At 60.3% G+C, this 54,810-nt stretch carries 63 protein-coding genes and 1 pseudogene (1 of these 64 only partly in view); 53 read left to right on the top strand and 11 right to left on the bottom strand.

Annotated features, from left to right (window positions below; genetic code table 11):
• Positions 1–568 carry the 5' end (the start) of an exonuclease domain-containing protein gene (locus AC4GMC_RS01555; protein ID WP_487876231.1) on the bottom strand. Its footprint begins 812 nt before the window's first position, so 568 of the gene's 1,380 nt are visible here — the first part of the coding sequence; its start codon is at positions 566–568; its stop codon lies off the left edge, out of view.
• 153 nt (positions 569–721) lie between these two features.
• Here AC4GMC_RS01555 and AC4GMC_RS01550 point away from each other — a divergent pair, with 153 nt between their 5' ends.
• The 12 genes from AC4GMC_RS01550 to AC4GMC_RS01495 all read left to right on the top strand — a co-directional run bounded on the left by AC4GMC_RS01550 (position 722) and on the right by AC4GMC_RS01495 (position 12,991).
• Positions 722–1,975, top strand: coding sequence for a Fic family protein (locus AC4GMC_RS01550; protein WP_487876232.1), 1,254 nt, complete (start codon positions 722–724; stop codon positions 1,973–1,975).
• Positions 1,975–2,457 (top strand): thermonuclease family protein, encoded by a 483-nt coding sequence (locus AC4GMC_RS01545; protein ID WP_487876233.1) that lies wholly within the window; start codon positions 1,975–1,977, stop codon positions 2,455–2,457. The genes AC4GMC_RS01550 and AC4GMC_RS01545 overlap by 1 nt, the downstream gene beginning before the upstream one ends.
• A complete protein-coding gene (gene recD2, locus AC4GMC_RS01540; RefSeq protein WP_487876234.1) occupies positions 2,454–4,625 on the top strand; it encodes an SF1B family DNA helicase RecD2 in 2,172 nt (723 codons plus the stop codon). Before AC4GMC_RS01545 ends, recD2 begins: the two co-directional genes overlap by 4 nt.
• A 76-nt stretch (positions 4,626–4,701) precedes the next feature.
• Entirely contained in the window at positions 4,702–5,385 is a 684-nt protein-coding gene (locus AC4GMC_RS01535) for a UPF0149 family protein (protein WP_487876235.1), read from the top strand.
• Between the two features lie 769 nt (positions 5,386–6,154).
• A complete protein-coding gene (locus AC4GMC_RS01530) occupies positions 6,155–6,787 on the top strand; it encodes a tyrosine-type recombinase/integrase (protein WP_487876236.1) in 633 nt (210 codons plus the stop codon).
• Positions 6,788–7,134: 347 nt separating this feature from the next.
• Positions 7,135–8,034 carry a MurR/RpiR family transcriptional regulator gene (locus AC4GMC_RS01525; protein ID WP_487876237.1) on the top strand — a complete coding sequence of 300 codons (900 nt, stop codon included), beginning with the start codon at positions 7,135–7,137 and terminating at the stop codon, positions 8,032–8,034.
• A 31-nt stretch (positions 8,035–8,065) separates the two neighbouring features.
• On the top strand, positions 8,066–8,851 hold the full coding sequence (locus tag AC4GMC_RS01520) for an ABC transporter substrate-binding protein (protein WP_067547902.1): 786 nt from the start codon (positions 8,066–8,068) through the stop codon (positions 8,849–8,851).
• Between the two features lie 33 nt (positions 8,852–8,884).
• Entirely contained in the window at positions 8,885–9,595 is a 711-nt protein-coding gene (locus tag AC4GMC_RS01515) for an ABC transporter permease (RefSeq protein WP_072704670.1), read from the top strand.
• Complete coding sequence (locus AC4GMC_RS01510; protein WP_067547900.1) at positions 9,595–10,329, top strand: ABC transporter permease; 735 nt, start codon at positions 9,595–9,597, stop codon at positions 10,327–10,329. The genes AC4GMC_RS01515 and AC4GMC_RS01510 overlap by 1 nt, the downstream gene beginning before the upstream one ends.
• Positions 10,326–11,084: an ABC transporter ATP-binding protein gene (locus AC4GMC_RS01505; protein ID WP_067547897.1), complete on the top strand. Its 759-nt coding sequence runs from the start codon at positions 10,326–10,328 to the stop codon at positions 11,082–11,084. The genes AC4GMC_RS01510 and AC4GMC_RS01505 overlap by 4 nt, the downstream gene beginning before the upstream one ends.
• Positions 11,085–11,111: 27 nt before the next feature.
• Positions 11,112–12,266 (top strand): o-succinylbenzoate synthase, encoded by a 1,155-nt coding sequence (gene menC, locus AC4GMC_RS01500; protein WP_487876238.1) that lies wholly within the window; start codon positions 11,112–11,114, stop codon positions 12,264–12,266.
• Positions 12,263–12,991: a GNAT family N-acetyltransferase gene (locus tag AC4GMC_RS01495; protein ID WP_067547894.1), complete on the top strand. Its 729-nt coding sequence runs from the start codon at positions 12,263–12,265 to the stop codon at positions 12,989–12,991. Before menC ends, AC4GMC_RS01495 begins: the two co-directional genes overlap by 4 nt.
• A 359-nt stretch (positions 12,992–13,350) precedes the next feature.
• Here the strand turns inward: AC4GMC_RS01495 and AC4GMC_RS01490 are convergent, their stop codons facing one another.
• Positions 13,351–14,343 (bottom strand): helix-turn-helix transcriptional regulator, encoded by a 993-nt coding sequence (locus AC4GMC_RS01490; RefSeq protein WP_165590071.1) that lies wholly within the window; start codon positions 14,341–14,343, stop codon positions 13,351–13,353.
• Positions 14,344–14,580: 237 nt separating this feature from the next.
• On the opposite strand from AC4GMC_RS01490, the gene AC4GMC_RS01485 reads away from it, so the two are divergent.
• Positions 14,581–15,177, top strand: coding sequence for a hypothetical protein (locus AC4GMC_RS01485; RefSeq protein ID WP_058243569.1), 597 nt, complete (start codon positions 14,581–14,583; stop codon positions 15,175–15,177).
• 13 nt (positions 15,178–15,190) lie between these two features.
• Here AC4GMC_RS01485 and AC4GMC_RS01480 read toward each other — a convergent pair whose 3' ends face one another.
• Positions 15,191–16,456: a tyrosine-type recombinase/integrase gene (locus tag AC4GMC_RS01480; RefSeq protein WP_487884298.1), complete on the bottom strand. Its 1,266-nt coding sequence runs from the start codon at positions 16,454–16,456 to the stop codon at positions 15,191–15,193.
• Positions 16,457–17,047: 591 nt separating this feature from the next.
• Between AC4GMC_RS01480 and AC4GMC_RS01475 the strand changes: the two genes are divergently transcribed.
• The 14 genes from AC4GMC_RS01475 (at position 17,048) to AC4GMC_RS01410 (ending at position 30,225) form a co-directional block, all read left to right on the top strand.
• Positions 17,048–17,296: a MerR family transcriptional regulator gene (locus AC4GMC_RS01475; protein ID WP_487876315.1), complete on the top strand. Its 249-nt coding sequence runs from the start codon at positions 17,048–17,050 to the stop codon at positions 17,294–17,296.
• Positions 17,293–17,556: a hypothetical protein gene (locus AC4GMC_RS01470; protein WP_487876314.1), complete on the top strand. Its 264-nt coding sequence runs from the start codon at positions 17,293–17,295 to the stop codon at positions 17,554–17,556. The genes AC4GMC_RS01475 and AC4GMC_RS01470 overlap by 4 nt, the downstream gene beginning before the upstream one ends.
• On the top strand, positions 17,553–17,948 hold the full coding sequence (locus tag AC4GMC_RS01465) for a VRR-NUC domain-containing protein (protein WP_487876313.1): 396 nt from the start codon (positions 17,553–17,555) through the stop codon (positions 17,946–17,948). The genes AC4GMC_RS01470 and AC4GMC_RS01465 overlap by 4 nt, the downstream gene beginning before the upstream one ends.
• The gene (locus tag AC4GMC_RS01460) at positions 17,945–18,955 is read left to right on the top strand and encodes a helix-turn-helix domain-containing protein (RefSeq protein ID WP_487876312.1); all 1,011 of its coding nucleotides are present in this window, start codon (positions 17,945–17,947) and stop codon (positions 18,953–18,955) included. Before AC4GMC_RS01465 ends, AC4GMC_RS01460 begins: the two co-directional genes overlap by 4 nt.
• A 62-nt stretch (positions 18,956–19,017) precedes the next feature.
• A complete protein-coding gene (locus AC4GMC_RS01455) occupies positions 19,018–19,638 on the top strand; it encodes a hypothetical protein (RefSeq protein ID WP_487876311.1) in 621 nt (206 codons plus the stop codon).
• 101 nt (positions 19,639–19,739) lie between these two features.
• The gene (locus tag AC4GMC_RS01450; RefSeq protein ID WP_487876310.1) at positions 19,740–19,988 is read left to right on the top strand and encodes a FitA-like ribbon-helix-helix domain-containing protein; all 249 of its coding nucleotides are present in this window, start codon (positions 19,740–19,742) and stop codon (positions 19,986–19,988) included.
• A gap of 3 nt (positions 19,989–19,991) precedes the next feature.
• Positions 19,992–20,414 carry a PIN domain-containing protein gene (locus AC4GMC_RS01445; protein ID WP_487876309.1) on the top strand — a complete coding sequence of 141 codons (423 nt, stop codon included), beginning with the start codon at positions 19,992–19,994 and terminating at the stop codon, positions 20,412–20,414.
• A gap of 61 nt (positions 20,415–20,475) precedes the next feature.
• A complete protein-coding gene (locus AC4GMC_RS01440) occupies positions 20,476–22,017 on the top strand; it encodes a class I SAM-dependent DNA methyltransferase (protein ID WP_487876308.1) in 1,542 nt (513 codons plus the stop codon).
• Positions 22,010–23,263: a restriction endonuclease subunit S gene (locus tag AC4GMC_RS01435; protein ID WP_487876307.1), complete on the top strand. Its 1,254-nt coding sequence runs from the start codon at positions 22,010–22,012 to the stop codon at positions 23,261–23,263. The genes AC4GMC_RS01440 and AC4GMC_RS01435 overlap by 8 nt, the downstream gene beginning before the upstream one ends.
• Positions 23,260–24,330, top strand: coding sequence for a DUF3644 domain-containing protein (locus AC4GMC_RS01430; RefSeq protein WP_487876306.1), 1,071 nt, complete (start codon positions 23,260–23,262; stop codon positions 24,328–24,330). The genes AC4GMC_RS01435 and AC4GMC_RS01430 overlap by 4 nt, the downstream gene beginning before the upstream one ends.
• Before the next feature lie 40 nt (positions 24,331–24,370).
• Positions 24,371–25,126: an abortive infection family protein gene (locus tag AC4GMC_RS01425; RefSeq protein ID WP_487876305.1), complete on the top strand. Its 756-nt coding sequence runs from the start codon at positions 24,371–24,373 to the stop codon at positions 25,124–25,126.
• A complete protein-coding gene (locus AC4GMC_RS01420) occupies positions 25,119–28,256 on the top strand; it encodes a type I restriction endonuclease subunit R (RefSeq protein ID WP_487876304.1) in 3,138 nt (1,045 codons plus the stop codon). Before AC4GMC_RS01425 ends, AC4GMC_RS01420 begins: the two co-directional genes overlap by 8 nt.
• A 500-nt stretch (positions 28,257–28,756) precedes the next feature.
• Positions 28,757–30,019 carry a site-specific DNA-methyltransferase gene (locus AC4GMC_RS01415; protein WP_487876303.1) on the top strand — a complete coding sequence of 421 codons (1,263 nt, stop codon included), beginning with the start codon at positions 28,757–28,759 and terminating at the stop codon, positions 30,017–30,019.
• Positions 30,019–30,225: a DUF7220 family protein gene (locus AC4GMC_RS01410; RefSeq protein WP_487876302.1), complete on the top strand. Its 207-nt coding sequence runs from the start codon at positions 30,019–30,021 to the stop codon at positions 30,223–30,225. The genes AC4GMC_RS01415 and AC4GMC_RS01410 overlap by 1 nt, the downstream gene beginning before the upstream one ends.
• Positions 30,226–30,234: 9 nt before the next feature.
• Here the strand turns inward: AC4GMC_RS01410 and AC4GMC_RS01405 are convergent, their stop codons facing one another.
• Genes AC4GMC_RS01405 through AC4GMC_RS01385 form a run of 5 tightly spaced genes read right to left on the bottom strand, consistent with a single transcriptional unit; the run spans position 30,235 to position 31,939 of the window.
• Positions 30,235–30,804, bottom strand: coding sequence for a DUF3489 domain-containing protein (locus tag AC4GMC_RS01405; protein ID WP_487876301.1), 570 nt, complete (start codon positions 30,802–30,804; stop codon positions 30,235–30,237).
• A gap of 35 nt (positions 30,805–30,839) precedes the next feature.
• A complete protein-coding gene (locus AC4GMC_RS01400; RefSeq protein WP_487876300.1) occupies positions 30,840–31,238 on the bottom strand; it encodes a hypothetical protein in 399 nt (132 codons plus the stop codon).
• Positions 31,235–31,516, bottom strand: a complete 282-nt coding sequence (locus AC4GMC_RS01395; RefSeq protein ID WP_487876299.1) for a hypothetical protein — start codon at positions 31,514–31,516, stop codon at positions 31,235–31,237. The genes AC4GMC_RS01400 and AC4GMC_RS01395 overlap by 4 nt, the downstream gene beginning before the upstream one ends.
• Positions 31,517–31,527: 11 nt before the next feature.
• The gene (locus AC4GMC_RS01390) at positions 31,528–31,746 is read right to left on the bottom strand and encodes a hypothetical protein (protein ID WP_487876298.1); all 219 of its coding nucleotides are present in this window, start codon (positions 31,744–31,746) and stop codon (positions 31,528–31,530) included.
• A gap of 10 nt (positions 31,747–31,756) precedes the next feature.
• Positions 31,757–31,939, bottom strand: coding sequence for a hypothetical protein (locus AC4GMC_RS01385; RefSeq protein WP_487876297.1), 183 nt, complete (start codon positions 31,937–31,939; stop codon positions 31,757–31,759).
• A gap of 121 nt (positions 31,940–32,060) precedes the next feature.
• Between AC4GMC_RS01385 and AC4GMC_RS01380 the strand changes: the two genes are divergently transcribed.
• Both AC4GMC_RS01380 and AC4GMC_RS01375 read left to right on the top strand, forming a co-directional pair.
• On the top strand, positions 32,061–32,615 hold the full coding sequence (locus AC4GMC_RS01380; RefSeq protein ID WP_487876296.1) for a hypothetical protein: 555 nt from the start codon (positions 32,061–32,063) through the stop codon (positions 32,613–32,615).
• Entirely contained in the window at positions 32,563–34,590 is a 2,028-nt protein-coding gene (locus tag AC4GMC_RS01375; protein ID WP_487876295.1) for a phage terminase large subunit family protein, read from the top strand. The genes AC4GMC_RS01380 and AC4GMC_RS01375 overlap by 53 nt, the downstream gene beginning before the upstream one ends.
• Here AC4GMC_RS01375 and AC4GMC_RS01370 read toward each other — a convergent pair whose 3' ends face one another.
• The gene (locus AC4GMC_RS01370; RefSeq protein WP_487876294.1) at positions 34,591–34,887 is read right to left on the bottom strand and encodes a CcdB family protein; all 297 of its coding nucleotides are present in this window, start codon (positions 34,885–34,887) and stop codon (positions 34,591–34,593) included.
• Entirely contained in the window at positions 34,887–35,132 is a 246-nt protein-coding gene (locus tag AC4GMC_RS01365) for a type II toxin-antitoxin system CcdA family antitoxin (RefSeq protein ID WP_487876293.1), read from the bottom strand. The genes AC4GMC_RS01370 and AC4GMC_RS01365 overlap by 1 nt, the downstream gene beginning before the upstream one ends.
• 60 nt (positions 35,133–35,192) lie before the next feature.
• Between AC4GMC_RS01365 and AC4GMC_RS01360 the strand changes: the two genes are divergently transcribed.
• The 6 genes from AC4GMC_RS01360 to AC4GMC_RS01335 all read left to right on the top strand — a co-directional run bounded on the left by AC4GMC_RS01360 (position 35,193) and on the right by AC4GMC_RS01335 (position 40,219).
• Entirely contained in the window at positions 35,193–35,402 is a 210-nt protein-coding gene (locus tag AC4GMC_RS01360; protein WP_487876292.1) for a phage head-tail joining protein, read from the top strand.
• Positions 35,402–36,898: a phage portal protein gene (locus AC4GMC_RS01355; RefSeq protein ID WP_487876317.1), complete on the top strand. Its 1,497-nt coding sequence runs from the start codon at positions 35,402–35,404 to the stop codon at positions 36,896–36,898. The genes AC4GMC_RS01360 and AC4GMC_RS01355 overlap by 1 nt, the downstream gene beginning before the upstream one ends.
• Positions 36,898–38,322: a S49 family peptidase gene (locus AC4GMC_RS01350; RefSeq protein WP_487879463.1), complete on the top strand. Its 1,425-nt coding sequence runs from the start codon at positions 36,898–36,900 to the stop codon at positions 38,320–38,322. Before AC4GMC_RS01355 ends, AC4GMC_RS01350 begins: the two co-directional genes overlap by 1 nt.
• Positions 38,323–38,425: 103 nt before the next feature.
• Positions 38,426–38,806: a head decoration protein gene (locus AC4GMC_RS01345; protein WP_487876290.1), complete on the top strand. Its 381-nt coding sequence runs from the start codon at positions 38,426–38,428 to the stop codon at positions 38,804–38,806.
• 66 nt (positions 38,807–38,872) lie between these two features.
• Positions 38,873–39,895, top strand: coding sequence for a major capsid protein (locus AC4GMC_RS01340; RefSeq protein ID WP_487880327.1), 1,023 nt, complete (start codon positions 38,873–38,875; stop codon positions 39,893–39,895).
• Positions 39,896–39,907: 12 nt separating this feature from the next.
• Positions 39,908–40,219, top strand: a complete 312-nt coding sequence (locus AC4GMC_RS01335; RefSeq protein WP_487880329.1) for a head-tail joining protein — start codon at positions 39,908–39,910, stop codon at positions 40,217–40,219.
• 29 nt (positions 40,220–40,248) lie between these two features.
• Here the strand turns inward: AC4GMC_RS01335 and AC4GMC_RS01330 are convergent, their stop codons facing one another.
• On the bottom strand, positions 40,249–40,542 hold the full coding sequence (locus AC4GMC_RS01330) for a hypothetical protein (RefSeq protein WP_487877476.1): 294 nt from the start codon (positions 40,540–40,542) through the stop codon (positions 40,249–40,251).
• A gap of 102 nt (positions 40,543–40,644) precedes the next feature.
• Here AC4GMC_RS01330 and AC4GMC_RS01325 point away from each other — a divergent pair, with 102 nt between their 5' ends.
• The 18 genes and pseudogenes from AC4GMC_RS01325 to AC4GMC_RS01240 all read left to right on the top strand — a co-directional run.
• Entirely contained in the window at positions 40,645–41,274 is a 630-nt protein-coding gene (locus AC4GMC_RS01325; RefSeq protein WP_488047456.1) for a DUF6441 family protein, read from the top strand.
• On the top strand, positions 41,271–41,693 hold the full coding sequence (locus AC4GMC_RS01320; RefSeq protein WP_487877937.1) for an acyl-CoA transferase: 423 nt from the start codon (positions 41,271–41,273) through the stop codon (positions 41,691–41,693). The genes AC4GMC_RS01325 and AC4GMC_RS01320 overlap by 4 nt, the downstream gene beginning before the upstream one ends.
• A gap of 26 nt (positions 41,694–41,719) precedes the next feature.
• Positions 41,720–42,661 (top strand): phage tail tube protein, encoded by a 942-nt coding sequence (locus tag AC4GMC_RS01315; protein ID WP_487877938.1) that lies wholly within the window; start codon positions 41,720–41,722, stop codon positions 42,659–42,661.
• Positions 42,661–43,023: a phage-derived protein YdaY family protein gene (locus tag AC4GMC_RS01310; protein WP_487877939.1), complete on the top strand. Its 363-nt coding sequence runs from the start codon at positions 42,661–42,663 to the stop codon at positions 43,021–43,023. The genes AC4GMC_RS01315 and AC4GMC_RS01310 overlap by 1 nt, the downstream gene beginning before the upstream one ends.
• 44 nt (positions 43,024–43,067) lie before the next feature.
• On the top strand, positions 43,068–43,349 hold the full coding sequence (locus tag AC4GMC_RS01305; protein WP_487877940.1) for a DUF7697 family protein: 282 nt from the start codon (positions 43,068–43,070) through the stop codon (positions 43,347–43,349).
• Complete coding sequence (locus AC4GMC_RS01300; protein ID WP_487877941.1) at positions 43,342–45,798, top strand: phage tail tape measure C-terminal domain-containing protein; 2,457 nt, start codon at positions 43,342–43,344, stop codon at positions 45,796–45,798. Before AC4GMC_RS01305 ends, AC4GMC_RS01300 begins: the two co-directional genes overlap by 8 nt.
• A 145-nt stretch (positions 45,799–45,943) precedes the next feature.
• Positions 45,944–46,387: a hypothetical protein gene (locus AC4GMC_RS01295; RefSeq protein ID WP_487884359.1), complete on the top strand. Its 444-nt coding sequence runs from the start codon at positions 45,944–45,946 to the stop codon at positions 46,385–46,387.
• Positions 46,388–46,404: 17 nt separating this feature from the next.
• Positions 46,405–46,965, top strand: a complete 561-nt coding sequence (locus AC4GMC_RS01290) for a hypothetical protein (protein WP_487877943.1) — start codon at positions 46,405–46,407, stop codon at positions 46,963–46,965.
• The gene (locus tag AC4GMC_RS01285; protein WP_487884360.1) at positions 46,962–47,375 is read left to right on the top strand and encodes a DUF6950 family protein; all 414 of its coding nucleotides are present in this window, start codon (positions 46,962–46,964) and stop codon (positions 47,373–47,375) included. Before AC4GMC_RS01290 ends, AC4GMC_RS01285 begins: the two co-directional genes overlap by 4 nt.
• 15 nt (positions 47,376–47,390) lie before the next feature.
• Positions 47,391–49,937: a phage tail protein gene (locus AC4GMC_RS01280; RefSeq protein WP_488082336.1), complete on the top strand. Its 2,547-nt coding sequence runs from the start codon at positions 47,391–47,393 to the stop codon at positions 49,935–49,937.
• Positions 49,938–49,984: 47 nt separating this feature from the next.
• Positions 49,985–50,644 (top strand): tail fiber domain-containing protein, encoded by a 660-nt coding sequence (locus tag AC4GMC_RS01275; protein ID WP_487877841.1) that lies wholly within the window; start codon positions 49,985–49,987, stop codon positions 50,642–50,644.
• On the top strand, positions 50,641–50,952 hold the full coding sequence (locus tag AC4GMC_RS01270; protein WP_487877842.1) for a phage holin family protein: 312 nt from the start codon (positions 50,641–50,643) through the stop codon (positions 50,950–50,952). The genes AC4GMC_RS01275 and AC4GMC_RS01270 overlap by 4 nt, the downstream gene beginning before the upstream one ends.
• Before the next feature lie 84 nt (positions 50,953–51,036).
• Positions 51,037–51,273: a hypothetical protein gene (locus tag AC4GMC_RS01265; protein WP_487877843.1), complete on the top strand. Its 237-nt coding sequence runs from the start codon at positions 51,037–51,039 to the stop codon at positions 51,271–51,273.
• 82 nt (positions 51,274–51,355) lie between these two features.
• The gene (locus AC4GMC_RS01260; protein ID WP_487877844.1) at positions 51,356–52,288 is read left to right on the top strand and encodes a C40 family peptidase; all 933 of its coding nucleotides are present in this window, start codon (positions 51,356–51,358) and stop codon (positions 52,286–52,288) included.
• Positions 52,285–52,542 (top strand): hypothetical protein, encoded by a 258-nt coding sequence (locus AC4GMC_RS01255; RefSeq protein WP_487877845.1) that lies wholly within the window; start codon positions 52,285–52,287, stop codon positions 52,540–52,542. Before AC4GMC_RS01260 ends, AC4GMC_RS01255 begins: the two co-directional genes overlap by 4 nt.
• Positions 52,543–52,677: 135 nt before the next feature.
• Entirely contained in the window at positions 52,678–53,025 is a 348-nt protein-coding gene (locus AC4GMC_RS01250; RefSeq protein ID WP_487877846.1) for a hypothetical protein, read from the top strand.
• 232 nt (positions 53,026–53,257) lie between these two features.
• The gene (locus tag AC4GMC_RS01245) at positions 53,258–54,241 is read left to right on the top strand and encodes a phage tail fiber repeat family protein (RefSeq protein WP_490391437.1); all 984 of its coding nucleotides are present in this window, start codon (positions 53,258–53,260) and stop codon (positions 54,239–54,241) included.
• A 3-nt stretch (positions 54,242–54,244) separates the two neighbouring features.
• Positions 54,245–54,810, top strand: a pseudogene (locus AC4GMC_RS01240) (collagen-like protein); the annotation flags it as partial.

The raw sequence follows: 54,810 nt of genomic DNA, 5'->3' as shown, positions 1-54,810 counted from the left end.
TTAGACGTGCGATGTGGATGGTCGCCTCGACATCCCCCAGGGCATCATGCGCGTTGTGGGCATTGAAGCCATTTGCAGGCGCCAGCCGATCAAGCTTGAAGCTCCGCCGGCCGGTATCATCGGTGGGCCAGACAAGTAGACCAGGGTGTCGGACATAAGCAGCATAGACGGCAGGCAGGATGTCAAAGCGCGTGTTACCATTGAACTGCGTGGCATAAATGTTCGGCGACAAGTTCTGGTAGAAGGTCTGCCGCAGCACCTCCTCGTCGAACTTCATCGTATTGTAGCCGACCCAAATCGCGGGCGCCCATCGCTCGGTGAACTCTGCCACCTGCTGCGAAAACTCAAACAGCGACGGCAGGCTTGGGTCTATCAATTGATCAGGGGTGACACGGGTCACAACCAGCGCCTGTGGTGAAGGCAAAATATGGGGCGCCAACCGGCAGCGGATGTTGACCCGATCCTTCTCCACGAAATTCTCATCCGTCCAGATCGCGGCGAACTGCAGCGGCTGGTCGAACTCGGGCGAGATCCCCGTGGTTTCAAGATCGTAGAAGACAAAATCCATAATGCTTCTCTACACCTTCATGTGAGGCAAATCCATCTTCAGGCACCGCCGGGCCGACACGGCCATTACCTTCCAATGTCGCAATAGGCCCAAGCAGATCAGAAGACTGGTTGGCAACTCATTGACCTGTTTTCTTGTCGCCAAGACGCTTTGATGACAGACGACAAGCACCAAAAGCCGTTGATGGCAATACCTACCCACATTCCGTTGCCAACAGGGCTTGATGTGACTAGGGTGCCATCAAACCGCGTTGACGACAGTTTGAGCTGGAAAATGGTCACCAAAACTTACGATCTTGCAGATGCAGTGCGCTACCATGAGGGTACTTTTCCGCCCAAGTCGCTGGATTATGAACGGCTACTTGGCCCACTGGAAGAGGCTGCGGCTTCGCTGGCACGCTATGACGCCAAGATATCGGGCATGGTGAACGGCGAGCTGTTCCTCGCTCCATTGCGCCGCCAGGACGCTGTGACCTCGTCGCGGATGGAGGGCACGATCTCGACGATTGAGGACCTCTATCGCCTGGAAGCAGAGGAAGATTCCGGGAGCACGGATCTATACCGCGACGCCCGCCACGACGACATTGAGACTTACCTCTATTCGCGCGCCCTCCGAAGCGCGCAAGATGCCCTTGCTGAAGGTATGCCGCTTGGGGAACATCTTATCCGGTCTGCGCATCAGCAACTGCTCTCCGCCGGGCGTGGCGCTACAAAGCGCCCTGGGAGCTATAAAATCGAGCAGAACTACATCGGGGATGAGCGCCACGGAAAGATTTACTACGTCCCCATTGCCCCAGAGCAGCTTGAACCTGCGATGACGGCTTTGGTCCAATTCATAAACACCAGTGCGACGCGTCCGCTCATCCGCACGGCTCTCGCACATGTTGAATTCGAAGCGCTTCACCCGTTCGAAGATGGCAATGGCCGGATCGGCCGCATGCTGATCACGCTGATGCTCTGGCGACTAGGTGTGCTCAGCCAGCCCAACTTCTTTGTGTCTGGCTACTTCGAGACCCACAAGGACGAATATGTCGAGCGTATGCGGGCGGTATCCGCAGAGGACGACTGGACCGGCTGGGTGATCTTCTTTCTTCAGGCCATGCATGAACAGGCCACGGTGAACATCCAGACAGCTGATGCGATCTTCAGGCTGCACACGGACATGCGCGAGCGTTTCCGTGAGGTGCTGAATTCGCAGTTTCACGATCAGGCGCTGGACTTCGTGTTTGCGAGCCCGGTGTTTCGCAATGATCGGTTTGTCGAAAGATCGGGCATACCGGCGACCTCTGCGCGGTTGCTATCCAGGCGACTTGTCGAGGCAGGGCTCCTCAGAACGTTGCAGCCTGCAGCTGGGCGCAGGGCTGCGCTCTACGCCTTCGATCCCTTGTTGGACCTGTTGAGGGTCTAATGCCTATGCTACAAATTGTTGCAGTCCTCGCACTGATGCTTTCTGCGGCGCCCGTCACGGCGAATGAGCTTGTCGGTGTGGCCAGCGTGATCGACGCTGACTCCCTTGAAACCCGCGGCGTCAGGATCCGGCTACACGGCATTGACGCCCCGGAGAGCAGACAGCTTTGCCGGCGTAATTCCGGTGACGAGTGGCGTTGTGGGCAGCAAGCGGCCTTCGCCCTGGCCGACCGGATCGGCCGCCGTACGGTGAACTGCGCGGTGCGCGATGTTGACCGTTACGATCGTGCGATCGCTGTCTGCGAACAAGACAATCAGGACCTGAACCGCTGGTTGGTCAGCGAAGGTTGGGCCGTCGCCTACAGGCGGTACTCGCGGGATTACATCGGAGCGGAAGATCAAGCCCGCCGCGCTGGGCGCAATATCTGGGTTGGACAATTCGTGATGCCATGGGACTGGCGGCGGGGGCAGCGCCTGTCATGAAGCCACCCGCCGAGAGCACAACGGAAGTCCTCGCTGGTCTTGTGGAACGGGTGACCTTCCACAATTCTGAGAACGGCTTCTGCGTGCTGAGGGTGAAAGCGAGAGGGCACCGGGATCTGGTGACCACTGTGGGCCATGCCGCGATGATTTCGGCGGGCGAATGGATAACGGCGTCTGGGGTCTGGTTAAACGACCGCAACCATGGCCTGCAGTTCAAGGCACACTTCCTGAAAACCCATGCGCCGTCCACGACTGACGGCATCGAGAAATACCTAGGCTCCGGCATGATCCGCGGGATTGGGCCGGTCTATGCCAAGCGGCTGGTCAAGGCCTTCGGCAAGGATGTCTTCGACATCATCGAAGCCGCGCCTGAACGGCTGCGCGAAGTCACCGGTATCGGTCCCATGCGCGCAGCCAAGATCACGGCCGGGTGGGCGGATCAGAAGGTGATCCGCGAGATCATGGTCTTCCTGCACCAGCATGGGGTGGGCACGGCGCGCGCGGTGCGGATCTTCAAGACCTATGGCACGGATGCAGTGCAGGTCATGAGCGAAAACCCCTACAGGCTGGCCAAGGACATCCGCGGCATCGGGTTTCGGACAGCGGACATGATCGCCGAGAAACTCGGCATTGAGAAAACCGCGATGATCCGCGTCCGCGCGGGCATTTCCTTCGCGCTCACCGAGGCGATGGGCGATGGCCATTGCGGCTTGCCGCGGGCCGAGTTGATCGGGCTGGCGGGCAAGCTGCTCGAGGTCCCTGCCCCTTTGATCGACAGCGCCTTGGAAGAAGAACTGGCCGAGGAGACCGTAACGGCCGATCGCGTGGGCGACACCGACTGCATCTTCCTAACCGGTCTCTATCTCGCCGAACGCGGTATCTCCGAGCATGTAAAGCGCATCCGCGCGGGCGCCCTGCCCTGGCCGGAGATCGACGCAGACAGGGCGCTACCCTGGATCGAGCAGAAGACGGGCCTTACCCTTGCGGCCAGTCAAGCCGAGGCGATCCGGCTGGCACTGCGCTCGAAGCTCATGGTGATCACTGGCGGACCCGGCGTCGGCAAGACGACGATCGTGAATTCGATCCTGCGCATCCTCGCGGCCAAAGCCGTAAAGCTGCTCCTCTGCGCGCCGACGGGTCGCGCGGCCAAACGCATGACCGAAGCCACTAGCATGGAGGCCAAGACCATCCATCGATTGCTGGAGTTCGACCCGAAAGCCTTCGGCTTCAAACGCAACGAGGAGAACCCGCTCGATTGCGACTTGCTGGTCGTGGACGAAAGCTCGATGGTCGACGTTCTGCTGATGCAATCGCTCTTGAAGGCCGTGCCCAGCACAGCGGCACTGCTAATCGTCGGCGATATCGACCAATTGCCCTCTGTTGGACCAGGCCAGGTGCTGGCCGATATCATCGGCTCAGGCGCGGTGCCCGTGGTATGTCTGACCGAGGTGTTCCGGCAGGCAGCACAGAGCAAGATCATCACGACCGCGCATGCCATCAATGCGGGCCGTTTGCCCGATCTCGGTAAGCCGGATGGCGAGGCGGATTTTTATTTCGTGCCGGCAGCGGATCCCGAGCAAGCCGTGTCACGCATTGTTGAGCTGGTCGCCAAGCGCATCCCGCAGCGTTTTGGCTTCGATCCAATCAAGGACATCCAAGTCCTCTGCCCGATGAACCGCGGCGGCGTAGGCGCGCGGTCCCTCAACATCGAGCTGCAGGCCGCTCTGAACCCCGCTGGGGAGAAGAAGGTTGAACGTTTTGGATGGACCTTCGCCCCGGGCGACAAGGTCATGCAGATCGAGAACGATTACGACAAGGACGTCTACAACGGGGACATCGGCATGATTGAGGATGTCGACCTCGATGACGGCGAGGTGGCCGTGAACTTCGACGGTCGCGCTGTGACATTTCTCTTTGGCGAACTCGACACGCTTGTTCCAGCCTATGCCGCCACGATTCACAAGAGTCAGGGGTCGGAATACCCCGCCGTCGTGATCCCCGTGATGACCCAGCACTACGCGATGCTGCAGCGCAACTTGATCTACACCGGCGTTACCCGGGGCAAAAAGCTCGTCGTACTGGTTGGTCAGAAGAAGGCCGTGGCAATCGCGGTAAAGAATGTCTCAGGCCGTCGGCGCTGGTCGAAACTGGATGAGTGGCTGGAGTGACTGGTGATGCGTCTATCCAAGGCTTCACCCTCATGCGCGCGTTGATTATCACGGCAGCACACAGAAAGGGCAGATCATGACCAAAGAGGAAAAACGGCTGGATCGGCTGAACGAACTCTTGTTCGCGCTGCCAGTCGATAATATGCCAATGACGCTTAGCGAACTCGACGGTTATGTGACCGGCGTGCTGGCTTGCCCCGAGAGGATCTCACCGTCGGAATGGCTCCCGGAGGTGTGGGGCGAAACTGGAGAGGCGAAATTCGCGGATCAAAAGGCGGCGGAAGAAACGATCGGCGCCGTGATGGCGCATTACAATTCCGTGGCGGAAACGATGACACGATCGCTCTGGATCGAGCCAATCTACGAGGTGGATCCAAACAGTGAAGAGACCCTATGGGAGCCTTGGGTGGACGGATTTACTCGTGCGATGCGGTTGCGTCCGGAGGCTTGGGAGAACCTTCTCGACCAGGCCGATGACGAAACTCGCGCCACGATGATCTTCATGATGGCGCTTCAGGACATCTACACGGGCAATAGCAAGATTACGGATGACGAGATCGACGAAATCGATCTGGAAGCGCCGGACCTGATCCCGAACTGTGTCGCGACGATCCTGCGCCAATCGCGCCCTGAACTGGCTGGGGCATCTGCGGCTAATATTCCCGGCATGCCGGACAAGGCCGCCCCCCGCCCGGGGCGGAACGATCCATGCCCCTGCAGATCAGGCCGAAAGTATAAGCTGTGTTGTGGCCGGAATTGAAAAATAATGAATTCCGCTCGCCATTCATCGCCACCCTGCGCGGTTTTCAGGGCTGTAACCCAAGCGATATGAGGCGACTCGTGATTTGTTGACGTGGTGTTGACGTAAACGCACACGCTTAATTCCCCAGTATTTTACTAGGAAAATAAGCATTTGATTTATTTGGTAAATTTGGTTGCGGGAGTAGGATTTGAACCTACGACCTTCAGGTTATGAGCCCATTATTGAGCGATTCCAATAACTTAATAATTTCAAGAGCATAGGCGACAACCCTTTGAATTCACAAATTTTCAGCCCTGAAACTCGCTTACATCGGCCAACATCCACCGTGTCTCACACTTAAAAAATGACGTACGTTCGTTGACATGGCGTTGACATGATGATCGTTCGACCGATGGGAAGATAATCGTTTTCGGCCCTTAGCTGCCACTCAGGCATCTTGCAGCGAACGACAGTTGAGAGCCCACAGCCGACATGCCGATTTCTCGCTGCGTGCGCTCGCAGCGGAGAGTATTCTGCAATTGCACAGAATTCCATGACGTAGCGCGGCGGTGGTTCCGGTCATTCGTGCATAGTGTGAAAATTCTGGAGGGGTGAATCTACAGGACTCGCAACTTAGCTGACCTCAGAAATGTGCACCCATGCCCGGAGTCAAGGCGCGCTTTGCGCGCCGCCGGTCAGCGCCCGACCGCCCCGATGGCAGGGCGCTTCTGCAACGTATCCGCATTGAACAACCACCCGATGTGGCGGAAAGATTGGAGAGCAAACCATGCCAAGCGTCCAACTTCCCGCTCTCGCCACGAAACGAAGAGCCTGGAACAAGGGGCGGATCATCGGCCAGAAACGGCCTCTGTTACCAAAACAGGTCTGGGCGATCCGCGCGCGGCTCGAACTGGCACGCAACCTGCGCGATCTTGCTCTGTTCAACGTGGCGATTGATAGTAAGATTCACGAATGCGATCTGGTGAAACTGGCCGTCAATGACCTGGTGAGGGACTATTGCATTCGCAAAAGGGTCTCCGTGTTTCGGAGTGAAACACAGCGGCCCGTTCAGTTCGAACTCTCTGAAAACACGCGGGATACCATTGCCACGTGGATCATGTCGCCTGAAATGCTCGGCTGCCGTATCATGTTTCCCAGCCGGTTTCATGACCGCCCACATATCTCAATGCGCCAAAATGGCCGGCTTGTACGGGATTGGGTGGCCGCTATCGGCCTGAAACCCAGCGGATACGGCACACATTCGCAACGCCGGACCAAGGCGGCGGAGATCTGCCGCAAGACCGGAGATCTCAGAGCTGTTCAACTGCTGCTCGGACACACTAGTTTTGACAGCCCTGTCAGATACCTTGCCGTCGAACATGAAGATGCGCTGAGCATCGCCGGGCAAACCGACATTTGAACCACGATGGCGGGCGGCGCTTGCCGTTCGCCAACCGGACCGGGCCTGAGTTCGCGCCGCAGCGGTAGTTCTGATCGACCCCAAAGCACCGAATGCTGCACTGTTAACACGATTTGACGATCGCCTGTACCGGTCATTGGGCATTGTCGAGACTTTGGAATGGAGGGAACAGACCGGCCGTTCCTTGCGCCTCGCAAGAACGGTGGTTTCGCGCCAGGCACGGATTTTAAAATGGGCGACATGATCTGCTTGTTTGCGAAAGCCAGAATAACAAAATCAAAATGACAGAACTATAAAATTGTTGACTATATGAAATATATCTTTCATTACTTATGCTACTTATCCACTTGATTCCGAAAGGCCCGCCTTTGTCACTTCCAATAAAGACCCGCCTGTCCAATGCCCTGAAGGAGGGGACGAAAGCGGATAAGGCGATTGCCAGCTACATGAGCGGCGCCTTGGCGGATTTGCCATTCGAAACAGCCGCAAGCATCGCGAAAAAGGTCGGGGTCAGCGAGGCGACAGTCGGGCGGTTCTGCCGCTCCATCGGGTATACAAGCTTCAAGAACCTCAAGGATCACCTGAAGGGTGATATCGCGGACTATCCCTGGCTCATGAGCGACCGGCTGAAGGAATTACAGAAAAGCGCCGCGGCGGGTGACGCGCATCTGACACGTGGGATGGAGTTGGAAATCGCGGCAGTGGTGAGCGTCTATGAATGCGCCCGCATGCCCGAATGGCCTCGGGTGGTCAAACGGCTTGCCAGCGCGAATAACATCCATGTGGCAGGCTTTCAGACAGAACGAGGTATTGCCCAGTACTTCGCGAACCAGATGCAATATGTGCGCGACGGGGTGTCACTGGTCGACCTGGCGGGCGGTAATTTTGCCGAGGTTCTGGCCTCTGGCAAGGACTCTTGCCTCTTGATTTTCGAAGCGCGCCGGTATTCCCGGCTCGCCAAGGTTCTGGCCCAGGAAGCGCAGGCAACCGGTATTCCCGTGACCCTTGTCACCGATCCATTCTGCGATTGGGGCCATGACGTCGCGGACGAAGTTTTCGCTGTGCCGACCCAGTTCAACCAGTTCTGGGATTCCACGGCGCAGATGGCGAGCCTCTGCAATCTGCTGATCAACAGCGTGTTCATGGAGCTTGGAAGTGACGTCGAAGATCGACTGAGCAGATTCGCCGAGCTTTATGGGCGCTTTACCGGCCATGTGGGCGACCCTGTCGCGCAAGTGGCGAAATAACTACAATCAAGAACCAAGAGGAGGAAACTAGATGAAACTCAAGAACAAACTGGCCGCGGTGCTGGCGACGACCGCCATTGCCGCCTCGATGGCGACTTCGGCGTGGGCGCAGTCGCTGCGGCTCGGGACAGAGGGCGCCTACCCCCCGTTCAACTATATCGAAGCGGACGGAAAAATCGCCGGTTTCGACGTGGAAATCGGGCTTGAGCTGTGCAAGCGTATGGAAGTGGAATGCGAGGTTGTCGCGCAGGACTGGGACGGGATCATTCCCGGCCTTCTGGCGAACAAATACGACTTCATCATCGCGTCGATGTTCATCACCGAAGAGCGCCAGAAACAGGTGGACTTCACCGATCCCTATTACCTCGCGGCCATGACCCACGTTGTGCCCGTCGGGTCGGACATCACCGAATTCAGCAACGAGGCGCTGAGCGGCAAGGTCATCGGTGCCCAATCCGGCACCACTCAGGCCGATTTCATTGAAGCCACCTATCCAGACGCCGACATTCGCCTTTACCCGACCCAGGACGAGGTGAACCTCGACATGGCCAGTGGCCGGATCGACATGCAGGTGGGCGACATGCTTCCGATGCTCGATTGGACGACCAAGTCCGATGATGGTGCTTGTTGTGAACTTGCGGGTGACCCGATCACCGACCCGGCATTTGTCGGCGACGGCGTCGGCATCGCGGTGCGTCAGGAAGACGACGAACTGCGCGAAAAACTGAACGCTGCACTGATGGAAATCCGCGCGGATGGCACCTACCAGGCCATCAACGACAAGTATTTCGATATCGACGTCTACACGATGCAATGACGCGATACGTTCCCCCGACCGAAAGACTGACCGATGTTTGAACTCTTCTCATATGGCGATACCGGCTGGGGGGACGAAATCCTGCGGGGGTTGGCGATCACGGTGCAACTCGCGATCGTCACGCTTCCCGTGGGCCTGTTACTTGGATTTCTGGCGGCGTTCGCGTCGATGTCTCGCCTTGGCCCCCTGCGGTTCCTGGGTTTCGGCTACACCACCATCATGCGCGGCCTGCCCGAGATCCTGACGCTCTTCGTTGTCTACAACGGCGTGGGGTTGCTTTTGAACATGGCGCTGCGCTGGTGGAACCCCGAACGCGGGGCGACGGATTTCAGCCCCTTCGCCGCCGGTGTCATTGCGCTTGGCATGGTGTTCGGCGCATTCGCGGGCGAAGTGCTGCGCGGCGCGTTCCAGTCGCTCGACAAGGGCCAGACCGAGGCCGGGCGCGCCATCGGCATGACCCAGGGCCAGATTTTCCGCCGTATCCAGTTGCCGCAGCTTTGGCGGTTCGCGCTGCCGGGGTTGGGCAACCTCTGGATCAACATGCTGAAGGACACTGCTCTTGTTTCAGTTATCGCGCTTGATGACCTGATGCGCATGACCAAGGTCGCCGTCGGCGTCACCAAGCAACCTTTCACGTTCTATCTGCTGGCCTGCCTGATCTACTGGGTCATGTGCGTCTTGTCCGAGCTGGTGCTGTATTGGATGGAACGTCGCGCCAATCGCGGCATCCGGAGGGCCGTGTGATGAACCCGATCGAGATCATCGCCCAATACTGGCCCCGGTTGCTCGACGGCACGCTGATGACGATCAAGCTGACCTTCCTCGGCGCGCTTATTGCCGCGCTCGTATCACCAGGCTTCGCACTGATCCGCACCCATGCCGCGCCACTGGCTCAGGCCCCACTCAGGCTTTACATCTCGTTCATGCGCGGCACGCCGATCCTCGCGCAGCTGTTTCTGATATTCTACGGCTCGGGCCAGTTTCGACCCATCTTGCAGGACTGGGGGCTGTGGACCTTCTTCCGCGACCCGTTCAACTGTGCGCTGCTGGCTTTTGCGCTCAACTCCACCGCCTATCAGACCGAGATCCTGCGCGGCGGCATCATGGGTGTGCCACAAGGTGAAATCGAGGCCGCCAAAGCCATCGGCATGACTCGTTTCAAGACGCTCCGCCGCGTTGTCTTCCCGCACGCCTATCGTATCGCGTGGCCTGCGCTCGGCAACGAGGTGATCCTGTTGATGAAAGCCAGCGCGCTGGCAAGCGTCGTCACCGTTTTCGACATCATGGGCCGAACACGCCAGATCTTTTCGCGCACCTTCGATTTCTCGACCTACCTGTGGGCTGCCCTGATCTATCTCTGCATTACCGCGATCTTCGTCCTGATCTGGCGGCAGGCCGAACGCCGCCTTAGCCGGCACATCGAAGCCCATCACAAACCGCGCGTCGCTGCACAGCCCGCAAAGGAACCCCAGGCATGAGCCAGACGGAAATCATCTTGAAGGCCGAAGGCATCCACAAGTCGTTCGGCAGTGTCGAAGTCCTGAAGGGCATCTCGCTTGAAGCGCGGAAACACGACGTGATCTCGATCCTGGGCTCGTCGGGGTCCGGCAAGTCGACCTTCCTGCGCTGTCTCAACTTCCTTGAAACACCGACATCGGGCAAGGTGACCGTCCATGGCAACGAAATCCTGGTGCGGAATGGCAAGCCCCAGAACGTGCGCCATATCGAGGAAATCCGCGCCCGGCTTGGCATGGTCTTCCAGCAGTTCAACCTCTGGACCCACCGCACCGTGCTGGAAAACGTGATGGAGGGCCCTGTCCAGGTCAAACGTCAACCGAAGGCAGAAGCCCGCGACAAGGCCGAGGCGCTTTTGAAGCGTGTCGGGCTGGAAGAGCGCATGGGCATGTATCCATCGCAGCTTTCCGGCGGCCAGCAGCAGCGTGTGGCCATCGCCCGGGCACTGGCGATGGAGCCCGACGCAATCCTGTTTGACGAGCCAACATCGGCGCTTGACCCGGAACTGGTGGGCGAGGTTCTGAAGGTGATGCAGGATCTTGCCGCCGAAGGTCGGACGATGATCGTCGTGACACACGAGATGGGTTTTGCCCGCGAGGTCTCCTCCGAAGTCGTCTTCCTGCACGAAGGCCGCATCGCCGAACAGGGCCCGCCCGAAGAGATGTTCACCAACCCCAGGACCGAGGTGTTCGAGCGGTTCATCGCCAAGGTCATGTGATCCACCAAAATCTAGGAAGTTGTCGAAATGCTGGAAAAACCCGAAACGCCGCCCGCCGGGGCGATGCACCAAGGCATCCTGATCGAATCCGCCGAGCTTCGCATCGTCAGCCTGCCACTTCTGACGCCCTTCGTGATCTCGACTGGCACGATGACGGCCAAGACCTTTCCGCTTTTGGTGCTGAAGGGCGAAGGGCTGGAGGGCATCGGCGAAGCGGTGATGGACCCGGCCCCGGACTATCTTGAGGAAACCATCCCCGGCGCGATGCCCTTCCTGCGCGACGTGCTGCTGCCGCAGATCGTCGGCAAACGCTTTGCCTCGCCTTATGAGCTTCAGCCGATCCTCGCCCCGTGGCGCGGCAACCGAATGGCCAAGGCGGTGGTCGAGATGGCATTCTGGGATCTCTGGGCCAAAAGCCTGAACATCCCGCTGAAGGCCGCGCTTGGCGGCGTCGGCGACAGCGTCGATGTGGGCGTCAGCCTTGGCATCGCGCCGGTCGAGAAGACGCTGGAACGCGTCGATGAGGCGGTCGCGAATGGCTACAAGCGCACCAAGCTCAAGATCGCGCAGGGCCATGACGTCAAGATCGTCGAAGCGGTGCGGGCGCGCCACCCCGACATCAAGCTGACCGTGGACGCCAATACCGACTACGGGATGGCCGACTTGCCGGTGTTGCAGGCGCTCGACGACTTCCGCCTCGACTATATCGAGCAGCCGCTGGCCTATGACGACATCCACGACCACGCGAAGGTGCAGGCGGCGCTGAAGACCGCGATCTGCCTTGACGAGAGCATCCGCAGCGCCAAGGACGCCCGCATCGCGCTCGAACTCGGTGCGGCGCGGGTCATCAACATCAAGGTCGGACGCGTGGGCGGGTTTGCCTCGGCCCGTGCCATCCATGACACCTGTGCCGCCTTTGATGCGCCGGTCTGGTGCGGCGGGATGCTGGAAAGCGGCATCGGGCGGGCGCACAACATCCATCTGGCGACGCTCGCGAACTTCACCAAACCCGGCGACACCTCCAGCGCCAGCCGCTACTTCAAGCGCGACATCATCAATGAACCGCTCGAAGCCACGAACGGCGAAATGCCCGTGCCCACGAACGGCCCCGGCATCGGCGTCACGCTCGACCAAGGGTTTCTGAAAACCGTATCCGATCATGTCGAGGAGATCGGCGCATGAAGGTGGAACAGTCAGGCATCACAATACGCGAGCTGAACTCGGTCACAGAACTCAAACGGTCCGAGCGCTTTCAGAAAGAGGTTTGGGGCGAGGATGACCCGTCCGACAATTCAGACATCATGCTGGCGATCCAGCATGAAGGGGGGCTTGTTGCTGGCGCATTCAAAGACGGGCGCATGCTGGGTTTTCTGTTTGGCTTCCCAACAAGCCAACCCGACGCACAACACTCGCACAGGCTGGCCGTGCATCCCGACAGCCGAGGCATGGGGTTGGGGGCAAAGCTGAAATGGTATCAGCGCGACTGGTGCCTTCAGCGCGGCATAAACGTGGTGCGCTGGACCTATGATCCACTGCGCCGCATCAACGCAAGCCTCAACATAGCAAGGCTTGGCGCGACCGCGGGAATCTACCACGAAGATTATTATGGCGAGATGGAGGGCATCAATGCCGGTGTCCCCTCCGACCGCCTCGTTGCTGAATGGCATCTGAACGCACCTGAAGTCGTGCAGCGGCTTGACCCTTCGGTGGCGCAGCCTCATGTGCCCGAAGGCAGTCTGAAGATCACAATCCCCGCTGATTTCGCAGGCTTGCTGTCACATGACATGGACAAAGCCATATCCGAACGCCTGCGCGTGCGCGAAGAGTTGACCACAGCTTTTAAGGCGGGATATCGGATTGTCGGGTTTGACGTGGACACTTGCGCATATCTTCTGATCCAACAGTGATGCTATTGATCAGCATTTTCAGATTTCTGAACGACCGCCACGCTCAGCGCAACACTCCCTTGCCTTGATCAGAGACCGGATCAGGCTCAAGGACGAAGCCGCTCGCGCGGCAATGGCGCTTGTGGCTGATGTTTCGCATTGTTCCTGAATTACCGGAATGGGGAAATCTGCGATGCTGCCGAACTCTCGGTGCTGCAGATGCGAACTTCGATTTGGACTTTCTGCACGTGCATTCGCTGCTAACGAGCAGGTCCGCAATGTCCGCACCGCCGACATTCGAGTCGATTGCAGCGAAAGACCGCTTTCCGCCCTCATCATCGAGTATAGAAGCTCCTTCGCGGACCGTGGTAGACCCTGCATCATGGCAATACGTGAACGGAAGCATTCCGGTATCCTGCTACCGTCTCACGCAGCTCCCGAGGCTCAAGCACCTCAACCTCCCTCCCCCATTTGGCCAAATGCCAGGCCATCTCCACCAGCCCGCTGGCCTCGAAGCTGACCAGCAACCCGCCATCCTCCAAGTCGATCATGTCTTGCTTGGGATGGAATTCAAACTCCCGGGCCGTAGCCGCGGCCGCTGGGCTGAACCGCCACACGACCCGGCTGAACTCGTCGTCTGAGTGAAACGACCCGAACGATCGGGCGGCATAGGCCTCAAGATCGAAGTCCCTGTCCTTTTCGAACCAGTCATTGGTGATCTCGGCCTTTTCGATGCGATCCAAGCGGAAGCGCCGCAGGTTGGCATCTTTGGCGGTATCACGGGCAATCAAGTAATGCCGCGTGCCGAGCAGGATCCCATAGGGCTCGATCAAACGCTTGCGCGGTTTGGCATCCTGCGCACCCTGGTATCGGATGATGAGCCGGAACGGCCCTCTCAGGGCAGCCGAGACGATGTTTAGCACAGCCGGAGAGATTTTGACCTTTGGGCCAGGGCGGCAGGCATAGCCTTTTGCCTCGAGGATCGCCTCAGCATCCACCTCCATGCTTCGGGCCTGCGCTGACGGCAATGTTGCCACCAAGCGGTCTCGCAGCGACCGTAGCGCCTCCACCTCCATATCCGCACCCTCCCGCTCAGCCCGCGTGATACTGGCCTCGAGTGCGACGAGTTCGCGGCGGTAAAGCCCCTGCATGCCGAGCATGCTGGTGTCGCGCAGCTTCCACCGTCGGCGGCGCTCGTTGTCCGTCTGATGGGAGATACTTGGAAAGACATCTTTCAGGGCAGCAATCATGCGCTGGGCGGTCCGTTCATTCACGCTGAATGCCTCTGCGACCTCCTTTACAGTGATCCCTCCGTGCCGGCTGGCGGACATGCCTGCGAGCTTCAACAGGTCTTGTGCCTTTTGGAACGACATGGCGCGTATCCCCGACAGTTCTTGACGTAGTGCCTGGGTTATAACCCGAGAGAGGACGATTCGTCCTAAGGATGCCGATCGATTGGAGAATTTGGCAGTCGCCGCATGAGCGTGAGTGCGGGGGTGCAGCTTCATGCGGCCTGCACCCCGGAGTTTCTGCCTCGCTGCCACTTGGGCGGCGTCAGCAACTTGCCAGGCCGCCCGCTGTCTTACCTCGACATCAGAACTGGAGCCCACATGGCACTACCTCAAAGAGCATTCTTCACCCTGCACGAAACCGCATCCCGATGGGGCTGCACCATCGCCGACATTGGCGGCTGGGCCACCGAAGGCAAACTGGACATCGTCACAGGGGTTTCTCTCGCGATCTGCGGCGACGAGAAGGTCTCTGGCAAGATCACGATCTCGCCGATGGACATGCTGCCCCTCTTCCGCCGCAGCGGAACCGGCCCCACGGTCATCAAGCTGCAGCGTATCAAGCCCGAGCATTCCGAGGAGTGGTGCTACGTCACCGAGCCCGCGGATGGGGTCGAGGTGTCCATCGCGGACCTGTTGATCACCGGTCAGGACGTGCTTCGGTTCGAAGACGAATATGACCTGCTGCGCCGCATTGGCGGCGGCACCGGCGCCCTCTCGCCCTACGACTGGGAAGGCATGTATGTGGCCCTGCTGAAGCGCGTCCACGAACATGGCATTCCAGAGACCCAGGCCGAACTGATAGGTTATCTTCAGGACTGGTTCGCCGATGTGGCCGAGAACGGGGAGATCCCCGACGAAAGCACAATTCGCCGTCGCTTGCGCCCCTTCTGGCGCGCCATGCGCGGCGAGAAGTAAGCGGCCCCAGCTTTTAGGCCCGCTTGGCCTCTTTCTCGGCATCCGCGTCATGCACAATCTTCGGGCGTGGCCGGAACATGCCGGCCACGGCATCGACCCCGGCGCGCAGCGGCGAGTCCATCAAATGCGCATAACGCAGCGTTGTCTGCATTTGGCTGTGGCCAAGCAACTTACCGATCATTTCCAGCGAAGCGCCGCCGCTGACCAAGAGCGAGGCGAACGTATGACGCAGGTCATGGATCCGCACATCCGGCAGGTCTGCCTCGCGCTGCACCTTCACCCAAAACCGGCGGATTTCCTTGACAGGTTGGCCCGGCACATCGCCCGGGAACAGCCACGGGTTGCCCTTGGGTACAACAAGCGCCCGCCGGCGCACGATCGCCGCGACGTCAGCGGAAATCGGCACCCGGTGGATCTTGCGCTGCTTGGTGGTGGCAGCGGGCTTTGACCAAATCCCCAGTTCCAGATTGAATTGCTCGAACTTCGCCTGTCGCACCTCTCCAACGCGGGAGCCTGTCAGCATACAGATGCGGATGATGCCCGCCGCACGTTGATCCTCGGCTGCATCCAGCACTTCCGCCAGTCGGCCGATTTCTTCATGGGACAGGAACCGCTCGCGCGCTGTCTCGACACGTTTCTTAAAGCCAGCAGCCGGATTGTCCGTGCGCCAGCCCCATTGGATGGCCAAGTTGAACATCTTGCGCAGTACTTCGCCAACACGGTTGGCGCGCACAGGCGTGGGCTTGCGCCCCTGCAGCTTGCGCGCACGATTATTCGGCTTCGCTTTTGAGGGCCGGGCCCTGCCCTCTGCAATCAGGTTCAAAAGCTTTGTCACATCATGCGGCGTGATCTCCGTGACCAGCTTGTTGCCCCAATGCGGGGCGACCAGTTTGGTTAGGAAGGATTTGTGATCAGCCGCGCTTAGGGGCGTCAGGGTAGAGGCGTGCTCGATCAAATACCGCTCGATCAAATCATTGAAGCGGGGCGCCTCGCGCAGCGTGTCGCGTTCCTCCATCGGATCTGTGCCCTCGTCGATCAGGCGGCGCAGTTCCCGGGCCCGCTCCCGGGCAGCCGTGACGCTCCACTCAGGCCAGCGCCCGATTGCCATGCGGCGCTGCCGTCCAGCAAAGCGGTAATCCATCACGAAGGACCGCTCGCCCGAGGGCATCACGCGGATGGAAAGCCCCCGTATCTCGGTATCGAAGACTTGGTAGGCTCGATCCTCTTCCGGGATCTGCTCGCGCACGGTTTTATCATTTAATCGCAATCGATTGACCATATTCATACCTCCTTCATGCGCATGACACAGGCGTAGATGCGCAGGCTTATCAAGCGAAGCATGAGGCTTTTGGCGGCATACAGGCGGTGACCGGCGGTGATGCGCCAAAACCCTGCCGGTCATTGAAATCATGGGAGAAATTACCGGGGAGCGTTCATCGCCCTGGGCGAATCTACCGGCCTGCAGAGTATGTTTCGCGCCCCAAAACACGCTCCGCAGGCCATCTCACTCCCTGACCAAGGCCAGATTTTGTAAATTCCGTTTAAAATCAATGACCGGCAAGGGTCCGGACCCCTTGCCGGTTGGGCGAATACTTTTGAACGCACGAGAAACCCGCTGAAACACGGCGAAATCTTGTAAATTGGCCGATTTTGGGCCGTCACGACTCTTCTCCAGCCAATTTGCTCGGCTTCTGCAACGCCCTGCGCCGCAAACTCGACCGGCGCCAAAACAGCAAAAGCTCAATGCTATCAATGACCGGCAGCCATTTGGCGCATCACCGCCGGTCTCCGCCTTCCCGCCACCCTTTCCGCTCTGCGCTTCTGAACACCTGAACTCTGTCCGTGACGGGCCAAACTCAGGAGAACCCAGATGCCAGACATTGGAACTGCCCCCCGATCCAGTAGCCCCCAACGCCTGATGAGCGGTTGGATCAGCCGCCTCGACCTCGCTCTTGAGCTTGGGGTTACCGTTGAAACCCTGCACCGCTGGGAGAAGATCCGTTTCGGCCCGCCCTGTGTGCGCGCTGGTCGGAAGGTCTACTATCGCCGAGATGCCGTGCAGGAATGGCTGATGCTGCAGGAAGCCCCCGCACCACGCCGCGCGGGGTCACGCCGATGAGCATCCCCCTTCCCTTCCGTATGCCCAGCGCCCGGAACCGCGTCCGCCAGGAGTGGATCGAAGAGCGCCGGCGTGAGGCACGCATGGTCGTCGCCGATATGGTTCACCATTCCGACTATCTCGTTCGCCTCGCCTGCAGTGTGTTGGTCCAGCATGGTGAAACCCCTGAGGAGCGCGAGGATGCGCGCATCCTGCTTGTCGTCCTCGATGCCAAAACGCCTGGGCGGCTGCCCGCGCCAGATCGGGAGGGCCGCTCATGAAGCGACGCGGAACTCCAGAAGCTGATCTGCAGCGCGCAGTCGTGACCGCGCTGCGCTTTGCCCTCCCCAAAGGCGCCATCATCCATCACTGTGCCAATGAGGTGACCGAGGCAGGCCCGCGTGGAGCCAAGCGGCAGGCCATACTGGTTGGCATGGGCGTCCATCCCGGTTTTGCCGATTTAGTGGTTCTATGCGCTGGGCGCGTGCTCTTCCTCGAACTGAAATCCCTCAAAGGGCGGCTCAGCCCAGCACAGGAGGCATTCCGCGACGCGGTGTTGGCCCAGGGCTTTGGCTGGGCGCTAGTAAGATCGCTAGATGACGCGCTGGGCGCTCTGGCGGATCATGGCTTCACGACGCGTGTGGCTTCTCCAACAGGGAGGGTCGCACCATGAGCCACGCCGCCACCAATTGGGCGATACAGCAGCGTGGGCTGAAGCCCACTACAAAGATTGTGCTTTGGCACCTCTGTGACCGGTTCAATCCCGACTTCGGCTGCTTCCCGTCCCAGGAACAGCTCGCCCATGACTGCGAGATCAGCCGATCGACACTCAATGACCACCTCACGCTCCTCGAGAGCGCCGGACTGATCCGCCGTGTGCAGCGGCTGAACCCAGGCACCAAGCGACAGATGCCAACCCGCTACATCTTGGCCTTCGAGCCGGGCTTTACCCAAGATCGCGCGGACCCGGGTCCGGAAACCGGACACGGCTCCCAAGCTACCCACACAGGCGAAGCAAAGGATCCGGAAATAACGGCCATTTCTGAGGATAACTCTGTGGATAACCCGCACCTGTGTCCGAAATCCACACACGGAGCCGTGTCCGATTTTGACCCCGACCCGTGTCCGGAAAATGCCGATTCCCGTGTCCGAAATCCGGACAGTAACCTTGTAAGAGAACCAGTAAGTAAACCAGTAAAGGAGGAGGAGGACGCGCGAGTGCGCGAAATCGTCGATGAGGAATTTTTCGGATCGCTGTTGGCAGCGCTGGGCTTTGACCCTGACGGGCCTCTACCCGGTTGGTGGCAGGGTTGGCCACCCCGAGAGCATGTTCGGCGCTGGCAAACGGACCTCGGGCTGACCGAAACGGATATCCTCGAGGCTGCGGAAGCGTCCCGCCAAGACCACCCCGAGCCGCCAGATGGCCCCAAGGGCCTGGATCGCATCATGCAGCGCGTCGCCCAGCGCCAAGCGGATGAAAAATCCCGGGGGCGGCGCAAATCTCGCAAGCCATCGAAATCCGAGAACCGACCGATCACCGACTTGCCTGTCTTCTACGCCGAGATGGTCAACTCCGATCGCTACCTGCCCGTCAGCGCGATCTCCAACTCCATGCGCGATGCCATGCTGGCCCGGGGCCTCGTGACCGCCGAGCGTCTACGCGAACGAGGTATCCGATGAAACACGATCGCAATTTGCACCCCTCGTCACGACAAGCCGGTCACGGGCGGCCGAAGCGCGTTATGTCTGTGCAGCAGGCGGTGGAATGGGCGTTTCGCGTTGAGCATGCCCAGCTGGAGCTACCCGAGCCGCCCGACCAAGAGCGTGGCCAGGGATTTGGCTTTGGTCTCGAATACGTGCTCATGCAGCGGGCGGCGCTGGGCTGCAAAATTGACGGCGGTCAGTACAAGATGGGCTTCTATACCCACGAAGACGCCGAAGTGATCGCCGCCACCGTAGCTGGGATGCCCGACAACCTCGGCGGCAAGCGCATGGCGATCCGTGTGGCTGAACTCGCTCGCGCTGGGCTTACGCCCGATTGGATGCCAGGGGCTGTACCGCGCTGCGTGCCGGTCGAGATGAAGCGCAACCGGCATGGCGATCACGCAACCACCGTGGTAGTCGGCACCGAGCGCATTCGAGTGAAAGGGAAATGGCGCAGCGTCGAGGTTCGGGCGTGCCCGGTGATGTTCAGACCGGATGCTAGCCAGATTGAAGCCGCGAGGCGCAACTATCACGATTGGTGCGAAGCATTGGGCTGGGTCAGAGACGGCCTAAGGACAAGCGGGATCCTGCGAGAGGTAGGGGTTACGGCTACGCTACCGAAGCTAAAGCCTTGGTTAAAATCCCAAACGCCAAGATAGATCCACGCTTCGGTACCCTAGAAGTAGTACAAACTTGATCCATTCACCCTTGATTGCAATGCAATCACAACTTACTTTTAGCAAACAGCAGGGAGGAGACCATGGCAAGCATCACGATTCGTAGCCTTGATGACGAAGTAAAGCGCCGCTTGCGCGTTCGCGCGGCGGAGCATGGTCGGTCGATGGAGGAAGAGGCCCGCGAAATCCTGCGCCAGGTTGTCGGGCAAGCAAAGCCCACTCACGACCTTGCCGCGGCCATCCGTGCGCGGGTTGCGCCTCTGGGTGGCATTGATCTTGACCTTCCGCCGCGTGAAGCCATGCGTGAACCTCCCGCGTTCGACCAAGCCTGACGCATGATCATCCTCGACACGAATGTCATCTCGGAGCTTTTGCGTCCGGCCCCGGAGCCCAAGGTCGAACACTGGCTGTCCACTCAGGACGGGCTCAACGTCTACCTGACCTCCATCTCGGAGGCGGAGCTGCGCTACGGTCTCGCAATCATGGGGAACGGCAAGCGCCGCGCCGCGCTGGTTGACGCCGTGGACCGTATCCTGCGCGAGGACCTCGCCGGTCGCATTCTGCCCTTCGACAGTGACGCCGCGCAGTCCTATGCCACCATCGCCGCCGTAAGACGCGCCGTCGGGCGGCCGATTGCCCAGGCTGATTGCCAGATCGCCTCCATTGCACATGCCTGCGGCGCCGCGGTCGCCACGCGCAACACGCCTGATTTCGAGGACTGCGATGTCGACCTGATCAATCCCTGGACAGATCCATGAAAGCTGTCAAAGTAAAAATCTCAAACGAGACGGACCGGAATTTTTCACAAAAGAGACCAGTATGAATGATCATAACGCCAAGGAACTTAGTTTTGAAACCGAACTATTCAAAGCTGCCGACCGGCTGCGCGGCAACCTAGAGCCGTCCGAATATAAGCATGTCGTCCTTGGCCTGGTGTTTCTGAAATACATTTCCGAGGCATTCGAAAGCTACCACTCCAAGCTGGCCGGAGACGACTACGCCGATCCCGAAGACCCGGAGGAATACCTCGCTGAAAACATCTTCTGGGTCCCACAAGAGGCGCGCTGGTCGCATCTGCGCAACAAGGCGCGTGATCCGAACATCGGCAAGATCATCGACGACGCGATGGAATCCATCGAGCGCGTACCGGCCAACGAGAAGCTCAAGGGCGTTTTACCTAAGAACTACGCTCGACCCACGCTCAATAAGGAGATGCTGGGCGACCTGATCGACCTCTTCTCCAAGATCGACATGCGCGGCAACGCGACCGAGGCGCGTGACCTGCTGGGGCGCGTATATGAATACTTCCTCTCGGGCTTCGCCTCGTCCGAAGGCAAGCGGGGCGGCGAATTCTTCACACCCCGTTCGGTCGTAAAAACCTTGGTTGCCATGCTCGAACCCAAGCAAGGCCGCGTGTACGACCCCTGTTGCGGCTCGGGCGGCATGTTCATCCAGTCTGAAAACTTCATCGAAGATCACGGCGGCCGCCGCAATGACATCTCGGTCTACGGGCAGGAGATCAACCACACCACATGGCGGCTGGCGATGATGAACCTGGCCGTTCAGGGCATCGACGCCGAGATCAAGTGGAACAATGAGGGCTCCTTTATCCGCGATGAACTGCCCGATCTGCGCGCCGATTACATCCTCGCCAATCCGCCCTTCAACATCTCGGACTGGGGGGGTGAGCGGCTGACGGATGACGGGCGCTGGAAACACGGCACGCCTCCCAGGGGCAACGCCAACTACGCATGGCTGCAACATATCTTGCACCATCTGGCCCCGCGCGGGACGGCGGGCGTCGTGCTCGCCAATGGCTCCATGTCCTCGCAGCAATCGGGCGAGGGCGACATTCGCCGCGCGATGATCGAGGCTGACAAGGTCGATTGCATGGTCGCCCTGCCGGGGCAGCTCTTCTATTCCACGCAAATTCCCGCCTGCCTGTGGATCCTGGCCAATGATAAATCCACCAACAGCCACCGCGACCGGCGGGGCGAGGTGCTGTTCATCGACGCTCGCCAGATGGGTCACATGGTCGACCGCGTGCGCCGTGACTTCGACGACACCGAGATCGACAAGATCGCCGACACCTACCACCGCTGGCGGGCCAAGGCACCCGATCAGCCCTACAAAGACGAACCGGGCTTCTGCGCCAGCGCCGATCTCGACGCGATCCGCAAGCATGACTACGTCCTGACACCGGGACGCTATGTTGGTGCCGCGGATGAGGAAGACGACGGCGTGCCGTTTGAGGAGAAATTTTTATCATTGGCGAGGCGGCTTGAAACAGAGTTTACACAGTCAATAGCACTTCAGCAGGCTGTTCGAGCAGCGTTAGCGCAGGTCCCGAACGATGACTGAGTGGATAGAGCTTACCGCAGCAGAGTTTTGTTCCTCGGTAAGGGATGGAACACACGATAGCCCCAAACAGAGTACGATAGGTAAAAGACTTATTACTTCAAGGCACTTGAATGGCCATCGCCTTGAGGTCGAAAATGCCTACTTGATCTCGCAACAAGACTTTGACGAGATCAACAAGCGAAGCAAGGTTGATCAATGGGATGTTCTAATCTCAATGATTGGCACTGTGGGCGAGGTATACCTTGAAAAAGGTGAACCGGATTATGCGATCAAGAATATGGGCTTGTTCAAATCCAAGGATGAGGAGTCCGGGAGATGGTTGTATTATTATTTGCAGTCCCCTCAATCCCAGGCAGAACTTTTCGCTAGGTGTCGTGGAACGACGCAGAAATACATCCCCCTGGGAGAATTAAGAAAGTTCCCAATCAAGTTTCCAATTGATCAATTCGCACGCGAAAGCACAATCAATTTGCTGAGCGTTCTCGACGACAAGATCGAGCTGAACCGGCGAATGAATGAGACGTTGGAGGCGATGGCGCGGGCGGTGTTTCGGGATTGGTTCGTGGATTTCGGCCCCACCCGCCGCAAGGCCGCAGGCACCACCGACCCCGCCGCCATCATCGGCGGCCTCCTCCCCAACCTGACCCAAGCCCCTCCCCTCGCCGCCCTCTTCCCTGACAGCTTCGGAGAAAACGGCCTTCCGGAGGGGTGGGAAGAGCGCGAGGTTAGCTCATTCGCCAAGTTGAAAGGTGGTAAGCAGCTCCCTAAAACGGAGTTTGTTGAAGAAGGCGATATTCCAGTTTTCGGCGGAGCTGGCCACATGGGCAATACCGACAAAGCGAACGCGTCGGGCTATGTCATTTCCGTCGGGCGGGTCGGAGCATACTGCGGCAACTTTGTTGCCCACCGAGGGCGGGCATGGATCAACAACAACGCCTCCTTCTTTGAACTGAAGGCCAAGACCAAGCCGGAATGGTTCTTCTATGCGCTGCGAGAACTCGACCTGACAAGGATACGCAAAGGCGCTGCCCAACCTTTCGTGTCGAATAGCGATATTGCGAAGCTGTCGCTTGTTTTTCCTGGGGATGCAGTGCTTGAGAAGTTTCAAGGCATGTTATTGCCACTGATCCAGCTAATCGAAGCCAACGAACAAGAAAACCAAACCCTCGCCGCCACCCGAGACATCCTCCTCCCCAAACTCATGTCCGGCGACCTCCGCCTGACCGGCGCGGAGGGTGATGCTTGAAGAAAGAAGTGAAACAGCTTCGTGAGAAGGCAATCAATGCACTCGTGTTGTCCATCGACCACTTCAACAGGCCTTGGGATCGAGGACGCACCGAGGCCGTTCTGATCTTGATGGATCACTCGTTCGAGATGCTGTTAAAAGCCGCAATCAGGCACAAAAACGGAAAAATACGCAAGCCGCGCAAGAAGCAAACAATCGGCTTCGATGAGTGCGTACGCAAAGGTCTGACCGATGCTAACCTGAAATTACTTTCCGAAGAACAGGCACTTACACTTCAGACGATCAACGGGCAAAGAGATGCTGCACAGCATTACCTCGTCGACATGTCCGAGCACCAGCTCTACTTCTATGCGCAAGCAGGGGTTACGCTTTTCCGCGACATTCACGATACGATTTTCGAGGAAAAGCTCATCCTTGAGCTGCCAGAACGTGTCTTGCCCATATCAACAACTGCACCGCGCGATCTAACCACGCTGTTTGATCAGGAAGTGGAAGAAATTAAGGCGCTTCTTGCCCCTGGTACGCGGCGAAAGATGGATGCGGTAGCAAAAGCCCGCAGCCTTGCAGTACTGGAGAGCGCCGTAAATGGCGACTATGAACAACCCAGCGACAGTGAACTGGAGAAAGTCTGTAAGCGCCTCAGTGAAGGAGAAGCCTGGACAGGCGTATTCCCTGGTGTCGCTGCGATCAACATTTCCGCAGAGGGCGAAGGTCCAACGCTTTGCCTGCGCTTGACCAAGAGGGAAGGGTTACCTGTTACTTTGCTGAAGGAGGGCGAAGGTTCTGGTGCGGCGGTCGCTCTGAAACGCGTCAACGAACTGGATTTCTACAGCTTGGGGGCAAAGGACCTCGCGGGAAAAGTTGGCTTAACTGCGCCGAAGTCGCGGGCATTGGTCGACCACCTGCGGCTTCGGGATAACCCTGATTACTTCAAGGAATTTGAGATCAGTGGAGTGTCGCACGCTCGATACTCTCCGAAGGCAGTCAAGGCCATGAAGGATGCGCTCCAAGAAATGTCAATTGAGGACGTCTGGGCTCAGCGCAAGGCTAGAGCGGTGGGGAAGTGATGGCTGAAGGTCAGTTTATTACAGTTAGGCGCTTATACTGATGAGCGATCTTTATCCCAGCATTGAAGCATTTTGCCGTCATTGGTCCAATGCCGCGATGCTCCAGCATACTTATGAGGCGCTGGAGCGCGAGTTCAAAGCCGGGAACGACGGCTGCATCGACGCAGCCAAAAGCATCCTCGAATGCGCCTGCAAAACTCTTGTCGAGGAACTGGATGATCCAATCAACCCCATCCGGGAACGTCCTGACAGCCCAATAAAAAGCGACAACCCAAGCCTCGGAAACTGGCTGACCGCTGCGATCCGCCTGCTTAACCTTGTCGATGATCGCACAGACCCTCTGAACAAGGTGATTTCGCAGTACAACACACTGACGGTCGAGCTTGGTAATTTTCGTAAAAAGGCCGGGCCACTCAGCCACGGCAAGCTGGGCTTTGTGAACCGCCTAAGTGAACACCACCGGCGAATGGCGATAATTGCAGCCGACACGGTAATCGGCTTCCTGCACGATGCTTATCTGGATCAGCAGACGGACCCTGTGCGGACCTTTGAACCTTACGAACGCTTCGGCCCGTTCAATGAAAAAATTGATGCCTACATCGGCTTCGCGGGGGCTCAGATCGAAGACGGAAGATTGATCGTCAGTGTCGAGCTGGAAGAATTCGATATCAGAAGCATCGACGTCAGTGTATCCCAGCTGTTGTTCGGTGTTGAGCGTCAGACTTACAAGGAAGCACTCCGCCGGACGGCTGCTCTCCCGCTTCCTGAACCTCAGGAGGAGCCGGTCGATGATTAACGAGGACTTGGTAGAACAGGCCGCGCTGGCCATTTTGCAGGATCAGGGCATTCTGTATCTGAGCGCGGATGTGATCTCGCCCGATGGCACTGCGCCTGAGCGCGCGTCCTATGGCGAGGTTCTGTTGATGGGGCGGCTGGAGGCAGCCGTGGCGCGGCTGAATCCCCGCATCCCCGAGGATGCCCGCCGGGACGCGATCCGGCAGATCACCGGGGCGGCGTCGCAAAGCCTGACCGAGGAAAACCGGCGCATCCACGCTCTGCTGGTCAATGGCGTGGACGTGGAGTTCAAGGCGGATGACGGAACGATCAGGGGCGATAAGGTCTGGCTGGTCGATTTCGAGAACCCGCAGGCAAACGACTGGCTGATGACAAACCAGTTCACCGTGATCGAGGGCAAGCACAATCGTCGCCCGGATGTGGTCATGTTCCTGAACGGTCTGCCCGTCGCGGTGATCGAGCTGAAGAACGCCGCCAGCGAGGCCGCGACTATCGAGGATGCATTCGCCCAGCTTCAGACCTACAAACTGCAGGTTCCATCCCTGTTCCGGACGAACGCGGTGTTGATCAGTTCGGACGGATTGCTGGCCCGGATCGGCTCTCTGACGGCGAATGAAGAGCGGTTCATGCCATGGCGCTCGGTCACCGGCGCGGTGGGTGATTTCACGCCCGAAGGACCGCAGGAAATGGCGACGTTGCTGAGGGGCGTGTTCGACAAGGGGCGGTTTCTGGAACTGCTGCGCGATTTCACGGTGTTCGGCGATCTGGGCGAGGGGCCGTTCAAGATCATCGCAGGCTATCACCAGTTTTTCGGCGCCCGAAAGGCATTGGCCAGCGCGATCGAGGCGACCCAGCCCGAAGGCGACCGCCGTATCGGTGTGATCTGGCACACCCAGGGGTCCGGCAAGTCGCTGCTCATGGCGTTCTTCGCGGGGTTGCTGGTGCGCAGTTCGGCGCTGGAGAACCCAACGCTTATTGTCCTGACGGACCGGAATGATCTGGACGATCAGCTTTTTCAGACCTTTGCCATGACGAAAGACCTGATCCGGCAGACGCCCGAGCACGCGGAAAGCCGCGAGGAGCTGCGCGAATTGCTGGCTCGGCAGTCTGGCGGCGTGATCTTCACGACCATGCAAAAGTTCACCCCAGAGAAGAGCGAGGAGCGTTTCCCGACCTTGACCGACCGGCGGAACGTGATCGTCATCGCCGATGAGGCGCATCGCAGTCAGTACGGTCTGGATGCAAAGGTGAACACAAAGACCGGTGAACGGAAATACGGCTACGCCCACTACGTGCGTCAGGCGCTTCCCAATGCCTCGTTTGTCGGCTTTACCGGCACGCCGATTGAAACCGCGGACGTCAACACCCCAGCGGTTTTTGGTGACTATGTCGACATTTACGACATCACCCGGGCCGTCGAAGACAAGGCCACGGTGCCTATTTACTATGAGAGCCGGTTGGCCCGTATCGAGCTTGACGACGACGAGAAGCCGAAGATCGACGATGAGATCGCTGCGATCCTCGAAGACGATACGTTGTCCGAACAGGAGAAGACCAAGGCCAAGTGGAGCACCGTTGAGGCGCTGGTCGGTGCAGAAAAGCGGCTGAAGCAAGTGGCCGCCGATCTTGTAAAGCACCTGGAAGCGCGGACTTCCGCCCTTGGTGGCAAAGCCATGGCGGTTTGCATGAGCCGCCGGATCTGCGTCGCGCTCTATAACGAGATCGTCGCGCTTCGCCCCGACTGGCATTCGGACGACGATGCATCTGGCGCGGTCAAGATCGTCATGACTGGCTCAGCATCGGACCCGCTCGAATGGCAAACGCATATCGGAAACAAGAAACGGCGCGATGACCTTGCGAAAAGGGCGCGCGACCCGGATGACCCACTGAAGCTGGTCATCGTTCGGGACATGTGGCTGACCGGCTTCGACGCCCCGTGCATGCACACAATGTATGTCGACAAGCCCATGCGGGGACATGGGTTGATGCAGGCCATTGCCCGGGTCAACCGAGTCTTTCGGGACAAGCCGGGCGGACTGGTGGTCGACTATATCGGCATTGCCCAGAACCTGAAAAATGCTTTGTCTCAGTATTCCGACGCCGACCGCGAACGCACCGGTATCGACGAGGAACAAGCAGTGGCGCTGCTGGCTGAGAAGCTCGACGTCGTCCGGCACATGTTCAATGGTCATGACTATAGCGTAGGCCTTCATGGCGCGGCTCAGGCGCGCTTGCAGGCGCTCGGTGATGCGGTCGATTGGATCGTCGGACAACAAGCACAGGCAGCACGCCAGAAGGCGTCCGACATCGACAAAAAAAAGGAACTGTCGCGGTTTCAGGACGCAGCTCTAGAACTGTCACGCGCCTTTGCTTTGGCATCGTCCAGCGACTTGGCAAAGGACGTCAAAGACGAGGTCGGCTTCCTTCAGGCCGTCCGCGCTGCGATGACCAAAACCACAGTCAAAGGCAAACTCTCTTCTCGGGCGAAGCAATTTGCGATCGAGCAGTTGGTCAACAAGGCGGTCGCTGATGCGGAAATCGTCGACATCTTGCATGCGGTGGGCATGAAGACGCCCGACATTTCCATCCTGTCCGATGAATTTCTTCTCGAAATTCAGTCTATGGAGCGCAAAAACCTCGCCCTGGAAGCGCTCAAGAAGCTCCTGAACGGAGAAATTAAGAGCAAAGCGAAACGAAATGTCGTTGAAAGCCGCGCCTTCAGTCAACGCCTAGAAGAAGCAGTCGCCCGCTATCATGCCAACGCCATTTCAACGGTTGAGATGATTCAGACCCTGATTGACCTTGCCAAAGACGTGAAAGCATCGGCCGCCCGCGGTGAAGCCGAAGGCTTGTCAACCGAAGAGCTGGCCTTTTATGACGCCTTGGCGCAGAACAACAGCGCTATTGAGGCTATGGGCAACGATGAGTTGCGCCTAATCGCTCACGAACTGCTCAATCAAGTCCGCAAGAACGCAACAGTCGATTGGCACAAGAAAGAAAGTGCGCGTGCTCGGATGCGAATCTTGGTCAAGCGCATTCTCAAAAAATACGGTTACCCACCAGACCTCTCTCAAGACGCCATCCAGACCGTGCTTGAACAAGCCGAAACTTTATTGCGCGATCTAAACTAATTCTTCAGCTGACCACGAGGTCAATCTGAAAGAAGACTGCAGACGCTGACTTCGCCCCCCTCCCATGGTTCCTCCCCGGGCCTCTGCGTATACGGGGGGGCGCAGCGCGCAAGTTTTCTAGCGACTTGGATTTTCACCGGGGAATCCACTTTGAAGCCACCCATGATTGAAGAGACTACAATACATCACAATAACAATGTCTTGCGTGACTCACGGCGTTTCCCAGTGTGGATTTTAGTATTTTAGTCAAGAATCCACCTGAGCCAGTTTTGGATCCACGGAATCCAGCTGGAAGCCACCCACAGAAAATGTGACTCCGATTCACATTTTGGATTGACTTTTCTAGCCCCCTTGACGTACCCCTTAATCATCAAAGAATTGCGCCCGGAGGATATCCTTCGCGGGCGCTTTTGTTTTTCCGACATCGCGATTGCTGACGACCCCATGGTATGGGGTGTAGCTTCGGCATGCATCGCCCTTGCCAGTGAGCCCCCAACCCCATGGATCTTGTTTTTGCGCCGCGCCAGATTGAGCTCTGGCCGATCGAGAAGCTTCGCCCCTATGCCAAGAACGCAAAAATCCATGGCGATGCCCAAGTTGCGAAGATCGCGGCCAGCATGGCCAAGTTCGGCTGGACGGTACCGTGCTTGGTCGCGGACGACGGCGAGTTGATCGCGGGCCATGGGCGCGTGCTGGCAGCCGGCGCGCTGGGTCTGACCGAGGCCCCTGTCATCAGGCTTGGCCATCTCGATGAAGCGGAGCGGCGCGCCTATCGCATTGCCGACAACAAGCTCACGGAACTTGGCGAATGGGACGAGGCCATGCTGCGCGATGAGATCGCAGGGCTCTTGGCGGAAGACTTCGACCTCGATCTTCTGGGCTTCTCGGATGAGGATCTGGATGCCCTGCTGCAGGACCCGGATGCGCTGGGCAGCGATGGTGTGGTCGATGGTGAGGATGATATTCCTGAGCCACCGGCTAAGCCAGTATCGGTCGCGGGTGATTTGTGGCAGCTCGGGCCGCACCGACTGATCTGTGGTGACAGTACCAGCGCGAATGTCGTTGGACGGCTGCTGGGCGATGTGAAGCCACAGCTGATGGTGACCGATCCACCCTACGGCGTGGAATACGACCCGTCCTGGCGCAACCAAGCAGGAGCTGCCAAGACCAAACGCACCGGCAAGGTGCTGAACGACGACCGCGCTGACTGGCACGAGGCCTGGTCGCTCTTTCCCGGCGATGTGGCCTATATCTGGCATGGCGCCCTGCATGCCGCGACGGTGGCGGACAGTCTGATCGCCGCGGGTTTCGCCATCCGCTCCCAAATCATCTGGGCCAAAGACAGGCTGGTGCTCAGCCGCGGCGATTACCACTGGCAGCATGAGCCCTGCTGGTATGCGGTGCGGGCCAAGGGCAAGGGCCACTGGGCAGGCGATCGCAAGCAGACCACGCTCTGGCAGATTGCTAACAAGGACCAGGATGCCGAGACCGTGCACGGCACACAAAAGCCGGTCGAATGCATGCGCCGCCCGATCCTGAACAACTCCAGCCCAGGTCTGGCCGTCTATGAGCCGTTCATGGGATCCGGGACCACGCTCATCGCGGCTGAGACCACCGGCCGCATTTGCTACGGGGTAGAGCTGAACCCGGTTTACGTCGATGTCGCTATCGAGCGCTGGCAAGCCTTCACCGGCGAGGAGGCAGTTCTGACAGACAGTGGCGAAACCTTCTCGGGCCTCAAGTCCAAGCGGCTGGCGGCGTGATGCAGTCGCGGTGCCAATCGCTGATCGAGGCGATCACCAATGTCGTGGTCGGTTATGCGCTGGCCGTCATCACTCAGATCATAGTGTTCCCATGGTTTGGGCTGCAGGTCAGTCTCAGCGACAACCTAGCGATCGGTGCGCTGTTTGTGATGATCTCCTTGCTGCGCAGCTATGCGCTGCGCCGGCTGTTCGAGCGCTGGCGATGATGGGCGGACTCAGGCCGCGTCCAATTTGTAAACAGTGCCGCGCTCGTGGTGTTTCTCAGACGTGATTGGCAGGCCAAGCTTCTTCTTGAGCGCACCAGAGATTGCACCTCTCGCCGTATGCGCTTGCCAAGATGTCGCCTTAACGATCTCGGCGATGGAGGCACCTTCCGGTCGCTGCAGCATCTCAATCAAGAGCGCTTGCTTGGTGCCTTGCCGGATAGAGACCAGCTTAGGGCCTTCACTTGCGTCTGCGGCCACTTCCGTAGATTTGGCCGCTGGCCGAGCCTTGCGGATATTGCTGACCGTGCTCGCGACAACCGGATCAATGCCGATGGCATCAAGTCCAGCCTCAGTTGCAATCAAGGTCGTGCCATGGCCATCACCGGTCTCACGCCAGAGTGGCTCATTGCGGCGCAGGTTGGCATCAACCTCTTCAAGCCAGCCGCGCTCGATCATCTTGGAAACGGTCATCTTGGCCGCAGCGCCAGCAAGCCCGTCGGGCAGCGGCATCGCCAAGTTGCCAGGGCGGGATGCGGCGCGCGTGAGGATAATGGTTTGCGTGTCGGTAATCTTCGGCATCGATGCCTCCATATTTTTAGTGTTGCTCTGTGCCGTTATTCGGCGGTGTCCATCGCGGCAAAAATTGCAAAATGCTGCACCCAACCGGTGAGGTATGGCAGTCCCGCAGGGATGCCGTCTTTCCGCTGGGTCTGCGCACTGATCGTCCAGGCCTGCCATTTCTGGATCGTCTTAATGATCGCGGCTTCATTGTTCGTGGTGCGGCCTTGCAACGCGTCAATCAAATCATCGGCAAAATGCCGACCCATTGAGCTGTCCAAGAAATCCCTGATGCCGCGCATCTCATCCTCGGTACCAGCGCCTGTCGCCAAACCGATAAAGGCGCAGGCCACCGTCCAGATTTGATCTGTCGGACGATCCCGTAAGGCGCAGGCAGTCATCTGTCCGTAGAACCCGTAGGTCTCGTTTTGGCTGGGAAGAACCAACTCGCTCATTGCTCTGCCTCCGCTTCCGCCCAAGCTCCATCGTGCCAGACATACAGGTAGCCAAAGGCGCGGGTTGGTCGTGGCAAGACCACTGGCGCCCGCGGCGGATCGAAACAGTCCAGCGCCTCGGTACTAACTTGCCGGATTTCTCGGGCGGCCAGGATGTCCTCGGGCATCCACGTGGCTAGCGCGGGAAGCATGTGCGCCGGGTACCCGTCGTAATGAATGTAAACGTGGGCCCATTCTTCGGGTCCGGTCTGGATGGCGATCTGTGCGCAGGTGCTCATCTTGCCCTCCCTCAAATGAGTTGCAGGCAGGCCAGCAGGGTGCTGGCAGCGGCAAGCTGGGTCGTGGGTAGTTCGATCTTGATGTGGGAGATCACATCGGAGGCCTCGGCAATGATGCCGCCGTCGCGCAGAGCAGCCTCGATGGCCTCTGCAACCGCGTCGGGCCGCGAGCGGTCAAAATGATTGGGTAAGGTATCGTGGTCGATGCGGAGGGTGCTGATCGCTTTCATGGCAAGGTCCTCACTTCTGCTGAGCAATCAGCGCGAGGAGGACCGCCGCCATGCCGCCCAGGTATTCACCGCGGCGGAACACGATCTCGTCAATGTGGCCGGCGTTGTCGATCGCGGGGTCAACCGCGAGATCGTCTGCCATGTGCAGCATCAGGCGTTTAGCTTCGGCGTTGTAGCGGGTGGCTAGGGTCATTTGTGTTTCTCCAATCAGGAAATTTGCTTGATGTGAGAATCGCTCGACACCGAAGTGTAATCAACTCAAATAGAAATATTTTTCTGTTTATTTTCAATGTTTTGAGGTTAATTCAACCGCCATGGAAGGTCTATCTGAACGCGCCTATGCCGAGCATGCCGGGATCTCCCGCGGCGCGGTCCAAAAGGCGCGCAAAAATGGGCGGCTGGTGCTCTTTGCAGACGGATCCATCAACGCTGCAGCCTCGGATGTACGGCGTGGTTCAGCGACCGATCCGGATCAAAAGATACGGTCAAGGGGCGGGCTTGGTGCAACTGGTGACGGCTCAGCAGCCTCAGGCCCCGGCGACAGCACGTCTTATATCAAAGCGCGCACCGCGCTCACCGTCTATCAGGCGCAGGAGCGTCAGCTCTCGATCCAGAAGAAGAAGGGCGTACTGGTGGATCGGGCGCGCGCCGAGACGCTGGTGTTTCGGCTTGCACGGCAGGAGCGCGATACTTGGATCACCTGGCCCACCCGCGTATCCGCCCTGATGGCCGCACAATTATCCGCAGAGATGGAGAAATATGCGGGGATGCCCGTAACGATCGAGGCTGCGATCCTGCAAAGGGTGCTGGAAACCCATGTCCGAGAGCAGCTCAACGCCCTGGCAAACCTCAGGGTCTCGCTTGAATGACGAAGATCGTGACACTGATCTAACCGAGGGCCTTGATCTCGACTTTGACGGCGCCGAGGATATCCTGCGTGTCTGGCAGCGTGGCATACGGCCTGATCCGGATCTGACAGTGTCGCAATGGGCGGATGCGCATCGCAAGTTGTCATCGCGCGCGAGCGCCGAACCCGGTCAGTACCGTACATCGCGGACACCATACCTACGCGCAATCATGGATGCGCTGTCGCCAAACCATCCCGCGCAGCGGATCAGCTTTATGAAAGCCGCCCAGGTCGGGGCGACAGAAGCCGGCAACAACTGGATCGGCTTCGTGATCCATCACGCGCCCGGCCCCATGCTCGCCGTGCTGCCCACCGTCGAGATGGCCAAACGGACATCGCGCGGCCGGATTGATCCACTGATTGAGGACAGCCCTGCGCTAAAAGAACGGGTGCAGCCTGCGCGGTCACGCGATGCTGGGAACTCAATGCTGTCCAAGGAATTTCCCGGCGGCATCTTGGTGCTTACCGGTGCCAATAGTGCCACTGGCCTAAGGTCTATGCCCGCACGCTATGTGTTTCTTGACGAGGTCGATGCTTATCCGGCTTCAGCTGACGAGGAAGGCGATCCGGTCAGTTTGGCCGAAGCGCGCACCACGACCTTTGCACATAGGCGTAAGGTGTTCATGGTATCGACGCCAACGATCCGAGGGCTAAGCCGGATAGAGCGCGAGTTTGAAGCCAGCGATCAGCGGCGGTATTTTGTGCCCTGCCCGCATTGCGGCCAGATGCAATGGCTGCAGTTCGAGCGCCTGCGCTGGGCGAAGGGACGGCCCGAAACGGCGGCCTATGCCTGCGAGGGTTGCGAGCGGCCCATTGCCGAGCACCACAAGACGCAGATGCTTGAGCGGGGTGAGTGGCGGGCGACCGCGACCAGTGCTGATCCCAATGCGATTGGGTTCCATCTGTCGGCGCTCTATTCGCCGATCGGCTGGAAAAGCTGGGAGCAGATCGCACGCGACTGGCTGGCGGCCCAAGGCTCAGACGAGATGCTGCGCGCGGCGCGCAACACCCTGCTCGGCGAGACATGGGTTGAAAGTGGCGAAGCCCCAGAATGGCAGCGTCTCGCGGATCAGCGTAAAGCCTTTGCGGCGCAGGTCCCAATTGGCGGCCTGTTCCTGACCGCAGGTGCGGACGTCCAGAAAGACCGCATCGAGGTGGATGTCTGGGCTTGGGGACGCGGCTTGGAAAGTTGGCTCGTAGATCACATTGTCATCCCGGGTGGACCCGATGATCCAGCCTGCTGGGACGCACTGACGGCCCTGCTTGGTCAAACATGGACGCATGAGAACGGCGCAATCATGACGCTGGCGAAGCTTGCCATTGATACCGGATACGAGTCCGCCGCTGTTTATGCCTGGGCGCGCAAGCAGGGCATTGCGCAGGTCGCACCTGTGAAGGGCTTAGAGGGGTTCAATCGGGCAACGCCAGTCTCGGGGCCAACCTTTGTGGATGCCACAGTGAATGGACGCAAACTCAAGCGCGGCGCGCGCCTCTGGACCGTAGCAACAGCCACCTTCAAAGCGGAGACCTATCGCTATCTGCGGTTGGAGCGGCCAGATGAGCCCGATGCCGCAGCACCTGCTGGGACGGTTCACTTGCCCGACTGGGCTGACAGCGAATGGCTCAAACAGTTGGTGGGCGAGCAACTGGTCACAATCCGCAACAAGCGCGGTTTTGCTCGCCAAGAATGGCAAAAGCTGCGCGAGCGCAACGAGGCGCTGGACACACGGGTCTATGCACGGGCTGCGGCCTGGATCCTCGGGGCCGATCGCTTTGATGAGCGCATGTGGCGGCAGCTGGAAAAGCAGGCCGGCGTGGAAACCACAGCCATCGCGCAAACGGGCGAGCCCGAGAAACCGACCGAACCTCAAGCAGGGCGGATCGCAGCGCCCCAGCGGCGCGGCTGGAAGATCAGCACGCCCAAATACATGGAATGATCAGAAGCCGGAGAATACCATGTCAAGCGCGCCGCGAATTTCATAGTCTGAGGCGGAAAGATCTGCGACAGGCTCGCCTTTGAGAACTGCTGATGAGACCGCTGCCATTTCAGCGGTGTGAAGCACATAAGAGGCGCCATCGATATCAAACACCGGCTCTAGTCGCCCCATGGCTTTGGGACCTGACGCCATCGGTATCAGTGGGGCGACCACGCGCGTGCCGGTCTCGATCAGATCTGTCTGCAGGTCGAGCACGAGACGATCGCCAGGCACCCGATAAACATGAAACTGCGCCATCAGTCTGTCTTCAAAACCTGAAGATCGGCCAGCGGCGTCCCGTTTGCTTCAATCCAAGTACGGCGCTCTTCGATGGCTGCAGCATTTTCTTGAGCCCACACTTTAGCCTTCACCACGCGGACTGCTTCAGCAACAGCAGCGTCGCTAATCGCTGACACATTGAGACCCAACTCCCGTGCCGCCGCCAAGTTGGCTGCCGTGAGGGTGACGTTGGTGCGCTGTTTTTCTGTAGTGACGTGCTGCATTGAGGCCTCCTAACACGTACGCAATATACACACTGCTAGTGTGCAGAACAAGAGAACATCATGACCCTCGACGAGTTGAAACTCCGGCACAGCGCGCTTTTAGCCGCGCGCTACAGCGGCACGCGGTCGGTCAGCTATGACGGCAAGACAGTGACCTATGGCACGGATGTCGAACTGGCGGCGGCTGTAAGTGACATCGAACGCAGGATTGCAAAACTCGAGCGCAGCGCTCGGCGCGTCTTGCGGCCACATGCCGTGAAAGACCTATGATGAACTGGCGGCAGCGTTTGGGCGCATTCATCGGTGGCTTTGATGCGGGTCAGCATCACCGCCGCCTGCGCGGGTTCCAAGCCACACGGGCCCACGTGAATGCTCTGATTGCAGCCTCAGGCCCTGATATCACCGCCCGCGCCCGCTGGCTCGTGCGCAACAACGGCTATGCGGTGAATGCCGTTGAAAGCTGGGCGGCCAACACCGTCGGGGATGGGGTCAAGCCGATCTCGAAGCTGGCGGATGCTGGGCGCAAAGAAGAGCTGCAGCGTCTTTGGCTCGCCTGGACCGATGAGGCGGACGCCGAGGGGCTGACGGACTTCTACGGGCTGCAGCGCCGCGCCGCGCGTGAGGTGTTCCTAGCAGGCGAGGTCTTTATCCGGATCCGGCCACGGCGGGTGGAAGACGGGCTCACGGTGCCGCTCCAACTGCAGATGTTGCCTTCGGAAATGCTGCCGCTGCACGAGACCGGCGTTGCGCGGAACGGCAACGCAATACGGCAGGGGATCGAGTTCGACCGGATCGGGCGGCGTGTGGCCTATCACTTCCTGCGACGTCACCCGGGCGACAGCACCGATCCGGGCCTCTCGGGCGAAATTGTCCGAGTGCCCGCCTCTGAGGTGATCCATGTGATCGACCCGGTGGAGGGCGGCCAGCTGCGTGGTGTGTCCAAACTGGCCCCGGCCATCGTGAAGCTCTTCCTGCTCGACCAGTACGATGATGCCGAACTCGACCGGAAGAAGGTCGCGGCAATGTACGCGATGTTCGTGACCTCCCCGGCGCCAGAGAACCCGCTCGCGCCCTTGGACGATGAGGAGATGCCCGCTGGCGTCGAGATCAGCCCAGGCCAGATCGTGAGGCTCGATCCAGGCGAAGATGTGACCGTTGGCCAGCCGGCAGACAGCGGCGCGACCTATGAGCCGTTCCAGTACAGGACGCTGCTGCAGATCTCGGCCGCACTTGGCATTCCTTACCCTTACCTCGCCAATGACATGGTGAAGGGCAACTTCTCGAACTCGCGTTTGGCGCTGATCGAGTTCCGCCGCCGGGTTTCGGCCTGGCAGCATTCCGTGATGGTCTACCAGCTCTGCCGGCCCGTCTATGCGCGCTGGCTGGACCTAGCGGTGCTCTCCGGAGCGCTTTCCCTGCCCGGCTATGAGGCGGATCGCCCGCGCATGCTGGCCGCCGACTGGCTGCCGACGAAATGGGACTGGGTCGACCCACTCAAAGATGCCAATGCAGAGATCGCTCAAATCGAGGCCGGCCTGAAATCCCGCACCCAAGCCATCGCCGAGCGTGGCTATGACGCCGAACAGGTTGATCGGGAGGTTGCCGCGGAGCGGGCACGCGAGCGCGCGCTGGGTCTCGACTTCCGCCGGCCTGGCTCCCCCGCGCAAGGTGTGCAGGCGGACCCGATCGAGGACGATGGGGCTGGACCAAACAATGAGACTGATGACGCGGAAAACAGCCCGCGTCCTGACGAGGACCAACCCTGATGCTCCACGCCCGCATTGCCGCACGCGCCTTCAACACACCGCTCCTAGTAGAACCCTCTAAGGCCTTGGCGTTTCTGTCAGGGCTTGGACCGCGCATACTGGGGCAGCACGTTGAGACGGTGGACAGCGACGGAGCCTTAGATGGCGCCGCATATCTCCCCGCCCGGGCCAGCATACTCGCTGGGAACCTGACCGAGCGCCTGCAGCAACATGGCAATACGCCCTACCCGGTTGCAGACGGCATCGCAGTGATCGAGATCGCCGGCGTACTCATCCATCGGGGCGGCTGGATCGGACAATCCTCGGGCCAGACCAGCTATGAGGGAATCGCGGCGCAGATCGAAGCGGCGGCGCGCGATCCGTCAGTGCATGGAATTGCGTTGGAAATCGATAGCTTCGGCGGCGAAGTGGCTGGCGTTTTCGACCTCGCCGATCGCATTCGTGCCCTACGCCGTAACAAACCCGTTTGGGCTTTCGTCGCCGAACACGCTTTCTCGGCAGGCTATGCGCTGGCCTCACAGGCCGACCGCATCCTGCTACCGCGCACCGGTGCCGTCGGCAGTATCGGCGTGGTAGTGATGCATGCCGATCTCAGCGGCCAGTTGGATCAGGATGGCGTACAGGTGACGATGATCCATTCTGGCAACCATAAAGTTGATGCCAACCCTTATGAACCACTGCCCGAGTACGTACGTGACAACATCCAGCGAGAGATCGATGTTTTGCGATCTCTCTTTGCTGAGACCGTCGCAGTAGGCCGCGCTGGGCGGTTGAACCAAGGAGCTGCGCTGGCGACTGAGGCCGCGACATATCGCGGGACGGATGCCATCGCCGCGGGCCTCGCCGATGAGGTCATCGATCTTACACGCGGCTTTGCCCGCTTCCGCGAGAGCCTATCCGCCCCATCGCCCACCGCGAGGTTACCCCGCGCAACCCAACCCCAACCAAAGGAGGCTGTAATGAGCCCCAGAACAGATACCACAGAGGCAAAAACTGAGGCCGCTGACACCGAAGACACCGTCCTGGAGGGCGTGAGTGGAGAAAAGGCACAGGCAGATGTGGACCAAGATAATCCCACGCCCTTGGTTGCTACAGCACCTGCCCCCTCCACTTCAGAGGCGCTTGCCCCAGCGGCAGCACAACCCAGCAATCTGGCAGAGCTTGCCGCGCAACTTCGCGAGTCAGCAGCAGAAATCGCCGAGATCGCAGCCCAAGCCGGACGCCTCGGCATCGCGATCGATGCTGCGAAAGCACTCCGCGACGGCACAGCGCCAGAAGCCCTCCGCAAACTAGTCCTTCAGCGCGCATCAGCCGCCGCGGATGCACGCGACATCGTAGCTGCCCCACCTTCGCCTGTGCTGCCCAAATCCACGGAAAGCCCAATAGTGGCTGCAGCAAAGAAAACTGCCTCGGCGGGTCGCTAAGTCTGAGTACCCTCCCGCTCATTGCGAACCGCCCACCTGATCCCCCGTCGCTCCTCCCCGGCGGGGGATTTCTTTTTCCTCCTCAATCTTCTGGAGATGCCCCATGTCCGTGCTGACCCAACCGCCCACCATGGGCGATGTCCTCAAATACGAACTGAACCCCAACTTTACCCGCGAGACCGTGACGTTGCTGGCCGGCACCAGCTACCCGGTTGGCGCTGTGCTCGGCCGCATCACCGCAAGCGGCAAGATGAAGCTTAGTACCGCCACCGGCAGCGATGGTGCGCAGAACGCGAGCGCTGTTCTGCTTTACGACGTCGACGCGACAGCGGCCGATGCGACCGGCATCGTGGTCCAGCGCGGCCCCGCCATCGTCTCAAAAGCGGCGCTCGTGTTCGACGCCAGTGTCGATGACACAGCCAAGACGGCGGTCAAGCACGCCCAGCTATCAGCCCTCGGCATCCTCCCGCGCGAGCCCGCCTGATCCGGCGGACCGCCCGTTCCCCTCGTCGCGCATTCGCGCGTTAGCCCTCATTTCCCGGAGTTCCCCATGACCATCACACGCAACCCGTTTGACGCGGGCGGCTATTCGCTCGCCGAGATGACGCAGGCCATCAACATCCTGCCGAACCTCTACACCCGCCTCGGCCAGATCGGCCTCTTCCGCTTTGAAGGCGTCACTCAACGCTCAGTCGTCATCGAACAGCGTGAGGGGGTCCTCAGCCTCCTGCCCTCCGTTCCACTCGGCGCGCCGGCCACCGTCGGCACGCGTGAACAGCGCTCCATGCGCAGCTTCGCCCTGCCCTGGATCCCGCATGACGATGTGATCCTGCCCGCTGATATCCAGGGCATGCCGGCACTGGGGGTCTCGGACGCAGCGGATCCGCTGGTCGAGGTGATGAACCGCAAGCTGACGCTGATGCGCCGTAAGCATGCCCAGACCCGCGAATACATGGAGATGAATGCGCTGCGCGGCATCGTGAAGGATGGCGCAGGCACGACGCTTTATGATTACTTCAGCGAATTCGGCCTGGAAAAGATCTCGGTCGACTTTGTCTTCGGTACAGCTGGCACCAACGTGCAGAGCAAAGTCCGAACGGTCCTGCGCGGGATCGAGGACAACCTCCTGGGCGAGACCATGACCACAGCGCATGCGTTGGTGAGCTCGGAGTTTTTCGACAAGCTGATCAGCCACCCGAAGACTGAAGAGGCCTATAAGTTCTTCTCGGCAACCGGCGGCCAGCCCCTGCGCGAGGACATGCGCCGCGCCTTCCCCTTCGCGGGCATCCTCTTCGAGGAGTACAACGGCTCGGTCACCCTCTCAAACGGCACGTCGGAACGCCTGATCCCCGCGGGCGAAGGAATCGCCTTCCCCCTTGGGACCTTCGACACTTTTACCACTTATGGCGGCCCGGCGAACCTTCTGGAAACCGCCAACACTGTAGGCTTACCGCTTTACGCACGCCAGATGATGGACACCAAGGGGCGCTGGATCGATCTCATGACTGAGGGTTCCATCCTACCGGTGAATAAACGGCCCCGGCTCGCCATTCGTCTCTTCAGCTCGAACTGAGGCATGGGAGCGGTGACAGCGTTTGCCGGGGCCCTTGATCTGCTCTTTGCTGATCGCAACCTTGCCCAAGAGGCGTGGCATCGCGACGGCGAAGGGCAGTTCACACGGGTCCGCATCATCATGCGCCGTAATGATGATGTGACCACGTTCGGGGCCGCGCGCCTGGTGTCAGAGACCATGCGCTTTGATGTGCGCATCTCGGAACTCCCCGCGCCCCGCCCTGATGAGCAGATCCTCATCGGTGACGAAACCTTCCTGATCCAAGGCGAGCCGATCCGCGATCGCGAGCGCTTGATCTGGACTGTAACGACATCACCGGCGTGAAACATGAAACCACTTTCCCCGGGACAACATCAATCGTCATCTGCAGCTGCTTCAAGAAGCTCTCTAACTTTTTCAAAGGCATCCGGGGCGTCGTTTGAGCCCGATGACCTCAGCTTGAGCTGGGGAGTATTGATCTTCAACGACCAGGAAAATCCATCACAAACTTCGAGATTATCGTAATGCTTTCGCCAATCTGAAACACCGATGCGTTGGAGCGATCGGATTACGACTTCCCATTTTGGGTTCTGTGGCGTGAGCACGATTGGCTCTTTGAGAAGCCCAGGCATGAAATTCAATTCAAATACAATGTAAGGGGGCTGCATCAGTGGCTCCAAAGGGTTTTTCCTTGGGAAAGCTTAAACTCCCCATGCACTCACGCAACAACGCAAGTGTTTCACCATGCAAACGCGCTCCTACAGGCTCTAATGAAACTCGACCTCTCAGTGACGGGCGACATCGTCAACGCGATGCGCGCCGAAATCATCGCTGGCGAAAAGGCCGTTACAGCTTCCATGCGTGCGGCGGGCAAAGATCTCAAATCCAACTGGCGCGCCCAGATCACGAGCGCCCGACTTGGCCAGCAGCTTGCCAACACGATCCGGTCCAAGACCTATCCTTCTACGGGCGAAAGCCTGGAAGCGGCGGCTCTAGTCTGGTCGAATGCGCCTCAGATCATCGGTGCCCATGACACCGGCCCGTTGATCCGATCGAAGGACGGATTCTGGCTAGCGATCCCAACGCCAGCGGCAGGCAAAGGTGCCCGTGGTAAGGCGCTGACGCCCCACGAATGGGAGCGGCGGCGCGGGCTGCGTCTGCGGCTTGTCTATCGGCGCCGGGGACCAAGCCTCTTGGTAGCGGAGGGTCGGCTGAATAATCGTGGGCTGGGCGTGGCCTCCCGGTCCAAGACAGGTCACGGGCGCAGCACAGTGCCGATCTTCTTGCTGGTGCCTCAGGTAAAGCTGGGCAAGCGGCTCGACCTGGCGCGCGATGCTGACCGCGCGCAGGCCACTATACCAAGGTTGATCGTAGCGAAATGGCTGGACGCAAAAACATGAGTGCACGGGAAACCACCCTGACCGCTTTGGCGGACCTCTTGCGTACGATCCCACATGTACCCGTCCTACGCGGGGAAGTCCTACCAGAACGCATTCCGTCCGCAGGTCTCATTATCCTGCGCGACGGCACCCCGGGCGAGCCAGGCGTGACGTTGTCGCCGCTGACCTATCACTTCCAGCACCGAGCCGAGCTCGAGGTTATTGTGCAATCGGCGTCAAACCGTGACAGCGTCTTTGACGCGCTCTCCGCTCAGGTCGGCGCAGTTATCGCCGCCGACCGAACGTTGCGGGGATTATGCGACTGGGTTGAGCCAGAGGCAGCTGAACCCGTCGATCTTCCCGTCGAGGGGGCCGCATCTCTGAAGGCCGGGATCATTCCAATCATTCTTCACTACGCGACAACCGACGCGCTGGGCTGACGAGATCAATACAAGGAGAAATTACAATGGCACGAGCTCAAGGGGCGCGGGCGCAAATGGCGTTTGCGTTCGAAATGACTTATGGCACGCCTCCTGCGAGCGGCTATACCAAGATGCCTTTCGCCAGTACGTCGCTAGGGGCGGAACAACCGCTGCAGACCTCGGAACTCCTGGGCTACGGCCGAGACCCGCAGGCGCCGATCAAGGATGCGGTGACGGCAGACGGCGATGTGGTGATCCCAATTGACGCGGAGGCCTTTGGCTTCTGGTTGAAGGCTGCGTTTGGAGCGCCTACAACCACCGGCGCTGACGCACCCTACACCCATGAATTCCGCTCTGGGAACTGGGTGCTGCCAAGCTTTTCGGTTGAGACCGGCATGCCAGAGGTTCCGCGCTACGCCATGTATTCTGGCTGTATGGTGGATAGTCTCAACTGGCAAATGGCGCGCTCTGGGTTGCTCACGGCCACTGCGAGTATTGTTGCGCAAGGTGAGGAGATCGCCACCAGTGCCGCCGCAGGTACGCCTGACACTATCGCGCTGAAACGGTTCGGGCAATTCAACGGGTCGATTACACGGAACGGGGCGAATATTGGCAATGTCGTCTCCGCGGACCTGACCTATACCAACAATCTCGACCGCATCGAGACGATCCGCGCAGATGGCAAGATTGATGGCGCGGATCCCTCTATCGCAGCGCTCGCGGGCAATGTCGTTGTGCGTTTCGCCGACCAGACACTGGTGCAGCAGGCGATCAATGGCGAGGCTTGCGAACTTGCGTTCTCGTACACACTGCCCACCGGTGAAAACCTAACCGTCACCGCGCATGCAGTTTATCTGCCACGCCCACGGATCGAAATCTCGGGCCCACAAGGTGTGCAGGCGACCTTTGACTGGCAGGCGGCGAGTGACCCGCTGGTTGGCCGCATGTGTACCGTCACACTGGCCAACGACAGCGAAGATTACTGATGCTACGATTGAACCTGTCTATCGAGCCGCAATGGCTTGATCTCGGCCATGGCGTTCGCCTGCTGGTAGAGCCCCTGACTACGGCCATTATGCTGGCGGCGCGCAGCGATCCGGCGATCGCCGCCGCCGCAACCGATGCTGAAACCAGCGCCTCCAACGACGATCTTGCGCGTATCGTCGCAAAGGCCGTCGCCCGTATTGTTGTAAAAGACTGGGAAGGCGTCGGAGACGAGGACGGAAAACCTATGCCGCTGACGCCTGAGGGCATCGATGCGCTCTTGGAACTCTGGCCAATATTCGAGGCCTTCCAGACCACATACATCGCGGGCGCGCTGATACTGGATGCGGAAAAAAACGCCTGACCGCTCTCGCCGACTGGGAGTTCGGCGGGGGCGGTGACTATTGCGTGGCGTGTCCCTCTGTTTGCGCGGACTGCCCGCGCAGTCTGCATGCGCCACGCACACTTGAGGGCTGGCAGATCTGGGATCTGGTTCAGCGCTTGGGCGGCCAAGTGCGCGTTGCAGGCGGGATGAACGGTGGCGCTGTCCTCGGTTGGGACATGGGCGCTGCCCTGCAACTTGGCGTAGCCCTCGGGCTCTCCCCCCCGATCATCGCCGAACTCCTGCCGCCGATCGAGGCGGTTATGGTGCGCAAAACAAACGAAGAGATTGAACACAACCATGGCTGAAAAACGTGTCTCTGTCCGGCTCTCTGCGACCGGCGGCCGGCAAGTACGCGCCGAGCTGGAAGGTGTGGGTGCGGCCGGGTCGCGGGGTATGGGGCGTTTGAGCCGTGAATTGGACCAGGCAAATGCCCGCATGGCAGCCTTCGCGCGCCGGGCCCGTATCGCGGCAACTGCTGCGGCCACAGCGCTCGCGGGTGCTGTCGTTGCGATGACCCGCTCGACGGTGGCGGCCGCCAATGAGATTGGCCAGCTCTCGCAGGTTGCCAATGCCAACTCGGAGGTGTTCCAGCGCTGGTCGGCGGCGTCCGCCACGGTAGGGATCGAACAGGAAAAGCTCGCCGATATCCTGAAGGACGTGAACGACCGTGTGGGTGATTTCCTGCAGACGGGCGGCGGCCCGATGGCGGACTTCTTTGAAAACATCGCACCCCGCGTGGGCGTGACGGCAGATCAGTTCGCTCGTCTCTCAGGGCCGGAAGCCTTGCAGCTTTACGTCGACAGCTTGGAGCGCGCAGGCGTCAGCCAACAGGAGATGACGTTCTATCTTGAGGCCATGGCGTCCGACACAACGCGGCTGATCCCCCTCCTGCAGAACGGCGGGGCGGAGATGACCCGGCTTGGGGCGCAGGCCCAAGCGCTTGGCGCTGTTTTGGATGCGGATGCCATTACCGCCATGCGTCGATCTGAATTGGCGCTCGTCAGCATTGGTCAGGTCTTCACTGGCGTGCGCAACCGGATTGCCGTGGCACTCGCCCCGTCGCTTGAAGCGGTGGCAAATGCGTTTGTCGCCCTTGCCTCCAGCACCAGCCCGATCAGCCGGGCTTTTGACACGGTGCTCGCTAATCTCGACCGACTGGCCATCTACGCAGGAACCTTCGCAACCTTCCTCACTGTACGCTGGGTGGCCGCCATGGCCGCGGCGGTCATTTCGGTACGCGGATTGGCAACGACGCTGGTGGTTCTCAAAGGTGCGCTGATCCGCACGGGCATTGGCGCGCTGATCGTTGGTGCAGGCGAACTGGTCTATTGGTTCACGCGCCTCACGTCCGGCGCTGGTAGTTTTGGCGAGGCGATGCGCCTCTTAAAAGATGTTGCCGTCGAGGTGTGGGACCGGATCAAGATGGGGGCATCAAGCGCGGGGGCTGCGGCCACCGCCATGTTCTATGACCTGAAAGCCGATGCCGCGAGTGGCATGGCCGGGGCCATCGAGAGTGTCGCGGCTTTTGGCAACACCACAGCCAACACCTTCGAGGGCGCGCTACTCGCCGTGCGCGAGATCTGGTCGCGTCTGCCGGATGTGATCGGTGATCTGGTCTTCTCGGCTGCGAACCGCATGCTCCACGGAATCGAGGCGATGCTCAACGGCGCAATCCGCCGGATCGATGCCTTCACGGGGCGCATCCGTGATGCACTGGCCGCCGTTGGCATCGAGACCACTTTCGGCGAGATTGGCGCTATCAGTCTTGGCGATATCGAAAACCCCTTCGCGGGGGCTTCAGCAGATGCTGGAAGCGCCGCCGCAGATGCATTCCGCAGGGCTTTTGAGGACAACCCGCTGACGGCCCCTAACCTGGGCCTTGACGCCATCGCGACCGAGGCGCTGGCAACAGCCAACACATACCGCGAGGCCGCCACGGATCTTGCGAATGGTGCAACGGCCCCGCTGTCCTCCTGGGCGGCACTCCGCGATGCTGTCGCGAGCACTGGGGCGGACGGCGCTGCGGCACTGGATGACGCCACGGCCTCTGCGGGCCGCCTGGCAGGCGCTATGGACCAGGCCGGAGATGCTGTGGGCGGCGGCTCTGGTGGTGGCGCTGCAGAGAAAATCCTGACCGGCTGGCGCGCCGTCTCAGAAGCCCTGAACTCTTATGCCACGGATGCCCTGAACTGGGGCAAAGGTCTCGGCGAAACATTGACCGGCGCCTTCGGCGGTGCGGAAAGCGCTTTTCGGAGCTTCGTCGAGACCGGCAAGTTCGACTTCAAGGGCCTCGTGCGCTCGATCCTGGCGGACCTTGCGGTTCTGTCATTCAAGCGCGCGGTGCTGGGGCCCATCGCCTCTGCGCTCTCAGGTATCTTTGGCGGCGGGTCTGTTGCAGCGGCTGTCTCGCATGCGGGTGGCATCGTTGGCCTGTCAGGCCATACGCGGCAGGTGCCTGCGATGGCCTTCGCGGCGGCACCTCGTATGCATTCCGGCGGTTGGGCTGGTCTCCGCCCCGACGAGGTCCCAACGATCCTGCAGCGTGGCGAACGTGTGCTGAACCGGCGTGAGGCGGCAGACTATGGTCGGGGCGGCAGCATTGGCGCGGGCGTCACCGTGAACATCGATGCGCGCGGGGCGCAGATGGGCGTGGCCGAGCAGATCGACGCGCGCCTTCGCGCGGCCATCCCCGAGATCGCGCGCATTGCCAAGGAAAGCGTGGCCGATGGGCGACGCCGGGGTCAGGTAATCTGAAATGGCCATTCCTGTCTTGCCGTTGACGCTCGTCACCTCGCTCGAGCGGCGGCTGGTCACATCAGTCGCCGAGGTCCGCTCGCCGTTCACCGGCACATCCCAGATCCAGGACTGGGGTGCCTCCTGGTGGGAGTACCAGATCGAGATGGCGGTGACCCAGGGGGCCAAAGCCCGTCGGCTCTCGGCCTTCTTCACCGCGCTTGGTGGATTGCGGGGCCGGTTCCTGTTCCCCGATCCCTCGATCGAGGTACTGGTGGCGGCAGGCAACCCTTACGTCACCGAGGCGCAAATCGCAGGGGCAACCACCTTGCGCACGGCCGGGTGGGGGCTTGGTCTGCGCGCGGGGGATTTCTTTCAGTTGGGTTCGGATGCCACCACGCGGCTTTACCAGATCACGGCGGATGTGACGCCCGTAGGCAGTGAGGCCACGCTCGCCTTCGTGCCGCCGCTTCGGGCTTCTGTGCCGGTTGGCTCGCTCCTCGGCCTTGATGCCCCGTCGGTCCTTTTGCGGCTGACGGCCCCGGTCCCCTCGGTCATTGGTCGGGCGGATCAGCACCGCTTCACGATCTCCGCCCGCGAAGCTCTTTAACAAGTGAGGACCCTCTGATGAGTCGCGATCTTACTGTCGCCTTCGCCACTGCGCTGGCTGATCAAAGCCTGCGACCCGTCATCTTCTTCGAGGGCCAGTTTGCAACGGGCTGGGTTCGAATCTGGTCGGGGCTTGGAGAGGTCATCTGGAACGGCCAGGCTTGGGCGGGGGCTGGGTCTTTGCTCGGGCTCGGGGCCATCGACGAAACCGGAGAGGTCGTGGCCGGCGGCACGGCCGTCTCGCTGTCCGGCGTGCCGCTGGACCTCGTGCAGATGGCCATCGAGGAAGCGCACCAGGGCCTGCCGGGCCGTATTTGGCTGGGGCTTCTGGCCGAGAATGGTAGCATCATCGCCGATCCGGTTCAGGCCTTTTCTGGCCGGCTCGATGTCCCGGAAATCAAGGATGACGCCGACACCTGCACGATCACGATCAGTTATGAAAGCCGTCTGATCGACCTGACCGTGGCGCGGACCTGGCGCTATACGCATGAAAGCCAGCAGGTCTTGTTCCCGGGCGATCTCGGGTTCGAATACGTGACAGCGATCCAGGACCGCGAAATCACTTGGGGGCGCGGATGATGCTCCGCCGCGTCGATCACTGGGAACGCCTTCTCGCCGCAGCCATCGATACCGCACGGGCTAAGCCTTTCCTTTGGAGCGTCCATGACTGCCCGACCTTTGCATTCGGGACACGCATGATCCTGACCGGCGGTGAGGACATTGCGGCCCTCTGGCGCGGGCGCTACACCACGGCTCTCGGCGGCCAAAGGGTCATGCGGCGTCTGGGCTGGGCCTCGCTTGTGGACATGGGCCGCACTCTCTTGGGCGAACCGCGCCCCGCCGTTCTTCTCGCTGGGCGCGGCGATATCGTTCTGGCCGACACCGGTCTTGGCTTCGGCATCTGCACTGGGGCCACTGCAGTTGGCATGGCGCCCGAGGGCCTCGTAACCGTACCGCTGACCTCTTGCCGGCTTGCCTGGCCCATCTGAATACGGATCCACTCCATGCCCTTCATCGTGACAGCCGTCACCGCGATCGCGGGGGCGATCAGCGGCGTATTGGCTGCAGGCGGTATTGGCGCGGCGCTCTTGCGGATCGGCGGGACGCTACTACTGTCCTATGCGGCGCAGGCCTTGATGCCGAAACCGCAAACCACGATGCGGCCGCGGACAGTGACGATCCGCGAGCCCGTCGTGCCGCGCGATCTCGTCTATGGCCGCACCCGCAAGGGTGGGGTCATCGTCTTCCTGCACGCCTCGGGGTCGGACAACAAATACCTCGATCTGGTGATCGTCCTGGCCACGCACCGGGTCAAATCGATCGGCGCCATCTATTTTGAAGGCGAAGTGGCTGTGAATGCCGCTGGGGTCGCGCAGGGCCGCTGGGCCGGAAAGGTCGTCGTCGAAAAGAAACTGGGTGCCGCCAACCAGACCGCCTTTGCGGGCCTCAAGGCAGCGCTGCCCGACAAATGGACCGAGAACCATCAGCTTCGGGGCTGTGCGGCCATTCGGCTGCGGCTGACCTATGACCAGGACGCCTTTCCGGGCGGGATCCCGAACATCACGGTCGATCTCGAAGGCAAGGACGACATCTGGGATCCGCGGACGCAAACCGCAGGCTATTCGGAAAACCCCGCCCTATGCCTTGCCGATTATATGGCCAACCCGACCTGGGGCATCGGGGCGCGCATCGGCCAGCCCGACGGGATTGACGAGATCTCCTTGGTCGAAGCCGCGAACATCTGCGACGAGATCGTTCCACTCGCCGGCGGTGGGGTAGAGCCGCGTTACGCCTGCAACGGGGTGATCACCCTCTCGGAGGTCCCGAAGACAATCATTGAGGGGATGCTCTCCTCCTTCGCCGGGCGCTGTGCCTTTTCGGGCGGGTCCTGGCGCATCCACGCGGGAGCATGGCGCGCACCTGACGTGGCGCTCACATCGGACCATGCCCGCGAGGGCGGGCTGACCTTGGCGACGCGCGTGACGATGTCGTCGAACTTCAACGGGGTGCGGGGGCAGTTCGTCAGCCCCGAGAACGATTGGCAACCGGATGACTTTCCGGCTTACGCGTCGGATGTCTATCTGGCCGAGGACGGTGGCGAGCGGAAATGGCGCGATATCTCGCTGCCCTTCACGATCTCCGCCGCCATGGCGCAGCGGTTGGCCAAGATTGAGCTTGAACGCGCGCGTCGGCAGATGACGGTGCGGCTTTCGGGCAAGCTCTCAGCCTGGGCCGCCACCGTCGGGGATGTGGTGACGCTCTCCTACGCCCGCTGGGGCTTTGCCGCGAAGCCCTTCGAGGTGCACGGGGTGAGCCTTGATCTGACGGCCTCGGGCGATGGGCCGCTGCTCCTGCCGGAACTTGTGCTGCGTGAGACCTCGCCCTTGGTCTATGACTGGTCGGCGTCCGAGCAGCAGATCTACGCAGCTGCCCCACGGACAGCCTTGCCCAATGCCTACGACATTCCGCCCGCCGGCGCACCGCAGGTCACCGAAGACCTCTATGTCACGCGGGATGGTGGCGGGCTGAAGGTACTGGCGAAGATCAGCTGGGAAGCTGCACCGTCTAGCTTTATCTCTGCATACCAGCTGCAGGGGAAACTGGCGGGCGCAACCGAGTGGATCGACTATGGACGCACCGATGGCACCGCGCTCGAAATCCGCGACATTGCGCCGGGAGCTTGGGCTTTCCGCGTAAAGGCGATCTCGGTCTTGGGCGTCTCCTCGCCCTGGCAGGAGACAGCGGTTGAAATCCTCGGGCTCACCGCCCCTCCAGCGCAGCTAGAGAACGTGACGCTGCAAACAGCGGGTGGGCTTGCGATCCTCAAATGGTCCCGCTCGGTTGATCCTGATGTCCGCGTGGGCGGCAATGTCGTGATCCGGCACTCAAAGGAATCGACGGCCACCTGGGCTGACAGTTATTCGATGGACCGGGTCTCGGGCGGTGAGGCCATCGCCGTCGTGCCGCTGAAACCCGGGACCTATCTGGTGCGCGCGGAAGACAGCGGCGGCCGCGCTGGACCCGAAACCCGGGTCTCGACCAAGGGCGCGCAGGTGCTGGCCTTCTCGACGCTGGACTTTCTGCAAGCCGATCCCGGATTTGTCGGCCCGAAATCAGGGCTGCAGATCACGGGGGCAAACCTGACGCTCGCCACGACAACCGCAAATGGCGTGACGCAAGTGACCGCGATGGAGGGGTGGTACGGCTTTGCCGCCGGGCTCGACCTTGGCGCGGTGAAACGCGTGCGCTTGCGCTCGGAGATCGGCGTGGCCGCCCTCGCGCTGAATGACCGGATCGATGCCCGCACGGCGCTGATGGACACCTGGGCGGATTTTGATGGGTCGGCTGGCGCGGAAATCGACGTGCTCTTTGAGATCCGCGAAACCGATGACGATCCGGCCGGCACGCCCGCCTGGGGTCCCTGGGGTCGTCTCGACAACCACGAAATCGAAGCCCGCGCGGTGGAAGCGCGGGCGCATCTGACGACGAAAGACGCGTCTTATACGCCGATCGTCAGCCAATTGCGGCTTTATGCCGATGAGGTGGCCTGACGTGTTCGCTGAAATCCGACCAATGACCGCAACAGGAAAACGCTGAGATGACGCAAACCTCCAGCTTTACGATTGCCAATGATGCGGGTGCTGCGGTGCGGGCCCGGATCAATGAAGTGATTGCGGCGCTGCAATCGACGAATGCTGGGGCCTCTACACCGACGGCGACCACCGCGGGCATGCTTTGGGTCGACACCTCGGTCTCGCCACCAGTTCTGCGCCGGAGGAACGCCACGAACACCGGCTGGGACGCGCTTCTCGATGCGGCGGGCAACCTGGAAGGCCTGGCGAACATAGCCGTGGCTCGGACAAACCTCGGCATTGGGAGCATGGCGACGAAATCCGCCGCCGATTACGATGCAGCGATCGCTGCAAAGGCGGCGCTATCAGGAGCGAGTTTCACCGGCGTGGTGACCGCCCCGAACTTCGTCTCTTCCTCCGACGCGCGGCTCAAATCCGATGTTGAGACCATCGTCGACGCGCTGGCCTTGGTCAGCGCCTTGCGCGGCGTGCGCTTCACGATGGATGGCAGCCGACAGATTGGGGTGATTGCTCAGGAGGTTGAGGCGGTGCTCCCCGAAGTGGTGCGGGCGGATGCGGACACCGGTCAGCTCTCCGTCGCCTACGGCAATATCACCGGTCTGCTGATTGAGGCTGTCAAAGAATTGTCTGCCCGAGTGGCAGAACTTGAGGGAAACGCGACATGAACGATGGCGGATTTATTGACACCATAAACGCGCTGTTTGGCGGGGCCGTGACCACATTGATTGGGGCTTTTACAGGGCGTCTGATGTACCACTCGGGCGAGGTGAAGCTCGGCAATCGCCGTTTTTTTGGCAAAGAGCTCCTGTGGGAAATCCCCGTGGCCGTCGGCATGGCGCTGATTGGAGAGGCGGCGGCGCGCTACATCGGCCTGTCGCAGCCGGTCTCCACCGGGTTTGTGGCAACGCTCGCCTATCTTGGCCCACGCGGGGCAGAGGCTCTCCTTGCCGCGTGGCTCAGTCGCAAGAAGTAGCGACGCAGATTGGACCGCGCACTTGAAGCGGCCAATCACGACGACCAATTGAGGCTCAAGAAACGACCATGGGAGGAACACGCTATGACTGAGATCGCAGCGATTTTGACACAGATTGAGGCATCGAAAGATCCCGTGGCAACGGTCAGGCGGTTGGTGCTCGCCCATGGCGGCCATTGGTGCGATCCCGAAAACGCCCACGGTCTCTATGAGGTTCAACTTATGGGTCTGGCGGGCATTGGTCCTTCCGCTGCCGCCGCCGTGGATGATTGGCTGATGCAGGCCAAAGACACCGTCTTTGATGGCGCCAAAGCGAGCTAGCCTCTCAAGGCCTGTCCTTTATTAAACGTTCAACTGCAGCCGTCCTTTGGGGCGGCTGTTTGCATTTGCATGGGAGCAGATCATGACACCGTTCGAAATTGCCCGCAGCTACATCGGCACAACTGAGGGCCCAGGCCCCGCCGACAATCCCGTCATCCTGGAGATGTATGCCTCAGTCGGTCACGACTGGGTGGAACATGACAGCGTCGCCTGGTGCGCAGCTTTTGTGGGCCATTGCCTCGAGCAAGCTGGCATCCGCTCGACCCGTAAGCTGACGGCGCGGTCCTATCTCGACTGGGGTGTCCCGGTGAAGACCGCGGAGGCCCAGCAAGGCGACATCGGCGTAATCCCGCGCGGCCGCTCAAGTTGGCAGGGCCATGTGTTCTTCATTGATCGGATTGAGGGCGCTTGGGTCTGGGGGCTCGGCGGCAATCAGAGTGATGCCGTGAACATCAAACGTTACCCAGTCTCTAAGCTTCTCGGTGTGCGGCGTGCGGGCAACGTCGCGCCAAGCGTGACGATGACCGTCGAGGCGGTGCAAAGACGTCTAAAGGAGCTCGGCTATCACGAGGTAGGCACCATTGACGGGATCGTTGGGCCTCGGACAAGCGCTGCTATTTTGGCCTTCCGCAATGACAACAGCCTGCCGCTCGTCCCAATCATCGATATGGCGTTGACCGAAGCCCTTGAGGTTGCCGGGCCGCGCGCAGTCGCCCCCGCGCGCGCATCCGGCATACCAAAAGACAGCCGGATCGTGATGGCATCCAGTGCACAGATTGGCCTTGGGGTCCTTGGGGCCGTCGGGTCTGTGGGGTCTCAAATCGCGCCTGCGTTGGTTGAGGCGGAGCAAGCGCGGGATATGGCCAGGCGTGCGTTCTCTTTGTTCGGGCTTGACGCCTGGCTCGCCACCGCTTTGCCGTGGATTGGCGCCGCTGTCTTTCTCGCGGTCATTGTCTACGCATTGCACGCCCGGTCGGCTCGGATTGAAGATCATCGCACCGGAAAGACACCATGATCCACGTCATCACCGGATTGCTGGCAGGCCTTGGCCAGCGGGCTGCGTTTTGCGGCGCCATAGCTTTTGCCCTTTTGAGCGCGCTCTGGATCGCCTTCCGCCAGGGCCGCCATGCCGCAGAGGCCGACCTCGCCATCCGCCGCGCGGAGGCCCGTGTCCGCGCGCTGCAAACGTCCAAGGAAATCCGCCATGACCTTCAGAACACTGATCGTGCCGATCTTGAGCGTCGTGCTGACCGCTGGATGCGCGATTGAGCCGCGAGATTTGCACGCGGACTGCGATTGGGCCGCACCCATTCGGCCCTCACGCCAAGATATGCTGAGTGAGCAGACCCTCGCCCAGATAGTGGCCCATAACGAGGTCGGAGCGACGCTCTGCAGGTGGGTGCCATGAGTGTCGACATCGTTGAAGGCCCTGCCATTCTCATTGGCTATGCCTACAGGCTGGATTTGGAGGCTGAGGCGCCGCTGTTTCCAGCGCAGGTCGATATGGTCGCGCAGGTCCGTCTCAAACCCTCGGCCACTGACATCCTGGCCACGCTTACAACCGCAGACGAAACGCTGAGACGCCAAAGCGACTGCCTATTGTCTCTCACGATCCGCGCCGAAGATACGAGCCGCTTTGAACCGGGTTCCGTGGTGCTGGACATGGTCCGCGTGGATGTCCTTCCCACTCTGCCTTTGGGCTTTCTTTTGGAGATCCCCGTCATGCTCCCCGTGACCCGAGGCCTGTTATGAGTGCGTGTTCGTCTCACAACCCGCCATCTCCATTCCCAAACATGGGCTCGGGTGCGGCCTCAGGCGCTGCGCCCATCAAAATCCGTATTGCCACTGGAGCCACGCGGATCCGGCTTTTGGGCGCCCCAGGTCCGGACGGCCAAACCGGCCCACCCGGTGACAAGGGCGATCAAGGGGATCCTGGCATTACCATTCTGCCCACCGACACACCTATCAACGGAGGCTTTTTCTGATGGCCAATACCATTCAACTCAAGCGCCGCGTCTCTGGCGTCGCAGGTGCACCGGCCGCCCTGAAATCCGGCGAGCTGGCCCACAACGAGGTCGATGATACGCTCTATGTCGGCAAAGGCGATGATGGCAGCGGGAATGCAACGTCGATTGTCCCTGTCGCGGGGAGTGGTGGCTTTCTGGCGCTGGTTGGCACCCAGACAGTTGGTGGGGCCAAGACCTTCTCTCTCGTGCCAAAATCTGGACAAAATGCCAGCGGCGGGACCGATCTTGTTCGCAAGTCGCAGGTTGACAGTCTGCTATCGGCGAAAGCGCCCTTGGCGTCACCCACCTTCACGGGCTCACCCACGGCGCCGACGCCCGTGGCTGGCACGAACTCGACACAGATCGCAACCACCGCCTTCGTCAATGACGCCATTGTGGGCTTTGGCGCCGGCGACATGGCGAAATCCACCTATGACACAGACGGTGACGGAAAGGTGGATGCGGCGGAAGTGGCGGATGCCGCGCCTTGGTCCGGGATTACCGGCAAGCCGACAAGCTTTGCGCCCTCAAGTCACAGTCATGCGATGGGACAGATTACGGGGCTGCAGAGTGCGCTCAACGGTAAGTCTGCATTAACGTCTCCAGCTTTTAGCGGAACGCCAAGCGCGCCCACGGCCTCTACCGGCACCAACACCACACAGATTGCGACCACGGAGTTTGTCGCAGCAGCAATCGGTGCGCTCATTGATGCCGCCCCTGGTGCAATGAACACGCTCAATGAATTGGCCGCAGCCCTGGGGGATGATCCAAGTTTTGCCACGACTGTGACCAATGCGCTGGCCAGCAAGCTGGCCGCAGGCTCAAACCTGTCGGACCTGCCGAACAAGGGAACGGCGAGGTCGAACCTCGGGCTGGGCTCTATCGCCACGCAAGCAGCCAACAATGTCGCGATCACCGGTGGGGCGATCTCTGGCATCGCCCTTGATGGGGGCACGTTCTAGGCCATGACAAACACACTTCTTGTAAAGCGCACGACCGTGGCGGGCCGGGTGCCGAGCACGGCGCAGTTGGCCCCCGGGGAATTGGCGGTGAATGTCCCCGACGGCAAACTATTCCTAAAGCGCATCGCTGGCTCAGAAAGCGTGGTGGAGTTGGGGCAGACCGGGCCGCAAGGACCGGCAGGGCCAATGGGTGCGCGGGGTCCCACTGGCCCCAAAGGCAATACGGGGGCGACTGGCGCAACAGGGCCACAGGGGGATACTGGACCGACCGGACCGCAGGGGCCTGCAGGTCCAACTGGCCTTACGGGTTCAAAAGGAAACACCGGTGCCACCGGACCGCAAGGCGCAACCGGCCCAACACCCGTGCATCAGTGGTCTGGGACAAGTCTGCGTTTCTACACCGGGTCGACCTGGGGAGGGTATGTAAACCTGAAGGGGGCGACAGGCGCCACCGGTCCGAAAGGTAACACCGGTGCCACAGGTCCAACGGGTCCTGAAGGCGCAACCGGTCCAACCGGACCAACGGGCGCGCGAGGGCTTACAGGAGCAACTGGTGCGACCGGCCCGGT

This window comes from Thalassobacter sp. (genome assembly GCF_982993085.1).
The sequence above is the reverse complement of the archived record's forward strand: the minus strand, read 5'-3'. Positions and strand labels throughout refer to the sequence as shown.

Coding starts and splice junctions, on each gene's coding strand:
- AC4GMC_RS01535 (WP_487876235.1), top strand. CDS start 4,702: ATGACCAAAGAGGAAAAACGGCTGGATCGGCTGAACGAACTCTTGTTC.
- AC4GMC_RS01315 (WP_487877938.1), top strand. CDS start 41,720: ATGGCACGAGCTCAAGGGGCGCGGGCGCAAATGGCGTTTGCGTTCGAA.
- AC4GMC_RS01445 (WP_487876309.1), top strand. CDS start 19,992: ATGATCATCCTCGACACGAATGTCATCTCGGAGCTTTTGCGTCCGGCC.
- AC4GMC_RS01550 (WP_487876232.1), top strand. CDS start 722: ATGACAGACGACAAGCACCAAAAGCCGTTGATGGCAATACCTACCCAC.
- AC4GMC_RS01450 (WP_487876310.1), top strand. CDS start 19,740: ATGGCAAGCATCACGATTCGTAGCCTTGATGACGAAGTAAAGCGCCGC.
- AC4GMC_RS01395 (WP_487876299.1), bottom strand. CDS start 31,516: ATGAGCACCTGCGCACAGATCGCCATCCAGACCGGACCCGAAGAATGG.
- AC4GMC_RS01545 (WP_487876233.1), top strand. CDS start 1,975: ATGCCTATGCTACAAATTGTTGCAGTCCTCGCACTGATGCTTTCTGCG.
- AC4GMC_RS01520 (WP_067547902.1), top strand. CDS start 8,066: ATGAAACTCAAGAACAAACTGGCCGCGGTGCTGGCGACGACCGCCATT.
- recD2 (WP_487876234.1), top strand. CDS start 2,454: ATGAAGCCACCCGCCGAGAGCACAACGGAAGTCCTCGCTGGTCTTGTG.
- AC4GMC_RS01245 (WP_490391437.1), top strand. CDS start 53,258: ATGGCCAATACCATTCAACTCAAGCGCCGCGTCTCTGGCGTCGCAGGT.
- AC4GMC_RS01460 (WP_487876312.1), top strand. CDS start 17,945: ATGAGCCACGCCGCCACCAATTGGGCGATACAGCAGCGTGGGCTGAAG.
- AC4GMC_RS01415 (WP_487876303.1), top strand. CDS start 28,757: ATGGATCTTGTTTTTGCGCCGCGCCAGATTGAGCTCTGGCCGATCGAG.
- AC4GMC_RS01255 (WP_487877845.1), top strand. CDS start 52,285: ATGATCCACGTCATCACCGGATTGCTGGCAGGCCTTGGCCAGCGGGCT.
- AC4GMC_RS01510 (WP_067547900.1), top strand. CDS start 9,595: ATGAACCCGATCGAGATCATCGCCCAATACTGGCCCCGGTTGCTCGAC.
- AC4GMC_RS01515 (WP_072704670.1), top strand. CDS start 8,885: ATGTTTGAACTCTTCTCATATGGCGATACCGGCTGGGGGGACGAAATC.
- AC4GMC_RS01455 (WP_487876311.1), top strand. CDS start 19,018: ATGTCTGTGCAGCAGGCGGTGGAATGGGCGTTTCGCGTTGAGCATGCC.
- AC4GMC_RS01380 (WP_487876296.1), top strand. CDS start 32,061: ATGGAAGGTCTATCTGAACGCGCCTATGCCGAGCATGCCGGGATCTCC.
- AC4GMC_RS01290 (WP_487877943.1), top strand. CDS start 46,405: ATGAGTCGCGATCTTACTGTCGCCTTCGCCACTGCGCTGGCTGATCAA.
- AC4GMC_RS01495 (WP_067547894.1), top strand. CDS start 12,263: ATGAAGGTGGAACAGTCAGGCATCACAATACGCGAGCTGAACTCGGTC.
- AC4GMC_RS01400 (WP_487876300.1), bottom strand. CDS start 31,238: ATGAGCGAGTTGGTTCTTCCCAGCCAAAACGAGACCTACGGGTTCTAC.
- AC4GMC_RS01385 (WP_487876297.1), bottom strand. CDS start 31,939: ATGACCCTAGCCACCCGCTACAACGCCGAAGCTAAACGCCTGATGCTG.
- AC4GMC_RS01480 (WP_487884298.1), bottom strand. CDS start 16,456: ATGGTCAATCGATTGCGATTAAATGATAAAACCGTGCGCGAGCAGATC.
- AC4GMC_RS01470 (WP_487876314.1), top strand. CDS start 17,293: ATGAGCATCCCCCTTCCCTTCCGTATGCCCAGCGCCCGGAACCGCGTC.
- menC (WP_487876238.1), top strand. CDS start 11,112: ATGCTGGAAAAACCCGAAACGCCGCCCGCCGGGGCGATGCACCAAGGC.
- AC4GMC_RS01345 (WP_487876290.1), top strand. CDS start 38,426: ATGTCCGTGCTGACCCAACCGCCCACCATGGGCGATGTCCTCAAATAC.
- AC4GMC_RS01295 (WP_487884359.1), top strand. CDS start 45,944: ATGGCGGTGACCCAGGGGGCCAAAGCCCGTCGGCTCTCGGCCTTCTTC.
- AC4GMC_RS01370 (WP_487876294.1), bottom strand. CDS start 34,887: ATGGCGCAGTTTCATGTTTATCGGGTGCCTGGCGATCGTCTCGTGCTC.
- AC4GMC_RS01285 (WP_487884360.1), top strand. CDS start 46,962: ATGATGCTCCGCCGCGTCGATCACTGGGAACGCCTTCTCGCCGCAGCC.
- AC4GMC_RS01270 (WP_487877842.1), top strand. CDS start 50,641: ATGAACGATGGCGGATTTATTGACACCATAAACGCGCTGTTTGGCGGG.
- AC4GMC_RS01365 (WP_487876293.1), bottom strand. CDS start 35,132: ATGCAGCACGTCACTACAGAAAAACAGCGCACCAACGTCACCCTCACG.
- AC4GMC_RS01405 (WP_487876301.1), bottom strand. CDS start 30,804: ATGCCGAAGATTACCGACACGCAAACCATTATCCTCACGCGCGCCGCA.
- AC4GMC_RS01280 (WP_488082336.1), top strand. CDS start 47,391: ATGCCCTTCATCGTGACAGCCGTCACCGCGATCGCGGGGGCGATCAGC.
- AC4GMC_RS01350 (WP_487879463.1), top strand. CDS start 36,898: ATGCTCCACGCCCGCATTGCCGCACGCGCCTTCAACACACCGCTCCTA.
- AC4GMC_RS01340 (WP_487880327.1), top strand. CDS start 38,873: ATGACCATCACACGCAACCCGTTTGACGCGGGCGGCTATTCGCTCGCC.
- AC4GMC_RS01330 (WP_487877476.1), bottom strand. CDS start 40,542: ATGCAGCCCCCTTACATTGTATTTGAATTGAATTTCATGCCTGGGCTT.
- AC4GMC_RS01390 (WP_487876298.1), bottom strand. CDS start 31,746: ATGAAAGCGATCAGCACCCTCCGCATCGACCACGATACCTTACCCAAT.
- AC4GMC_RS01275 (WP_487877841.1), top strand. CDS start 49,985: ATGACGCAAACCTCCAGCTTTACGATTGCCAATGATGCGGGTGCTGCG.
- AC4GMC_RS01360 (WP_487876292.1), top strand. CDS start 35,193: ATGACCCTCGACGAGTTGAAACTCCGGCACAGCGCGCTTTTAGCCGCG.
- AC4GMC_RS01475 (WP_487876315.1), top strand. CDS start 17,048: ATGCCAGACATTGGAACTGCCCCCCGATCCAGTAGCCCCCAACGCCTG.
- AC4GMC_RS01435 (WP_487876307.1), top strand. CDS start 22,010: ATGACTGAGTGGATAGAGCTTACCGCAGCAGAGTTTTGTTCCTCGGTA.
- AC4GMC_RS01320 (WP_487877937.1), top strand. CDS start 41,271: ATGAGTGCACGGGAAACCACCCTGACCGCTTTGGCGGACCTCTTGCGT.
- AC4GMC_RS01375 (WP_487876295.1), top strand. CDS start 32,563: ATGTCCGAGAGCAGCTCAACGCCCTGGCAAACCTCAGGGTCTCGCTTG.
- AC4GMC_RS01265 (WP_487877843.1), top strand. CDS start 51,037: ATGACTGAGATCGCAGCGATTTTGACACAGATTGAGGCATCGAAAGAT.
- AC4GMC_RS01410 (WP_487876302.1), top strand. CDS start 30,019: ATGCAGTCGCGGTGCCAATCGCTGATCGAGGCGATCACCAATGTCGTG.
- AC4GMC_RS01425 (WP_487876305.1), top strand. CDS start 24,371: ATGAGCGATCTTTATCCCAGCATTGAAGCATTTTGCCGTCATTGGTCC.
- AC4GMC_RS01300 (WP_487877941.1), top strand. CDS start 43,342: ATGGCTGAAAAACGTGTCTCTGTCCGGCTCTCTGCGACCGGCGGCCGG.
- AC4GMC_RS01505 (WP_067547897.1), top strand. CDS start 10,326: ATGAGCCAGACGGAAATCATCTTGAAGGCCGAAGGCATCCACAAGTCG.
- AC4GMC_RS01250 (WP_487877846.1), top strand. CDS start 52,678: ATGAGTGTCGACATCGTTGAAGGCCCTGCCATTCTCATTGGCTATGCC.
- AC4GMC_RS01420 (WP_487876304.1), top strand. CDS start 25,119: ATGATTAACGAGGACTTGGTAGAACAGGCCGCGCTGGCCATTTTGCAG.
- AC4GMC_RS01260 (WP_487877844.1), top strand. CDS start 51,356: ATGACACCGTTCGAAATTGCCCGCAGCTACATCGGCACAACTGAGGGC.
- AC4GMC_RS01530 (WP_487876236.1), top strand. CDS start 6,155: ATGCCAAGCGTCCAACTTCCCGCTCTCGCCACGAAACGAAGAGCCTGG.
- AC4GMC_RS01355 (WP_487876317.1), top strand. CDS start 35,402: ATGAACTGGCGGCAGCGTTTGGGCGCATTCATCGGTGGCTTTGATGCG.
- AC4GMC_RS01465 (WP_487876313.1), top strand. CDS start 17,553: ATGAAGCGACGCGGAACTCCAGAAGCTGATCTGCAGCGCGCAGTCGTG.
- AC4GMC_RS01485 (WP_058243569.1), top strand. CDS start 14,581: ATGGCACTACCTCAAAGAGCATTCTTCACCCTGCACGAAACCGCATCC.
- AC4GMC_RS01325 (WP_488047456.1), top strand. CDS start 40,645: ATGAAACTCGACCTCTCAGTGACGGGCGACATCGTCAACGCGATGCGC.
- AC4GMC_RS01490 (WP_165590071.1), bottom strand. CDS start 14,343: ATGTCGTTCCAAAAGGCACAAGACCTGTTGAAGCTCGCAGGCATGTCC.
- AC4GMC_RS01310 (WP_487877939.1), top strand. CDS start 42,661: ATGCTACGATTGAACCTGTCTATCGAGCCGCAATGGCTTGATCTCGGC.
- AC4GMC_RS01440 (WP_487876308.1), top strand. CDS start 20,476: ATGAATGATCATAACGCCAAGGAACTTAGTTTTGAAACCGAACTATTC.